Source organism: Cupriavidus sp. BIC8F, assembly GCF_032465815.1.
In the GTDB taxonomy this organism is placed as follows: Bacteria; Pseudomonadota; Gammaproteobacteria; order Burkholderiales; family Burkholderiaceae; genus Cupriavidus; species Cupriavidus necator.
Genome location: NZ_CP136095.1, coordinates 1,648,573 through 1,705,496 on the forward strand (window position 1 = coordinate 1,648,573; position 56,924 = coordinate 1,705,496).

Annotated in this window: 51 protein-coding genes (2 of these 51 only partly in view); 33 read left to right on the forward strand and 18 right to left on the reverse strand. The window is 64.9% G+C overall.

Annotated features, from left to right (window positions below; all coding sequences use genetic code 11):
- The 5 genes from bcsB to bcsD form a co-directional block, all read right to left on the reverse strand.
- Positions 1-1,523 carry the 5' portion of a cellulose biosynthesis cyclic di-GMP-binding regulatory protein BcsB gene (gene bcsB / locus RS901_RS27600; RefSeq protein WP_316153702.1) on the reverse strand. Its footprint begins 799 nt before the window's first position, so only the first 1,523 of its 2,322 coding nucleotides appear in the window; the start codon lies at positions 1,521-1,523; its stop codon lies off the left edge, out of view.
- Between the two features lie 86 nt (positions 1,524-1,609).
- A complete protein-coding gene (gene bcsA / locus RS901_RS27605) occupies positions 1,610-3,805 on the reverse strand; it encodes a UDP-forming cellulose synthase catalytic subunit (RefSeq protein ID WP_316153703.1) in 2,196 nt (731 codons plus the stop codon).
- On the reverse strand, positions 3,802-4,575 hold the full coding sequence (bcsQ, locus tag RS901_RS27610) for a cellulose biosynthesis protein BcsQ (RefSeq protein ID WP_316153704.1): 774 nt from the start codon (positions 4,573-4,575) through the stop codon (positions 3,802-3,804). The genes bcsA and bcsQ overlap by 4 nt, the downstream gene beginning before the upstream one ends.
- On the reverse strand, positions 4,572-5,153 hold the full coding sequence (gene bcsP / locus RS901_RS27615; protein ID WP_316153705.1) for a cellulose biosynthesis protein BcsP: 582 nt from the start codon (positions 5,151-5,153) through the stop codon (positions 4,572-4,574). Before bcsP ends, bcsQ begins: the two co-directional genes overlap by 4 nt.
- A gap of 73 nt (positions 5,154-5,226) precedes the next feature.
- Positions 5,227-5,682, reverse strand: a complete 456-nt coding sequence (bcsD, locus tag RS901_RS27620; RefSeq protein WP_316153706.1) for a cellulose biosynthesis protein BcsD — start codon at positions 5,680-5,682, stop codon at positions 5,227-5,229.
- A gap of 817 nt (positions 5,683-6,499) precedes the next feature.
- On the opposite strand from bcsD, the gene RS901_RS27625 reads away from it, so the two are divergent.
- From RS901_RS27625 to RS901_RS27660, 8 genes are all read left to right on the forward strand, one after another.
- Positions 6,500-6,814, forward strand: a complete 315-nt coding sequence (locus RS901_RS27625; protein ID WP_316153707.1) for a high-potential iron-sulfur protein — start codon at positions 6,500-6,502, stop codon at positions 6,812-6,814.
- Between the two features lie 753 nt (positions 6,815-7,567).
- Entirely contained in the window at positions 7,568-8,815 is a 1,248-nt protein-coding gene (locus RS901_RS27630) for a CoA transferase (protein ID WP_316153708.1), read from the forward strand.
- A 120-nt stretch (positions 8,816-8,935) separates the two neighbouring features.
- A complete protein-coding gene (locus tag RS901_RS27635) occupies positions 8,936-9,913 on the forward strand; it encodes a tripartite tricarboxylate transporter substrate binding protein (protein ID WP_316157309.1) in 978 nt (325 codons plus the stop codon).
- Between the two features lie 301 nt (positions 9,914-10,214).
- Positions 10,215-10,508 (forward strand): hypothetical protein, encoded by a 294-nt coding sequence (locus RS901_RS27640; RefSeq protein ID WP_316153709.1) that lies wholly within the window; start codon positions 10,215-10,217, stop codon positions 10,506-10,508.
- Between the two features lie 100 nt (positions 10,509-10,608).
- The gene (locus tag RS901_RS27645) at positions 10,609-10,956 is read left to right on the forward strand and encodes an MTH938/NDUFAF3 family protein (protein WP_316153710.1); all 348 of its coding nucleotides are present in this window, start codon (positions 10,609-10,611) and stop codon (positions 10,954-10,956) included.
- A gap of 186 nt (positions 10,957-11,142) precedes the next feature.
- On the forward strand, positions 11,143-11,427 hold the full coding sequence (locus tag RS901_RS27650; protein WP_316153711.1) for a DUF3303 domain-containing protein: 285 nt from the start codon (positions 11,143-11,145) through the stop codon (positions 11,425-11,427).
- Between the two features lie 16 nt (positions 11,428-11,443).
- Positions 11,444-12,436, forward strand: a complete 993-nt coding sequence (locus tag RS901_RS27655) for a hypothetical protein (RefSeq protein WP_316153712.1) — start codon at positions 11,444-11,446, stop codon at positions 12,434-12,436.
- A 13-nt stretch (positions 12,437-12,449) separates the two neighbouring features.
- Positions 12,450-12,626: a hypothetical protein gene (locus tag RS901_RS27660; RefSeq protein WP_200872568.1), complete on the forward strand. Its 177-nt coding sequence runs from the start codon at positions 12,450-12,452 to the stop codon at positions 12,624-12,626.
- Between the two features lie 119 nt (positions 12,627-12,745).
- Here the strand turns inward: RS901_RS27660 and RS901_RS27665 are convergent, their stop codons facing one another.
- Genes RS901_RS27665 through RS901_RS27675 form a run of 3 tightly spaced genes read right to left on the reverse strand, consistent with a single transcriptional unit; the run spans position 12,746 to position 15,597 of the window.
- Positions 12,746-14,068, reverse strand: coding sequence for a phosphoribosyltransferase family protein (locus RS901_RS27665; protein ID WP_316153713.1), 1,323 nt, complete (start codon positions 14,066-14,068; stop codon positions 12,746-12,748).
- Positions 14,069-14,087: 19 nt separating this feature from the next.
- Positions 14,088-15,101 (reverse strand): zinc-dependent alcohol dehydrogenase family protein, encoded by a 1,014-nt coding sequence (locus RS901_RS27670; RefSeq protein ID WP_316153714.1) that lies wholly within the window; start codon positions 15,099-15,101, stop codon positions 14,088-14,090.
- 40 nt (positions 15,102-15,141) lie between these two features.
- Positions 15,142-15,597, reverse strand: coding sequence for a universal stress protein (locus RS901_RS27675; protein ID WP_316153715.1), 456 nt, complete (start codon positions 15,595-15,597; stop codon positions 15,142-15,144).
- Between the two features lie 312 nt (positions 15,598-15,909).
- Here RS901_RS27675 and RS901_RS27680 point away from each other — a divergent pair, with 312 nt between their 5' ends.
- Together RS901_RS27680 and RS901_RS27685 are read left to right on the forward strand one after the other, a co-directional pair.
- Entirely contained in the window at positions 15,910-16,746 is an 837-nt protein-coding gene (locus RS901_RS27680; RefSeq protein ID WP_316153716.1) for a universal stress protein, read from the forward strand.
- A gap of 32 nt (positions 16,747-16,778) precedes the next feature.
- Positions 16,779-17,621, forward strand: coding sequence for a universal stress protein (locus RS901_RS27685; RefSeq protein WP_316153717.1), 843 nt, complete (start codon positions 16,779-16,781; stop codon positions 17,619-17,621).
- A 294-nt stretch (positions 17,622-17,915) separates the two neighbouring features.
- Here the strand turns inward: RS901_RS27685 and RS901_RS27690 are convergent, their stop codons facing one another.
- Entirely contained in the window at positions 17,916-18,998 is a 1,083-nt protein-coding gene (locus tag RS901_RS27690) for a DJ-1/PfpI family protein (RefSeq protein ID WP_316153718.1), read from the reverse strand.
- A gap of 49 nt (positions 18,999-19,047) precedes the next feature.
- Here RS901_RS27690 and RS901_RS27695 point away from each other — a divergent pair, with 49 nt between their 5' ends.
- Complete coding sequence (locus RS901_RS27695; protein WP_316153719.1) at positions 19,048-20,070, forward strand: GlxA family transcriptional regulator; 1,023 nt, start codon at positions 19,048-19,050, stop codon at positions 20,068-20,070.
- Positions 20,071-20,454: 384 nt separating this feature from the next.
- Positions 20,455-21,024, forward strand: a complete 570-nt coding sequence (locus RS901_RS27700; RefSeq protein ID WP_316153720.1) for a YdeI/OmpD-associated family protein — start codon at positions 20,455-20,457, stop codon at positions 21,022-21,024.
- A gap of 220 nt (positions 21,025-21,244) precedes the next feature.
- Here RS901_RS27700 and RS901_RS27705 read toward each other — a convergent pair whose 3' ends face one another.
- From RS901_RS27705 to RS901_RS27725, 5 genes are all read right to left on the reverse strand, one after another.
- Positions 21,245-22,189 carry a histone deacetylase family protein gene (locus tag RS901_RS27705; RefSeq protein ID WP_316153721.1) on the reverse strand — a complete coding sequence of 315 codons (945 nt, stop codon included), beginning with the start codon at positions 22,187-22,189 and terminating at the stop codon, positions 21,245-21,247.
- Between the two features lie 450 nt (positions 22,190-22,639).
- Positions 22,640-24,148 (reverse strand): FAD-binding oxidoreductase, encoded by a 1,509-nt coding sequence (locus RS901_RS27710; protein ID WP_316153722.1) that lies wholly within the window; start codon positions 24,146-24,148, stop codon positions 22,640-22,642.
- Between the two features lie 572 nt (positions 24,149-24,720).
- Positions 24,721-25,644 (reverse strand): 3-keto-5-aminohexanoate cleavage protein, encoded by a 924-nt coding sequence (locus RS901_RS27715; protein WP_316153723.1) that lies wholly within the window; start codon positions 25,642-25,644, stop codon positions 24,721-24,723.
- Positions 25,645-25,692: 48 nt separating this feature from the next.
- A complete protein-coding gene (locus tag RS901_RS27720; protein ID WP_316153724.1) occupies positions 25,693-26,181 on the reverse strand; it encodes a thioesterase family protein in 489 nt (162 codons plus the stop codon).
- A gap of 13 nt (positions 26,182-26,194) precedes the next feature.
- Positions 26,195-27,520, reverse strand: a complete 1,326-nt coding sequence (locus RS901_RS27725; protein ID WP_316153725.1) for an MFS transporter — start codon at positions 27,518-27,520, stop codon at positions 26,195-26,197.
- 286 nt (positions 27,521-27,806) lie between these two features.
- On the opposite strand from RS901_RS27725, the gene RS901_RS27730 reads away from it, so the two are divergent.
- The gene (locus RS901_RS27730) at positions 27,807-28,652 is read left to right on the forward strand and encodes an IclR family transcriptional regulator (RefSeq protein ID WP_316157310.1); all 846 of its coding nucleotides are present in this window, start codon (positions 27,807-27,809) and stop codon (positions 28,650-28,652) included.
- A 490-nt stretch (positions 28,653-29,142) separates the two neighbouring features.
- On the opposite strand, the gene RS901_RS27735 is transcribed toward RS901_RS27730, so the two are convergent.
- Both RS901_RS27735 and RS901_RS27740 read right to left on the reverse strand, forming a co-directional pair.
- A complete protein-coding gene (locus RS901_RS27735) occupies positions 29,143-29,979 on the reverse strand; it encodes a class I SAM-dependent methyltransferase (protein ID WP_316153726.1) in 837 nt (278 codons plus the stop codon).
- Positions 29,980-30,422: 443 nt separating this feature from the next.
- Positions 30,423-31,373 (reverse strand): LysR family transcriptional regulator, encoded by a 951-nt coding sequence (locus RS901_RS27740; protein WP_316153727.1) that lies wholly within the window; start codon positions 31,371-31,373, stop codon positions 30,423-30,425.
- 166 nt (positions 31,374-31,539) lie between these two features.
- Here RS901_RS27740 and RS901_RS27745 point away from each other — a divergent pair, with 166 nt between their 5' ends.
- From RS901_RS27745 to fba, 12 genes are all read left to right on the forward strand, one after another.
- Entirely contained in the window at positions 31,540-33,000 is a 1,461-nt protein-coding gene (locus tag RS901_RS27745; protein ID WP_035826739.1) for a form I ribulose bisphosphate carboxylase large subunit, read from the forward strand.
- A gap of 57 nt (positions 33,001-33,057) precedes the next feature.
- Complete coding sequence (locus RS901_RS27750; RefSeq protein ID WP_010809290.1) at positions 33,058-33,477, forward strand: ribulose bisphosphate carboxylase small subunit; 420 nt, start codon at positions 33,058-33,060, stop codon at positions 33,475-33,477.
- 152 nt (positions 33,478-33,629) lie between these two features.
- Entirely contained in the window at positions 33,630-34,562 is a 933-nt protein-coding gene (cbbX, locus tag RS901_RS27755; protein WP_316153728.1) for a CbbX protein, read from the forward strand.
- Positions 34,563-34,565: 3 nt separating this feature from the next.
- Positions 34,566-35,330: an HAD family hydrolase gene (locus RS901_RS27760; RefSeq protein WP_316153729.1), complete on the forward strand. Its 765-nt coding sequence runs from the start codon at positions 34,566-34,568 to the stop codon at positions 35,328-35,330.
- A 1-nt stretch (position 35,331) separates the two neighbouring features.
- Positions 35,332-36,057, forward strand: a complete 726-nt coding sequence (rpe, locus tag RS901_RS27765; RefSeq protein WP_316153730.1) for a ribulose-phosphate 3-epimerase — start codon at positions 35,332-35,334, stop codon at positions 36,055-36,057.
- 57 nt (positions 36,058-36,114) lie between these two features.
- Positions 36,115-37,209 (forward strand): class 1 fructose-bisphosphatase, encoded by a 1,095-nt coding sequence (locus RS901_RS27770; RefSeq protein ID WP_316153731.1) that lies wholly within the window; start codon positions 36,115-36,117, stop codon positions 37,207-37,209.
- A gap of 11 nt (positions 37,210-37,220) precedes the next feature.
- Positions 37,221-38,099 carry a phosphoribulokinase gene (locus RS901_RS27775; protein ID WP_316153732.1) on the forward strand — a complete coding sequence of 293 codons (879 nt, stop codon included), beginning with the start codon at positions 37,221-37,223 and terminating at the stop codon, positions 38,097-38,099.
- A gap of 40 nt (positions 38,100-38,139) precedes the next feature.
- Positions 38,140-40,149 (forward strand): transketolase, encoded by a 2,010-nt coding sequence (gene tkt / locus RS901_RS27780; RefSeq protein WP_316153733.1) that lies wholly within the window; start codon positions 38,140-38,142, stop codon positions 40,147-40,149.
- Positions 40,149-40,844: a phosphoglycolate phosphatase gene (gene gph, locus RS901_RS27785; protein ID WP_316153734.1), complete on the forward strand. Its 696-nt coding sequence runs from the start codon at positions 40,149-40,151 to the stop codon at positions 40,842-40,844. The genes tkt and gph overlap by 1 nt, the downstream gene beginning before the upstream one ends.
- 59 nt (positions 40,845-40,903) lie before the next feature.
- On the forward strand, positions 40,904-41,914 hold the full coding sequence (gene gap, locus RS901_RS27790) for a type I glyceraldehyde-3-phosphate dehydrogenase (protein ID WP_316153735.1): 1,011 nt from the start codon (positions 40,904-40,906) through the stop codon (positions 41,912-41,914).
- Positions 41,915-41,923: 9 nt separating this feature from the next.
- Entirely contained in the window at positions 41,924-43,162 is a 1,239-nt protein-coding gene (locus RS901_RS27795) for a phosphoglycerate kinase (protein ID WP_316153736.1), read from the forward strand.
- A 42-nt stretch (positions 43,163-43,204) separates the two neighbouring features.
- A complete protein-coding gene (fba, locus tag RS901_RS27800) occupies positions 43,205-44,242 on the forward strand; it encodes a class II fructose-bisphosphate aldolase (RefSeq protein WP_316153737.1) in 1,038 nt (345 codons plus the stop codon).
- Between the two features lie 126 nt (positions 44,243-44,368).
- Here the strand turns inward: fba and RS901_RS27805 are convergent, their stop codons facing one another.
- A complete protein-coding gene (locus tag RS901_RS27805; protein WP_316149395.1) occupies positions 44,369-45,598 on the reverse strand; it encodes an ISAzo13 family transposase in 1,230 nt (409 codons plus the stop codon).
- Positions 45,599-45,700: 102 nt separating this feature from the next.
- On the opposite strand from RS901_RS27805, the gene RS901_RS27810 reads away from it, so the two are divergent.
- From RS901_RS27810 to RS901_RS27820, 3 genes are all read left to right on the forward strand, one after another.
- Complete coding sequence (locus RS901_RS27810) at positions 45,701-47,974, forward strand: FdhF/YdeP family oxidoreductase (protein WP_316153738.1); 2,274 nt, start codon at positions 45,701-45,703, stop codon at positions 47,972-47,974.
- A 127-nt stretch (positions 47,975-48,101) separates the two neighbouring features.
- On the forward strand, positions 48,102-50,876 hold the full coding sequence (locus tag RS901_RS27815) for an ATP-dependent Clp protease ATP-binding subunit (protein WP_316153739.1): 2,775 nt from the start codon (positions 48,102-48,104) through the stop codon (positions 50,874-50,876).
- A 44-nt stretch (positions 50,877-50,920) separates the two neighbouring features.
- On the forward strand, positions 50,921-51,118 hold the full coding sequence (locus RS901_RS27820; RefSeq protein ID WP_316153740.1) for a hypothetical protein: 198 nt from the start codon (positions 50,921-50,923) through the stop codon (positions 51,116-51,118).
- 65 nt (positions 51,119-51,183) lie between these two features.
- Here the strand turns inward: RS901_RS27820 and RS901_RS27825 are convergent, their stop codons facing one another.
- Positions 51,184-52,089, reverse strand: coding sequence for an adenylate/guanylate cyclase domain-containing protein (locus RS901_RS27825; protein WP_316157311.1), 906 nt, complete (start codon positions 52,087-52,089; stop codon positions 51,184-51,186).
- A gap of 226 nt (positions 52,090-52,315) precedes the next feature.
- Here RS901_RS27825 and RS901_RS27830 point away from each other — a divergent pair, with 226 nt between their 5' ends.
- The 5 genes from RS901_RS27830 to RS901_RS27850 all read left to right on the forward strand — a co-directional run.
- Complete coding sequence (locus RS901_RS27830; RefSeq protein WP_316153741.1) at positions 52,316-53,086, forward strand: hypothetical protein; 771 nt, start codon at positions 52,316-52,318, stop codon at positions 53,084-53,086.
- On the forward strand, positions 53,083-53,541 hold the full coding sequence (locus tag RS901_RS27835) for a (2Fe-2S)-binding protein (RefSeq protein ID WP_316153742.1): 459 nt from the start codon (positions 53,083-53,085) through the stop codon (positions 53,539-53,541). The genes RS901_RS27830 and RS901_RS27835 overlap by 4 nt, the downstream gene beginning before the upstream one ends.
- A gap of 9 nt (positions 53,542-53,550) precedes the next feature.
- On the forward strand, positions 53,551-55,725 hold the full coding sequence (locus tag RS901_RS27840; RefSeq protein WP_316153743.1) for a xanthine dehydrogenase family protein molybdopterin-binding subunit: 2,175 nt from the start codon (positions 53,551-53,553) through the stop codon (positions 55,723-55,725).
- Positions 55,726-55,964: 239 nt separating this feature from the next.
- Complete coding sequence (locus tag RS901_RS27845) at positions 55,965-56,561, forward strand: AraC family transcriptional regulator (protein WP_316153744.1); 597 nt, start codon at positions 55,965-55,967, stop codon at positions 56,559-56,561.
- Positions 56,562-56,709: 148 nt separating this feature from the next.
- Positions 56,710-56,924 carry the 5' portion of a LysR substrate-binding domain-containing protein gene (locus RS901_RS27850; RefSeq protein ID WP_316153745.1) on the forward strand. The gene runs 688 nt beyond the window's last position, so only the first 215 of its 903 coding nucleotides appear in the window; its start codon is at positions 56,710-56,712; its stop codon lies beyond the right edge, outside the window.

The following is a 56,924-nucleotide window of genomic DNA, read 5'->3' on the forward strand; positions in this document are numbered from 1 at the left end:
ACGTCGATGGTGGAGTCGGGATCGATGGCGCCCTTGACGTTGTCGATCAGCACGTCCTTGCAGGCGCCCTGCTTGAGATAGTCGTAGTAGAAATGGAACTGCAGCTGCGACTGCGCGGGCAGCATGAACAGTGGCAGCTCGATGCGCTCATCCACCGGCACCGAGCCGTCCGGCAACACCCTGGCCAGCAGCTGGCTGGCGCGGCCGTCCGGGTTCTTGACCGAACGCAGGGCGTAGGCGCGCAGGAACTGCTGGTTGACGTTGATGTTGAGCGTGGACTTGTCCACCACCGGGCGCGGCGTGTAGCGGTACTTCAGGTCGATCGGGATACCCTTGCTGCGCCAGCCGAACAAGTCCGGCGGCAGGCGGAAGTTTACGCGCACCAGGTCGGGGTTGTAGCCCGAGACGTTGAGGTCGCGCAACTCGACGAGTTCGCCGAAGCGCACCGGGCGGTCGCTGCGGATCCAGTTGGGCGCGTCGTACGGCACGCGCGGCGCGCCCTCGTCGAGCTTGCTGATGGTGGCGCTCTGGCCGGAGAGAGCGCGCGCGCCCAGCGTGAGCGCGCGCGCGGCGGTCTTGAGCTCGGCGCTGTCGCGGCCCATCACCAGCAGCAACTTGGCGTTGGCATTGGCGGGATTCGGCACCACCGCGAGCGCAGGCCCGTTGATGGCCGGCACCGCCACGCCGGCCGGCTTTTCGTCGTTGGTGACAAACACCACTGCGTTGCCGCTGGCGGGCACCTGGTTGAGGGAGGCGGCAAACGATGCCCCGCGGTAGCCGGCCAGCGCGCCGAACCACGACGACACCGCGCCGGCGGCTTCCAGCGTGGCGGCCGAGGGCTGGCCCGCGAACACGAAGGGCAGCCTGAGGCGGCCCACGTCGCGGCGGTCGAAGAATGGCAGCGGCAGCAGCGAGAGCTCATTGGCCAGCGCCACCGGCGCGAGCGTCAGCTCCAGCACGCTGCTGTTGCCCACAGTGGCCCACAGGCTGGAGTGGAAGGGGTCCTCGCACTCAGTGGTGTAGTGGCCGATCAGCTGCAGGTTGAGCCGGTTGAACTCGGTGATCAGGCGCGGCTCGATGGTGAGGTCGCGCTCCAGGCTGGTGCCCGCGGTTTCCCTGGGCACCGGCACGGTGGCAGCGACCTCGCCGTTGACCATGACGTTGATGTGCGAGAGCGAAGGGATCAGCGCGGGCGAGTATGTATAGCGCAGCTTGAGCCTGGCCGCGGTAACCACTTCGTCGGCCCGGATCGAGAACGGCACGCCGTTGATGGCGTCAACCCCGCGCAACTGGAACGGGGCGTCGGCGCCGAGCTGCTTGAGCGGGATTTGCACGGTGCGGCTGCCGCTGCGCGGCGCGGCGGGTGCGGGACCGGCAACCGCCTGCGCGGCAACCGTGTCGCGCAAGGTATCGGGCTGAGCGGGGCGCTGTGCGCCGGCGGGGTGCACCGCCAGCATGGCGAGCGCGAACAGGGTGCCCATGCGGGTGAGTGCGGGCAGGCGCGGTGTCTGGTTCAAACGCATTCTCTTCTTGTGCCGGTGGTCCGTTGCGTGTGGTGCTTGGCGCGCCGCCGCCCGACGGGACGCGGCGCGTGAACGGCTCTGGCTGGTCAATTGGCGGAAGCGCCGGGCTCGGGCCGGCGCAGCAGCCGGCGCATCTCGCGGCTCAGGTGGAACATCACGTTATGGAAGCCGAGCAGGCCGATGCGCAGGATCTGGCCGGCCGCCATCCCGGGCGCGTCCGGGCGCTTGCGGCCCCACGAATCGATCCAGGCGTCGGCGCGGGCGAAGGTGCACTGGATGAAGGCCATCTCCTCGCGCGGGCTCATCTCCGCCAGCACCAGTCCGGTGTGCGACTCGCCCTGGAACACCACCCTGGCGGGGAACATGTGCTCGTCGTGTTGCAGGTACAGTGAGATCTGCACTGGCTCGCCCACCCGGGCCTCGACGCCATGCGGCAGCCGGATGCCGATGCCGCCTTCGGCAAAGTCGATGGTTTCGCATACCACGGCGCGGCCGTCGCCGAAGTGCAGCGTGGCGGGCAGCTTCATCGCCACGCGGTGCGCCTCGCGGATCTGGCGCGTCTCGCTGGCCGCGGCAATGGACGCGCCCAGGATGATGAGGTTGTAGAAGGTCCAGGTCAGGTTGAGCACCACCGTGGTGGCCTCCTGGTGCCACAGGAACAGCCGCAGCAGGCCCGCCACCACGCCCAGGAGGTTGAACAGCAGCAGCACCAGGTAGGGGCGCGAGATGACCCAGTCGAAGTACGCTTCCTCGATCACGCCGCCCTTGGGCGTCACGTTGAACTTGCCGGCCGCCGGGTTGACAAAGGCCACCAGCACCGGGCGCATGATGTACCACGCCAGCACCGATTCGTAGACCTCGTTCCAGAAGGAATGACGGAACTTACCCTGAATGCGCGAGTTGGTCATGTTCGCGTGCAGCATGTGCGGCAGCGCGAAGATGGCGATGGTCAGCGCCGAGGCCTGTATCACGTGCGCGCCGAACAGCAGGTAGGCCAGCGGCGCGGTCAGGAACACCAGCCGCGGCAGCCCGTAGAAGAAGTGCAGCATGGCGTTGAGGTAGCACAGCCGCTGCGGCAGCGACAGGCCCGGGCCGAGCAGCGGGTTGTCCACCCGGCAGATCTGTGCCATGCCGCGCGCCCACCGGATGCGCTGGCCGACGTGGCCGGACAGGCTTTCGGTGGCCAGCCCCGCCGCCTGCGGAATCGCCAGGTAGGCCGTGCCGTAGCCCTTGCGGTGCAGCTTGAGCGCGGTGTGGGCGTCCTCGGTCACGGTCTCGACCGCAATGCCGCCCACTTCGAGCAGCGGCGCGCGGCGGATGATGGCGCACGAGCCGCAGAAGAAGGTGGCGTCCCACAGGTCGTTGCCGTCCTGCACCAGGCCATAGAACAACTCGCCCTCGTTGGGCACCTCCTGGAAAGTGCGCAGGTTCTTCTCGAACGGATCGGGCGAGAAGAAATAGTGCGGCGTCTGCAGCATGGCAAGCTTGCGGTCCTTGATGAACCAGCCCATGCAGATCTGCAGGAAGGAGCGCGTGGGAATGTGGTCGCAGTCGAAGATCGCCACGTACTCGCCGTGGGTGTTCTTGAGCGCCTCGTTGATGTTGCCGGCCTTGGCGTGGCGGTTGTGGTTGCGCGTCACGTGGGTGACGCCCACCTTCTCGCAGAACGCGCGGAACTCCTCGCGGCGGCCGTCGTCGAGCACGTAGACGTTGATCTTGTCGCGCGGCCAGTCCATCGACATGGCGGCGAACACCGTGGGCTTCACCACCGACAGCGGCTCGTTGTAGGTGGGGATGAAGATGTCGACGGTGGGCCAGGTGGTGCTGTCCGCGGGCATCGGCACCGGGCGGCGCTTCAGCGGCCAGGCCGTCTGGAAGTAGCCGAGCAGGAGAACCACGAAGGCATACAGCTCGGCCAGCACCAGGCCGATGCCGAACGCCGCGTCGACCCAGTTGCCCAGGCCTATCGTCTCCGTCAGCCGCCAGTACATATAGCGGCTGGACACCGCGACCGACAGCACCACCATCATCAGGGTGGCGAGATGACCCTTGACCCGGTTCAGCCACAAGGCCAGCACGATGCAGGCCGTGACAAAGCCGACCTGCTGCCAGAATTCCAGCGGCACCGTGACCACCAGCGCAAACATGCACAGCGCCAGCACCAGCGCCAGGGTGCGTACCGGCCTGCTGTTCCACAGCGGCAGTTCCACCAGGGCATTGCCGCAACGCTGCAAGGCCGCCGACAACGCGTTGGGGGCGCGCGTGGACTGGTCTGGCTTCACGCGGCTGCTCCATGGGCCGCCATGACGCGGCGCAGCCACGCGGCGCAGTGCTGCAGGTCGTGCGTGGCCTGGCTGTGGGGGTTGTACTCGAGCACGCTGCGGTCGTAGGCAAGCGCCTCGGCCACGGCCTGGTCCTGGTGGATGACCCCCAGCACTCGCTCGCCGAGCTGGGCGCGCAGCACTTGCACCACGTCCTTGCCAAGCTGGCGGCTCACGTCCACCTGGTTGATGACCAGCACGTGGCCAAGATAATCGGGACGGCCTTCGCAATAGGTGCGGATCAGGTCTTCCATCAGGGGCATGGTGGCGTACGAGGCGGCGTCCGGCAGCGAGACCATCACGCAAAGCTGCGCGCACGACAGCGCCTGCCGCATATAGGGCGAAGGGCCCGGCGGCGTATCGATGACCACCACGTCGTCGCGCCCCAGGCCCAGCGTGCCGAGCTGCGTGCGCAGCCAGCCAGGATGGGTGACCAGATGGGCCTCGAAGGCGGAGCGGTCCCCTTCGTTGAGCGAGCCGAACGGCATCAGCACCACGCGCGAGCGGCCGCGGTACATGCTCTGCTGCCAGGCCTCGGCTGCCAGCATGGCGCGTGCGTGGCCCGACACCTCGTGCGGCGGCATGCCGAAATGCAGGCGCAATGCATTCTGCGGGTCAAGGTCGACGGCGAGGACGTGCTCGCCGGCCATGGCCAGGGCTTCGGCGAGGTTGGCCGACAGCGTGGTCTTGCCCACACCGCCCTTGGCCGATACGACTGCAATGATTTTCACGAGTGTTTGAGCCGATCGAGGAAGGAACGGCGGGCGGGCACCCGCTCGCTGGCCGGAGCCGGCTCCGGACGGCCTTCGAGCCGGGCGAACACGCGCGACAGTTCGGTTCCGGCGGCGACCGGCTGGGCAGGCTGGACCGGGCTTGCCCGCTGTGGCTCGGCGGCCTCGGGTGTGGGCGTCCAGATGGCGGCCGGGCTGGTGGCTGCTGCAGGCTCGGCAGCCGGAACGAGACCGGATGCCGGGCCAGATGCGGGACCTGAAGCGGGACCTGAAGCGGGCGGCATGCCTTCGGGCGTGCGGAAGCGCGGCGCCATCGCGGGCGCCACGACCGGTCTTGCCATCGGCCTTGCTGCGGCCGTCATGGCCGGCGACGCCACGGGCGCAACGGGTGCCGCCGCAGGCTGTGCGGTGGCATGCACCGGCGGCACGAGGGCGGGGCCATCCACCCGCACCGCCGACAGCAGCGGCCAACGCTCGCGCGCTTGCGCCGCGGCGTCGTCGCGCACGATCTCTTTATAGGCTTCCGCCTTGCCCCCAAAGCGCTGGAACAGCTGGGACAGGTCGTCTAACTGGCTCATGGTTCTGACTCACGGAGAGGAGTGCTGTTGCTTGGGGGAGAGTCCCGGCCCGGCAGCGCGGTCCCGCGTCGCCTCAACGGCCAAACCGGAATTCCAGGCACCCGGTAGCATCGATCGGCGTACTTTGGCTGACCTTCAGGGTTTCGGACGAACCCAGCATGCGAAACCAATGCTGGTAGGCCCCTTCCAGGAAGGCCGGCGACCAGCTGCCAGATGACTCGCCAAGCGCCGCCTGCAGCGGCGCGCAGTAATGCCGGATCACCAGCGCGCCGCCAGCATCCTCGATGCTGGCCCACCCCCAGTCCACGTCCAGCCAGATCTGCGCAAGCGCCCGCTCGAGTTCGGCCAGCGTGGCACAGTTGCCCGGATCAAACCGCTGGGCAAATCGCACGCCAACGCGCCACATGAGGGCGCGCAGGCTGGGCGGGTCCATCACCCCTGAGAGTTCCTCGGCCAACGCCGTCAGCACGTCACGCCATTGCGAGGAGCAGTGGCGCTCGGTCAGATACTGCAAGATCGCTTGATTCATCCCAAAGAATTCTGTCTTATAAATACCTGGCGCGGCCGCGCCCGTGCTGAGGCGCGCAAGCCAACTGGCGGTTCCGGCTTCCGCAATTCCGGATTGCGCGGAACCCAGTAGGCGAGCCTGACAGCTTCCATCCGCGGTGGGAAGCCTCCCCCTGCTAAAGCGGGGAAACGCAATTTGCGAACATGGGGGAATCCTGATTCGCCACCGGGCCTTTATCGCCCCGATATCCGCGAGAAGTATGCGCAATGGTTCAGCGCGACTCTTGCGTCATTGACGTCGATGCGATGCTGGCAATCGGGAGAACAGCGTGAACCGGAGCCGCCAGCAGGCGCAAGCACAGCTTTCAATAGATTGACGGGATATAAGACGGAAGAAGGGCATGCAAAAAATCTAAAGATGCTAGGCAGCAGTGCATCGTGAAGGGGCGCGAGTGCCTCGAAGAGATTGGGAGCGGTACTTTGCGCTGACCGACATCGATGTCGCGGCGATCCAGTGAGCGCTTTCGGATCGATCGACGCGCTGGGGCGGCAATCCAACTGGCTTTTCTGCGACCAGGCGCGTGCGCTGTCCCGTCATCAGTTGTTCCGCTATGCCGGCCGGCGGCTCTGCCTGCCGACGCCGACGATCGGCTGTTTGCCGCCGCGGCGCTGTCCCAGGGGGCGACGCTGGGTTATGCCGGTCGCAGCGGCTTCCGCTGCACTTTTCGGCTCGAAGCAAAGCGTGCCTCATGGCTTGTGTTTGCCGCTCGAACGTCTAGCGTGAAAGGATGGGAGGCGAATACAAGCTGACCAACGATGTCTTGACTGGAGGTGCTGCGATGACTACTCGACGAACATTTTTGAAGGGTATATCGGGCGTTGTTGCGGCCGCAGTGGGTGGCATCGAGTCCCCGGCAAATGCACAAGCGGGGAAGCTTGACGAGAACGATCCACAAGCCGTCTCACTGGGATACAAGCACGAAACAACGAAGGTCGATAAGGCCAAATTTCCAAAGCACGAGGCGAGCCAGAAGTGCAGCAACTGCCAATTGTTTCAAGGAAAAGCCGGCGACGCGTGGGGACCCTGTCCCATTTTCGGTAGTAAGCAGGTCGCAGCAAACGGTTGGTGCAACTCTTACGTGAAAAAGGTTTGAAAAATCTAATACGCCTCTATCTCTAAGCGCGCTATCTCACATGAACGGAGACAGCAATGAAAAAGCCAGCCTTCCTCGCCGCCCTTTCGCTTACGGCTGTTGCGGCTTGGGCCCAGGGCGGCGGCTACGGCTCCCCTCCAACACCTGGGACTGACACTGGCAGGCGCGCGGAGTCGTCTGGGCAGGCCGCCAGCGGCGCCTCCGGCGAGAGCGCCAAAAAGGACAAGAGCGCAGCTCACGGCGACGTTGACCGTAATATGGGGCGTGCAGGCGGCCAAGGCGCTTCGGCAGCGGTCACGCGTAGCCACCCTGCGTCGGCTCCAAAGAGCCAGCCCTGACCTGCGGAGGAGAGGGGCGGTGCAATCAGGACCGCCTTCTTGCTCAAGTAAGCACAACTTCGAGTCAAGGTCGCCGACGAACGGCGCCTCGGCGGCCCGATTCACTGTCAAATCTTATTGAACATTTTGTCAATTTGAATCGGGATTGTATAGCGGTGTTATCCAAGCAAGAATGCTAGGCTGACCGCGATGGGGACCAGCCCACGTCCGAGGAAGCTTCCGCTTCCTTCTGTCGCACCGTCGTCGGCGATGCACTGCAGTCTTCATCGCCGGCACCGACATTCGCGATTCCGGCACGCCGCATCCAGGGTGCTGCGCTGCGGCGGCCCTGCCGGCATCGCGTGGCGCCAGCCCGACATAAGCTACGATTATTCACAGACGGCTCGTGCCTCGAAACAGCCCATGGAGACAAACAATGCAAAGGCCTGACCAATCCCAAGGCATCGACTTCCCGCTTGAGGGCGTGCGTGTACTCGACCTGTCGCGTGTGTTTGCGGGGCCCCTGTGTGGCCAGGTCCTGGCCGATTTCGGCGCAGAGGTGGTCAAGGTGGAACACCCCGGCCGCGGCGACGACACGCGCGACTGGGGCATGCGCATCGGCAAGACCGAGACCACCTACTACAACAGCATGAACCGCAACAAGCGGTCCATCACGCTGGATCTGCAGAGCAAGGAAGGCGTGCAGATCGTTTACGACCTGCTGCCGCAGTTCGACGTGGTCATCCACAATTTCAAGACCGGCGGGGCCGAGAAGCTGGGCCTCGGCTACGAACAACTCAAGGCCATCAAGCCGGAGCTGATCTACTGCGCGGTTTCCGGATACAACACCAGCGGCCCCGAGGCCAAGCGTCCCGGTTATGACCTGGTGATCCAGGGTGAGGCCGGGCTCATGGCGCTCAACGGCGAAGCCGACACGCCGCCGCTGAAGTTCGGCGTAGCCGTGGTGGACCTGATGACCGGCATGTATGCCGCGCAGGCGGTGCTGGCGGCCTTGTTCCGCCGCGAGCGCAAGGGCAAGGGCCAGCTGATCGAGATGGCGCTGTACGACTGCGGCCTGATGGTCACCGGCTACTACGGCCTGGACGCCATGCTGCTCGGGCGCGACCCCGCACGCTATGGCAATGCCCATCCGTCCATCGTGCCCTATGGCATGTTCGAGTCCGCCGATGGCCCGCTGATCATCGCCGTGGGCAACAACAGCCAGTTCGACAAGTTCTGCCGCCAGGTCATCGAGCGTCCGGACATCGTCGAGGACCCGCGCTATGCCACCAATGTGGAGCGCGCCAAGAACCGCGAGACCTTGACCCCGCTGATCACGGGCCTGATCCGCGGTTTTGCGCGCGACCTGCTGCTGGAGCGCATGACGGCCTGCGGCATTCCCTGCGGCAAGGTGGCGGGACTGCACGAGGCATTGACCAGCGAGCGGACCCGCGAGGGCGGCCTGCTGCGCGAGATGCCTCATCCCGTGGCAGGCAGCACGCACGTGTTCGCGCCCCCTTACCGCCTGGATGGCCAGCGCCTGCCGATCCGCAACGCGCCGCCGACGCTGGGCGAGGGCACGCGGGCGGTACTGCAAAGCCTGCTGCAGATGAGCGATGACCAGCTGCAGGAACTGCAGGCCCGCGGCGTGCTGACGCTGCCCGAGGCACCACAGCAGGCCTGAGCATTCGCGCCGCGCGGACGGACATGGACGTCCGCGCAGGCCTGCCCGGCAAGGGGGCTTGGGTTCCCTTGCACTGATTCAACTGGAACAACAATCGTGCATACTCGAAATTTCACCCGTATGGTCCACTCCCGGCGTCGTGCCATCCTGGCCCTGGCCGCGGTGCCGCTGCTGGTCGGCAGCGCTTTCGCGCAATCCTGGCCGAGCAAGCCGATCAAGCTCATCGTGCCGTTCCCGCCGGGCGGGCCCACGGATACGGCGTCGCGCATCGTCGGCCAGAAGCTGGCCGAGCGCCTCAAGCAGCCGGTGGTGGTGGAGAACCGCGCCGGTGCATCGGGTTCCATCGCTGCCGCCCAGGTGGCCAAGAGCGCGCCCGACGGCTACACGCTGATGATGCTGGCCACGCCCACGCTGCTGGCGCCGCACCTGTACAAGAAGGCGGGCTACGACACGACCAGGGACTTCACGCCCGTGGCCACCGTCTATGACCTTCCGATCGTGGTGGTGGTCAACCCGACGCTGCTGCCCAACGTGACGGACCTGCCCAAGCTGATCGCACAGGCTAAGTCACAGCCGGGCAAGCTCAACTACACCAGCTCCGGCGCGGGCAGCTTCGGGCACCTGAGCATGGAACTGCTCAAGCAGATGGGCGGCTTCGAGATGCAGCACGTGCCCTACAAGGGCGGCGTGCCCGCGATCAGCGACACCCTCGGTGGCCAGGTCCCGATCATGTACGCCGACCTCGTCGCCGCGCTGCCGCACATCCAGGCGGGCAAGCTGCGTGCCATCGCGGTCGGCTCGCCGCAGCGCGTGAGCATGCTGCCCGACGTCAAGACCATTGCCGAGCAAGGCTTCAAGGGCTACGACGCCGTTTCCTGGGGCGGCCTGCTGGCGCCGCCGGGAACGCCCAAAGAGGTGGTGGACCGCGTCGCCGGCGAGGTCGGCAAGATCCTGGCCGACAAGGATGTCCAGGACAAGCTGCTGAAGGCCGGTGCCATTGCCAACTACCAGGCGCCGGCACAGATGGCCCAGCGCATCCAGCAGGACTATGCCAAGTGGGGCAAGGTAATCCGCGACAAAGGCATCGCGGTCGAGTAAGGGCCAGCAAGCCGGGCACGCTGCAATGGCGTGCCCGGTGCCAGTTGCGGTGTCGAAACAGGTGCCCGACGCCATATGACTGGTTGGCATGGACACCCTCTGTAGACGGATTCCGGTCATTCACCGGCGCTTGCTTGGGCGTCCGTGAATGGCCGGCAAGCGATCTCCGCCAGTTGTGGGCCGGTCAGCTCTTGTCGACTTTTTCGGCGGCCCTAAGTGTGCCGGTCAACGCTCCAAATTGACGCGCCGAAAGATCAGGTGCAACCTTCCATCATCTTCCGCTCCCGCACCGGAGCCCGCCATGACCCACCAAGAATTCCGAGCGTTCAAGGCAAACCTGGCAATGTTGCTTCGCGACATGCCGATCGGAACCACTGCCGATTTCTCCGACGTGGCCGTTGCCTACTGGGATGGCACGCAGGTGATCGGCGCTTATTTGCGCGACGGCGGGCGGCTGGATGAGGACTTCGAGTTCGACGAGAACGCGTGGGAGAGCTGGCACGACGAACTAGTCGGCTGGCAGGCCAACCCGACCTTTACCGAACGCGAGGAACTGAAGGCCGGCCTGCAGCACCCCGCGCAACGCGCCGGATGACCGCACCACCTCGCCAGCCTGTCTGCCGACCAGAGCGGGCGCACGCAAAGGCCAGCCACCGCGCACAGCAACGCGCACCCGAATCGCAGAGGAGCCCTAAATGCGGTTTGAATCATTCTCCTTCGGCACCATCAGTATCGACGGCGTCACATACGACCACGACGTAGTCATCGACCACGGCAAGGTCCGCAAACGCAGGAAGGGCCCCTCCAAGCCATTCCGCGAAGCGTTCGGCCACACGCCGCTGTCGATCCAGGAAGACATCCCCTGGAACTGCAGCAAACTCGTGGTCGGCACCGGAACCGGCGCGTTGCCGGTGATGGACGAGGTGAAGCGCGAGGCAAAACGGCGCCATGTCGAGCTGGTCATCCAGCCGACAGCCGACGCCATCGAGACGCTCGCGGCGAACCCCAAAGGCGCCAACGCGATCCTGCACCTCACCTGCTAGCGCGACCAGCCGACCGCGTCGGGTGACAGGCGTCGGGCGGCGTCCGTTCCGGGCATCCCCGACAGGTCACAAACTCCCCCATTTCGCCACGCGCGGAGACGCGCGCGCTCGCTCGCATCCGCATGGCGCGCCAAAACGTATATAGAAGTAGGAGGAGGTGAGACACCACCATCAGGAGATGCCGCCATGAAATTCATGATGACCTTCCATTGGGCTCCGGATACGGAGCAGCGCGCCGAAGCAATCGAGCGCTTTCTGCGAACCGGCGGGCTACCGCCGGAGGGCGTCCAGTTGCTGGGGAGATGGACCAGCGCCGATCTCGGGTCGGGCTTCGATCTGCTCGAAACCGACGATGCGGCCAAGCTCACCGAGTTCGCCTATCAGTGGAGCGATCTGATGGAGCTGGAGATCATGCCGGTCCTGGAAGATGCCGAGCTGGCCGCCGTCTTCGGGCGCGTAGCCAAGAAATAGACCAGGCGCTTGTTGCATGGCAACGCGACTCGACATGCACACAACCCGGCACGCCTCCCTTCGCGGCCTGAGGCGCTATCCGACTGCTGCCCGGCCAGGACGTTCGAGACGGACGATCCTGGTCGCGCTATTGTTACTGATCGGCTATGCCGCAGCCGATCTTTTCTGGCCATGGCACCGCGACCTGAGCCGCTTCGATCCGATCGCGACCGGCACGCTGGAAACGACGATGTGGCGCTCGTACTACGATCGCCGACCCGTCTCGCTCTTCCTTGAACTGGCGCAGACCCTGCGCACGCAGTATCGGTTTCCGTGGCTGAGGTCGTACGTCGGCGCCTATTACGGCGCCTCCGCCGCCTTCACCTTCAAAGAGGGGAAGCAGCGCAGCGACTACGAAAAGGCGATGCCCGCGCTGCAGACCTATTTCACCCTGATCCACAACACGGGGGACCGCAACTTCGACATCGCCCGAACCACCAGGCTGGAACTGGAATGGTGGATCGTGCATCGGGAGCATGAGCGTTATGGGCCCGATGCGTTGACCAACGCTTGCGCGGAAGCGGCGGCGTCGCTGTACATGGTGTCCGCGAATGCCACGCGCGAACACGGGCGGCTGCGCGCGCAAGCGATGCTGCTTCGCGATGCTCGCGCAGAAGCGGGCGACATGACGGACGCGGACTGGGCAATCATCCAATCGATGCTGCACCAGAGCTATCAGTCGCTAAGCCATGCGGTCTCATCGCTGCCGCTGCCGCTGCCGCTGCCGCTGCCGCTGCGGCAAGCCGGCCGTGAGCTGCGAGGCGGGCGTCGATTCGTCGAGCAGGGCACTGCTACGGTTGCGCCACGCGTTGATCGCGTCCTCGATTGCCTTGATGGAGACGTTTGCCGCGCCTGTCTGGCATGTTGCGGTCATGGGCCCCTCACTGGTGAGCGTCCCGAGATCAGCGCCCATGGGCTGCTAGCGACAGGCGGCATAAGCGCCGTGCCGTTTCGGACTAGAATCCTCTGAGGAGGTGTCAGTCATGTCAGCTATCAAGCGCATCGATCCGGGCCATTCCGCCTATCAGGCCGCGCCGCACAGGACGACCCGCTACCCTGCGGAGCACGTCACGTTGACGGCTGGCTCCAGGAAGAGGCTGCGCCCCTGTGTGCCGCATCGAAAGGTCGGGCGCGGCAAGGTCGGCGTCGGCGGCAAGTAGGCACCTGCAACCCTTGACTACCGCTCGTAGCGCCCGCGCCAGTCATCCGCCTCAGTCCGAGGGGATATGCAAGCTGCGGCTTGATAAGACTGCTGCGGAGCATGACCCGCCAGGCATTGTCATCCGCCGTAACCCAGGCCGGGACGAGATGGGGGCGCAAGGTGCCGCTCGAACCAGCCTATCGTGAGTGCCGCGATGTCTTCCAGGGCCCTGGGGTCTTCAAATCCGCGGCCGCTGGTCGGGATGAGCCTCAATTGCCGCGGACAATGCATCTGTTCGAATGCAAGATTGTTGATCTGAATGTCTTTTGGATTGCCGCTGGCACAGATCAGCAAGGCAGGGATTTCGAGCTGCTGCAGGGTTGCGCTGCCCGCGAGATCCAGCCGCCCCGCAACACAGGCTACAGCGCTGAGTTGCGTCACGCTGCACGCGGCCGAGCGCAGGGCTGCCGCCGCGGCGGTGCCGGTGCTGAGCAGGCCCACAGGCAAGCTTGCGCATGGCGTCCCGGTACGCAGGAAGCTCAAGGTCTGGTCCAGTCTTGCCACCAGCTCATCGACGTCCGATTCCGGCGCGTCGTCGACGCGGCTGTCAGGCTGCAGGTCTACGAGCAAGGTGGCGAATCCTTTCGCGCGTAGCTTGCGTGCCAGGTATTGGCTGCGGGCTGCGCGGCGTTGCGCGCCACCGGCATGCACCATCACCGCGACGCCGATCGGGTTCGGCGCCGATTCGAGCATGGCCCGGAGCCGCGAAGTCTGATACGGAATCAGCATCGCCTTGCTCAACGATGGCACGCCCGCCACCGCACTTGGCCGGGCGCGGGTCTGGGGTTGCGCTGGCGGTATCCCTGTCAACTGCCGGACGCGGTCGTCGCTGACCAACTGGAACTCATGATAGAAGTGCGCGAGGTTTTCGATGCGGTCCGGTGTATCCAGGCAGATGACTTCGTCGGCCAGCGCGCGGACCCGGTCCAGCCCGGCTGGGGTGGCGATCGGGAGCGCGCATATGAGCCGGGCAGGGTGCCGCTTGCGCAGGCTTGCGAGCGCCGCATACATCGTTGCGCCGCTCACCAGGCCGTCATCCACGACGATCACCACGCGACCGCCCGGATCCGCTAGCTTGCGAACCGGCGCATACACGGCGCGCTGCCTGCGAAGCTGGTCGAACTGGGCATCACGCTGGCTGTTGGCGCCGCCATTTGCGTTCGTTGCGTCCGTGCACCATGTCGCGCCAGAGTCGTCCAGTGCTACGCCAGGAGCGATCCTGCGCGCCATCACCAGGTCGAAGTCAGCGCCCAGTGCGTCGGCCACAACGCGCCCGACCGGCACGCCACCGCGCGGAATCGCCAGGACCAGGGCACCGGTTCCCCGATACGCGCGCAACGCCCAGGCCAGTTCCGAGCCCGCATGCTCACGCGCCTGAAAGCGTGTCTGGTAACGGCTCATTGATATAGCTGCCAAGGATCTATTGACGGAGTTTCAGGACGGCGGCGCCGGTAAGCCGGCCCTCGCGCAGGTCGGCCAGCGCTTCGTTGGCCTGCTCCAACGGATACGCGGTGGTGTGCGTATGCAGCGGGGTCCGGGCGGCGATATCCATCATCGCGATGCCGTCGGCACGCGTGAGGTTGGCTACGGAACACAGGCGCCTTTCTTCCCAAAGCAGCTGGTAAGGCATGCCTGGGATATCGCTCATATGAATTCCGCCACAGACCACGATGCCACCCTTGTCCACGGCGCGCAGCGCTTTGGGAACCAGCGCGCCCACCGGCGCGAAAATCAGCGCGGCGTCCAGCGGCACGGGCGACTGGAGCTCGCTCGAGCCGGCCCAGCACGCGCCGGACTGGTATGCGAGTTGCTGGGCGCCTGCATCGCCCGCGCGGGTGAAGGCGTAGACTTCGCGGCCTTGTGCCACCGCGATCTGCGTCACCAGGTGGGCGGCGGCGCCGAAGCCGTAGATGCCGATGCGGTGTGCATGGCTGGCTACGCCCGCCATGCGCAGCGTCCGGTAGCCGATCAGGCCGGCGCAGAGTAATGGTGCGGCGTGTTCGTCATCGTAGCCAGGCGGAATCCGGAAGCAATAGCCGCTGTCGGCAATAACGTACTCTGCATAGCCGCCATCGCGGGTATAACCAGTGAATAGCGGCATGTCGCAAAGATTTTCGTGATGACGCAGGCAGAAGCGACAACGGCCACAGGTATGTCCGAGCCAGGGCACACCCACGCGGTCGCCCGGCTTGAAGGCGGTGACACCGGCGCCGCACGAATCCACCTGTCCGACGATTTCATGTCCCGGGATGAGCACCGGCTTGGGATGGCACAGGTCGCCGTCGGTGATATGCAGGTCGGTCCGGCACACCCCGCAAGCCCCCACGGCGATGCGAAGTTCGCCGGGCCCGGGGTCGGGAACCGGCAACTCGTGAAGGCGCAGCGGCAGGCCTGCGCCCTCGAAGACCATCGCACGCATGGTTTGGTGGGGCATGGCCTGGCACTCCTACGCCGTCCGTGGCGCCGTGGCGCGCCTAACCTTCGACTTCGCTGCGGACCAGGAGCACGGGCTTGCTGGTCTTGGCAAGCACGCCTTCCGACACGCTGCCCATCAGCAGGCGCCGGACGCCGCGGCGGCCGTGGGTGCCAAGCACGATCAGGTCGGCATTCCACGCATCGGCTTCGGTGACAATGGTCAGCGAGATCCGGCCGGGCGCCACCGGCTTTTCATCCAGTTTCACCGAGTTGCGCACGCCTGCTTCGCTGAGTTTGGCCGTGGCGGCATCCAGCGCCTTGCGGCCGTGCGCGGTGATGTTGTCGATCAGTTCCTTGGGGTTGAAGTAACTAGCCTCGAAGAACACATCGCTGTCGTCTACCACGAACAACGCCTTGACCTCGGCTCCGGTTGCCTTGGCGATGATGATGGCCTGGCTAAGTGCCAGGTCGGAAGAACGGCTGCCGTCGACGGCGAGCAGGATGCGCTGGTACATGATGGGTCTCCTGAGGGGCAAGGGCGTGCTCAATGTTGGGATTCGCTGCATTCAGCGTAGACGCCGGCCTCGATACGCGCTTGACATGCGTCAACCTGAAGCGGCCGCCGTGGCGAGTTATTGATCGCAACCCGAACTGGAGTGATGACCACCTTGCTTGGCGGCTCCTCATACCCTTTGCTCGCAGTAGCCTCCACCGCACACGAGGGCGATACGTGAGCCATGTCGCCGCAGGGCAGGACCGTTGATCCGGGTCAAGCGCCGGTCGGCCTTGCTGCCTAGACTGGTCTGTAGTGGAGCAAGAGGGCGAACATGGCTTACGACAGCATCCTGGTTCATCTGGACAGCAATCCGCAGGCACGGCAGCGGCTCGAAGTGGCGGGGCGCGTTGCGGCGGCCAGCCAGTGCCATCTGATCGGCATGTACGCCGGTTTCATTCCCGATCCTGCCTGGTTCTATCTTATGGACGGCGCGCAGCAATATGTTGCGGACGATCTGGCCCGGCGCAAGCAGGTCAGGGAAGACGTCCGGGCGCAGTTTCTGGCTGCAACCCAGGCCATGCCAGTGCGCGCGGAGTGGCGCGCTGCGGAGCTGGGGGCCGTGGCATCCGTGCTGCGCGAGGCCCGCGAGGCCAGCCTGGTCGTTGCCGGCCAGTACGACCCCGGCAATACCGAAGGTCCGGTGGCCCGACAGCTACTGGAATCGCTGCTGCTGGAGACTGGCCGGCCGACGCTCGTGGTGCCGTGCACGGGCACCTTTCCAACGCTGGGTACGCGCGTTATCGTGGCGTGGAATGGCAGCCGCGAGGCGGCGCGGGCGCTGCACGACGCGGTGCCGCTGATGGCCGGCGCACAGGCGTGCATTCTTTGCGCACAGACCGCGGCCAAGGAGGCAAGAGCCGACGCCACCCCGGTTGGCCACGCCGCACGCGTGCTGGAGCGCCACGGCGTCGCCGTGGAAATCGAGCACGGTCCCGGTGGGGCTGACCTGACCATCGGCGAACTCATCCTTTCGCGCGCGGCGGATTTCAATGCCGACCTGATCGTGATGGGTGCCTACGGACACGGTCGCATGCGGGAACTGGTGCTGGGCGGTGTCACGCATACGCTGCTTGACTCGATGACGGCACCGGTGCTGTTTTCACGATGATGCGAAGTCAAACCAAAGAGTGGAATCACGTCATGGACTTCAGAACCATCCTTGTTGACCTCAGCGAAGATGCTGCTCGGTCCGCGCGCATTGAAACGGCGGCCCGGCTTGCCGAAAAGTCCGGCGGCAGCGTGGTCGGACTGACGGCAACAGGAACGCACCTGGAGCCGTTTCGTGGGGCAGGCGAAGAAGCCGGGCAATACGCCGTGCTTGCCGCGAGCCATTTGCACAAAATGGCTGCCGCTCACAAGAACGCACTCGACACGCTGACCAGGCAAGTGTCGCCGGCCATTCCCACCCGGCACATCGTTGTCGAAGCCGAGTCTGGCTGGGCGCTTGCCGACGCGGGCCGCTTCGCCGATCTCATCCTGCCCGCATCGCGCTCGGCGCAGGCAGAAGTGCCGGCTTTGCTGGCCGGGGCCGCGGAGTATGCGATGCTCAATGCAGGCCGGCCCATCCTGCTGGTGCCGGGCGCGTCCGGCCCGCGAGTTGGTGGCCATGTCGCCATCGCATGGAACGGCGGCCGGGAGGCTGCGCGGGCGGTCGCGGACGCACTGCCGTGGCTTGTGCATGCCAGCGCCGTTACCGTCCTGGTGGTCAGCGCTGGCAAGCACAGCGCTGCCGGTGAGAAAGAGGCCTATCGTGACAGCGCGGATCGGCTGACAGCATGGCTGCTCAGCCATGGCATCCAGGCCAATCTGCTTGTCGGAGAGGGCGATCCCGACCACCTGCTGCCACAACTTGCGGCCAAGGTTCAGGCCGACCTGCTGGTCGCCGGCGGATATGGCCGCTCCCGGCTGAGGGAGCTTGTGCTGGGTGGCACCACCCGCGCCCTGCTGCGCCAGTCAGGATTGCCAGTCTTCATGTCGCACTGAGGCGTGACCACCGCCGATCGGGCACTGACGGGGCGCGAGGGCCTCGCCCCCGCCCGGCGGGTTCCGACCGGAATGTGGCAAAGCGTTTTCGAATCCCGGTCAACCCTCCTGTACCTCAAGCCACGCGCCGCCCCGGCATCAGCCCGCCATATTCCTTCCCCAAAAACTCCGCCGTGTGCTCCGGCAGATAGGCGCTGCAGCAAGAGGGGAAAATCCGGTTCGGCGCGGTCAGGTCATGCCCTCAGGGGGCTTTGGGACGCGTCGGATAGCAGGGCAGTGAGCGCGCGAGAGGAATCAGAACCCATCTTGGGTACCGTACTCCAGCTCCAGTTTGACCAGTTCGCGCGTGGCGACGCCATAGCGCCTGCCAATATCGGCAAGCGTCTCGTGCAGTTGCATGACGGGCAGCCTGTCCGCCGGCAGGGAAACCCGGTATGTGCCATTGCCGGCCAAAGGCGATGTCGGCACCAGCGTCAGGCCGCTGCGCATCTTCACTGCGCGGCTCGCTTCGGCCAGGGCCTGTGATCGGTAGGTGCGAGACCAGGCATCCGCCGTCAGCGCGAGCTGAATGTCATCGACGCCATCGCTTACCGGAATGGCGATGGTCTCGCGCCGCCAGAATGCGACGCTATTGACGACCAGCGCCAGGACTCGACTGGCGTCGATCCGGAATGGGGCACTGTCATGCGTGGTCCCCCATGTGCGTAAGCCGAGCGATTGCGCCACCGCAGCCGCACGAGCTGGCCCGGCAATCGCTTCGACGATTGCCACGCTGACGGGCACCGAGGCGGTTACGCCCGTGGTCGACACGACGCCGCGGTCGGCAATGTAGCGGCGATTGGGAACATGGGTGGCGCCGGGATGCCGTTCCCGTAGCTTGTTCCTGTCATACCAGTGTCCCGCGAACCGGCGACCATCGAGCAAGCCGGCCTTGCCGACGACCAGCGCGCCGGAGCAGATCGCGACGATTACCGCGCCTTTCGCGGCCTGGGCACGAATCCACCCGACGATGACGGGGTCGTCGTCCGCATGCATCGCAGGCACGATCACGTAGTCCGCACCGTCCGGAGAGCGGTTATCGAAAGAAGCAAGGTCATCCTGAAGCTCAACCGTCAGCGCGGGCATCAGCGAAACACGCCCGCGCCGTGGCGCCACAGCCTCTACGGCGGCTATGTTCGCACGGTGGAGTATCGCGTATGGGACGAGGAAGTCGGTGGTCTCGGTGCCCTCATTGAGCGCGAGTACTGCAATGACTGGCTTGGCATGGCGCGGCGCCGGGACGGCCGTGTCACTGGCAGCGACAGAATCCATCGCATGTACTGTCGTAGCGCCCATCAACATGCTGGCGATCACAACGAATCTGAATGGGAATGGCATACTTCTTTCTCGACGCATGAATGCTGCCAGCAGGGTACGCCCCCCTACGATGACCAACAACGACAACAATGCCGCACTTTCCGCCAGTGCCACGGATGCAACCGTGATGCCGCGCCACGTGGTGCTGATTGTGTTCGACGGTGTCGAGGCGATCGACGTCGCCGGGCCGGCCAGCGCGATCAGCAAGGCCGCGGATTGCGTACCCGGCGCTTATCGGCTCACGATCGCGTCGCCATCGGGTGGGGATGTCAAGACCAACGCGGGGCTCACCATTGCCACAACAGCAGCGCTTCATGCCCTTACCGGCGCCATCGACACCCTGATCGTGGCGGGCGGCGATGAACCCGCGTTGCGCGCGGCCATCACGGCGCAAGGGGTTGGCCAATGGGTCGCGCGCACGGCGCCCGATGTCCGGCGGGTGGCGAGTGTGTGTACGGGGGCGTTCGCGCTGGCAGCAGCCGGCCTGCTCGATGGCCGTCAATGCACAACGCATCGAAATGCATGCGCAATGCTCCAATCGATGTTCCGGGAGACCACGGTACTGCACGACCGCATTTACGTGTGCGATGGCCCTGTGTGGACGTCGGCCGGTGTAACGACGGGCCTCGACATGACGCTGGCGATGATTGCCGCCGACCTCGGGCAGGCGGTGGCGCTTGATATCGCCCGCAACCTCGCCGTCTTCATGGTGCGCGGAAGTACCGACCAGCAAGAAAGCCGGGCGCTTGCCGCGCAGGCCAAAGCCGCGCCCCGCATGCAAGAACTCGTGGCATGGATGATGGGCAACCTGACAGAGGATCTGTCCGTGGAGGCACTGGCCAGGCGGGCCTGCATGAGTCCACGCAATCTGGCGAGAACGTTTATGGCCGAGACCGGCAGCACACCGGCCGCATTTGTCTCGGGGGCGCGCGTCGATCGTGCTGCAGCGCTACTTGTGCACACTGACTGGCCGCAGGAGAAGATCGCACGGGAAAGCGGCTTTCAGTCAGTCGACGCCTTTCAACGTGCATTCGGCCGGCAAATGGGTGCCACACCAGACGTATATCGCTCGAAAGGCGGCCTTTCATCGTGAGTCCGTTAATCCCAAGCTTCTGCGGCACTGGAGACGCGGTGCTCAACTCGCTCGATGCAGCGGGTGTTGCCGTCGCATCGAGCAGACGTGCGACGTACGTCTTCGGGAAGGGGCCAGAGGGCAATCGGCTCTGTGCGATTGACAATTCATACGGGACCGATCTTCTTGATGCGGAATTGCTGTCGGTGACCTGAATCGAGGGCCGAGCGCCTGGCCTCTGCCAGTCGCAAGCCAGTTGTCTCTTCCCGATCCAAACCAGCCGACGGGCTACTGGCTACTGAGCGACCGGTCTTTGGTCGCACCAAGGACGTTGATGTCCGTATAAGCACTGTTAGACTGCGGACGCCTTCCCCGCACATGTACTCAACCATTCAGGATAGTGACATGACCGAATGCGCTCTAACATTTACCAGTCAGACCGAATGGGAAAGCTGGTTAGGGCAAAACGGCACCACATCGACCGGAGCATGGCTGCGTCTAGCGAAAAAAGGCACCGAGCAGCGAACCATAACCTACGAACAGGCGTTGGAAAGCGCCCTCTGCTATGGCTGGATTGACGGTCAAAAGCAGGCTGAGAGCGAGAAATACTGGTTACAACGCTTCACCCCACGCTCCGCAAAAAGCATCTGGTCCAAACTCAACAAAGACAGGGCTGAAGCGCTGATCGCCGCAGGCAGAATGCGCCCGCCCGGCATGCGCGAAATCGAGAAGGCTAGGAAGGACGGCCGCTGGAAGGCTGCTTATACGTCGGCCAGTAACTCGATAGTGCCGGACGACCTACAGGTGGCTTTGGACGCAAATCCGGGAGCCAAGAAGTTTTTTGCAACACTGAACAGCCGTAACCGCTATGCCATCCTGTTTCGGGTGCAGAATGCCAAAAAGCCAGAAACAAGGGCGCGTAAAATCGAGGAATTCGTCAACATGCTGAACCGTGGCGAAACCTTCTATCCATAGATCTTGCGCTTCTGACGGAGATTTTGCCAAAACGGGGGCATATAGCCCCTAATGGCCGCTTCGGCTGGCGGATTTAACCATCCGCTCGCATATAGATCGGTGGCCGAGACACCGGTCGGACCGTGCGTGCAACGCTGAACAGTGTCATGAAGAGTTCCGGGGCAAGCGTCATGCGCGACGAAGTACTATCAGCGCTGAACGCGGTCGCACCGCTGTCTGTTCACTCGGCATCGAGCTGCATCAGAGCGCTGACATGAGCCTTCGTACTCGTGGCCAATGCGTCAAGGCTATAGCCTCCTTCCAGAATCGAGACGATGCGGCCGTCGCACGTCTCGTCGGCAATCCGCATTAGTTCCGTGGTGATCCAATGGAAGTCGCTGTCCTCCAGGTTCATGCCAGCGAGGGGATCCAGGCGGTGCGCGTCGAATCCCGCGGAGACAATGAGGATTTGGGGGGCGAACGCCCTTAGCGAGGGAAGCACGAGGGCGGAAATCGCGGCACGGAACTGCGCCGGTTCACAGCCGCGAGGCAATGGAACGTTGACAATATTGTGGTTCACCCCTGTCTCGGACCGGGCTCCAGTACCGGGATAGAAAGGCGACTGGTGGCTGGATGCATAGAACAGCTCCGGGCGGTCGAAGAATGCTGCCTGCGTTCCATTGCCGTGATGCACATCGAAATCGACCACAGCGACGCGCTCGAGTTTGTGGACCTCATAGGCGTAGGCTGCCGCGATCGCCGCCTGGTTGAAAATGCAAAAGCCCATTGCCTTCGCTGGTTCAGCGTGATGGCCGCACGGCCGCGTCGCGCAGAACACGTTACGCGCCTGGCCGTCCATCACCGCATCGACACCCGCGCAAGCAGCGCCGACGCAGCGCAAGACGGCTTCCCACGAGCCCGAAGACATGACCGTATCGCCCGCGTCCAGCGGCACGTATCCCTGGGTGGGGGCGCTTTGCGCGATCTCATCGATGTAGTGCGAATCGTGGATCAATTGCAACTGCTCGACGGTGCCCATTGGCGCATCGCGCCATTCCAGCGAAGCGAACTCCGGCGTTCGCAACGCCTGCACGACGGCTCTCAGGCGTTCGGGCGACTCCGGATGGTGCGGCCCGGGGCGGTGTTCGATACACGCGGTGTGGGTATAAATAATCGTAGTTGTCATGTTCGGCTGTGCTCGGTTTCAACCGGCGACGCGTTCCCTGAATCGCAACCGGTGGCCTACGTCGATCGTCACGGCAATCCCTTCAGATATGTAATATATCAGGAGAACGTGAACACCAACTGTCCAGCCGTTTTTTGAAGAGTCGCAGCGCCAGCCCGGCACGGTCGTGCGTTTTGTGCGTGGTAGTTATCGTTTTGATGGGTGGCCCCGTCGGACGGTGGCGCTAGCCGGAAGTGGCAGAGTCCGCTCAGGGGGCGGTCGAAGCCGCGATGGCCCGCTCCAGGTCCAGCCGGCTAAGAGCCGCTGCCGTTTGTGCCCGGCGCTTGGCCGGGGGCTTGATCTTGTCGCATTTGGTCTTCGGCGGGCTCTTTCCGCCGAACGTTCATGAACCGCCGTTCATCCGCGAAGAGAAGGTCTCTAGCCGACCCGTTAGCGCCGCTCAGGCAAAGTCTACGACTGTCCGCTCCGCGCTCGGCATGAGACGGAGCTCACGCTCCCAGGGATGTACTTATCCCACAGCTTGTTCCGAAATCGGTTACTCGGATCCACTTGTGCCTTAAGTGCAAAAAGGCGCGGCGCATTGGGATAGGCACGCGCAAACTGCTCGGGCGTCGCATGCAGTTGATACGGCAGGTAATAGGTGCCCCCGAGCGAAAGCGCCGCATCGATGAGCTCGCGTGTCCACGTGCCGACTTTCTCGCGCTCCTTCGCGGACACCCGCTGCCAATAATAAAGTACGAATGAAAAAACCTCTTCACGTGCCCAGCCCAGCAAGGAGCCATGGTCGGAGGGAGCGTGGCGAACGGAAACGTTGACGGAGTGCGCTCGATGCGTCCGCAGTATTGCGGCCATGCGCAGTACAAAGGCGTCAAACTGGGCTATTGGTACAAAATACTCCTGAAGAGCGTAGGTGCTGTTTCCGGTGGCAATCGGTCCGAGCGACGCGACATCCAGGCTCGCCTCGTAATTGCGCCTCACGACTGGCTGGCTGAGGTAGCGCAGCGGGTCTACGACGTCCTTGCGGAGCGACTGACCGCCAGGCAGCTTAGCTACGCCCCACATGATGGCCTGGTCGAATTTGTACGATTGCCCCGGCGGGACTAGCCGGTCAGAGACGGTCAGGGCCTTGTCGCTACTGAGCCAGGTGACGGAAGTGGCTTGGTCGAAGTCAGGTGGTACCAAATCGGCGTTGTGCAAGACAGCCAGTTTGTTCCCGCGTACTTGGTCGTTGAAAAATCTGGGGTAGTCGGCAACCGGCATGCGGCGTACCTTACGTTCCATGATGACATTGGGCGCGAGGTCCAATTCGGCCTCAGTGATGATCCCCAGCGCACCATAGCCACCAATGGCAGCGTGGAACAGGTCGGCGTTGGTGTCGCGGGATGCGTCCACCACCGAGCCGTCGGCGAGCACGAGCTGCAAGGCGCGCACCGAGTTGATAACTGGACCTGCGCCGACGTAGCGCCCGTGGGCATTGACCGACAGCGCCCCGCCGACCGTGAAGTTGGCGTAGCTCTGCATGATTTTCACTGAAAGATCGTGCTGGTCTATCACCGACTGAAGGTCGCGCCACCGTATGCCGGTTTGCACGCGCACGACCCTTTTCTCTGGCGAGTAATAAAGCACTCGATTGAACTGACGCATGTCGAGGTGCAGACTATGTTCAGTAGCAATCTGTCCGCCCATGCTGTAGCGCCCGCCTCCGATGCAGACCGGGCCGTCCCATGTGGCAAGCGCCTGCTGGATCTCGTCCGTCGTCCGCGGAGCCAGCAACCGGTCTACCCAGACAGGGTTGAGGAGCGTGACGTCGTTGACGAGGACGCCTGATGGCACAGCCCACGACAGCCACGGTCGCAGCGTAGTGACCGCTACACCTGCCATGCTCGCCTGCAGCAGCCTCCGGCGCGTGAGATGGTGCGGCGCGTCTGACGCGGGTTCTGATTGTGTGTTGTTGTTCATTCGCCTGTGCTCCTGTCTGCGTCGCGCGGCGGCCTTTAGGGCGTCTCACCGTGAGCGGACATGGTATTCCGGAGAGCATAACTGAACACGACAGAAGGTAATTGAATAGCTCCGTCGGTTGCACGTACGAGCCGTGGCGATCCCCTAATCCCAATTGTTTGCTAACGAAACGATGTGAACGGTGTCTGGGCCGACGAGTCGCCGCTCGCGGTAGCCGCATGGACGGCGGCTCGCCCCTGGTAAGCGGACCTCTGCCAGCGGAATACGGCGGACTGCTCATGGCCGAACGCGGAAGTTCGTCAGTCGCAGGGCCGCCGCAACCATGGACTTCCGTTTTCGACCCATCTCTGCCGTCTGGCGCGGCCAGGCCGAGCGGCGGCAATAGCCGGAGGAGCGGTCATTGCGTTTCGCATTGCCATAGCGACGTGAGCGCCGATAAAAAATGCGCTCACCCTGCTCTGAACATGAAATAGGCCACGGTCTAGTGCAGTACCGATATTGAATGCCCCCGCGCATGCGCGGGCAAACGTCCGCAGCCATGCGTTGCCAAGGCACGTCAAGCGGATGCCCTGTCACAGCAGGGCAAAATCCGGTCGAGTCCTCACGTCCTTCCGCGGCAATCCAAGCATCTGGCGCGCTTCCGCAGGGGAAGCAATGTCATAGTCCATTTCACGCAACAGCCGCACGGTCCGTTCGACCAGCGCGACGTTGGTCGCCAGTTCGCCTTGCCGGTAATATAGGTTATCTTCCAGGCCTACACGGATGATCGCGCCCCCAAGCAGCAGAGCATTGATCCCTGCAGGGAGCTGCGCCGGGCCGATTCCGCTCACGCAGAACACGCTGTCGTTGGGTAGCAGGTCGACCATGGATTGCAGCACTCGCGGGGTATACGGCATCGCGTTCTGAAAGCCGCGATGCGCGTTGAGCACCATATTGATGATGTAAGGGGGCTCATCAAAGCCCTGCTCGATCAGACTGGCTACGTCCTGCAGGATATGCGCCGGGTTGAAGACTTCCCATTCCGGCTTGATGCCACGCTCCTTCATGCCCCGGGCAAGTTCGCGGCAGCGCGAAGGTGGCGTATTGAGCAGGACTTCCGTGCCGTTGAATGTGGCGTTCATCGTACAGGCATCGAGCGTGCACATCTCAGCCCCCGCATCCATGCCCTTCAGACGCTCAGTCCAGACGGTGTCGAACAGTCCGTCCTCGAACGGCTTCACCATGTCACCATGGATGCCGCCGCCAGTCGAGTTGTTGATGACAATGTCGCATTTGTCCCGGATACGGGTATTGATATCGCGGTAGATGTCCGCATTGCATGTCGCCAGGTCGCTCGGCAAACGCGCGTGGATTGCAGCAACACTGGCCCCCGCGTTGTAGCAGTCATAGACATCCCGCGCAATCTCAGCCGGTTGCGTGGGCAGGTGGGGATTCTGCGACTTGAATGCCATGCCGCCGGTCGGGGCGACGAGCACGATTACCTTCTTGCTTCCCATTTTCTGTTCCTTAGAGTTGTAGAGCCACAATGCAGTTGTGTCGTTCGGTCATGCCTGACTCGACAGGCCGGTCGCGAATCCGGAGGCGTTATCCGTTATTCGGTCTATTGGTTGACTCGCCATCCGGGCGCGCAGCGACGGCGGCAACGGAACGGCCCGGCGCGTTTCCAGCGACATCAGCACCACGGTTTGCCGCACGCGCACGCGAGTGTGTTCGGCACCATCGCCGTCCGTGCCGCGTACTTCAAGGTGCAGATCGATGGAACTGTGGCCAAGCCGCTCTACCGACAGACTGAGCGTGACTTCGTCGCCGAGCTGGCTAGGCGAGAAGAATTCGCAGTCGAGCCGGACCACGGGAATGCCCAGCCGCCGGGTGGATATGAGTCTTGCGTAGGGTTCGTTCAGACCGTCATCGAACCATCTCTCGATGAGCGCATGCAGCATCACCAGGTATTGGGGATAGAAGACGATGCCGGCTGGGTCACAATGATGGAAGCGTATGGTTTCGCGGATCGAAAACGGGTACTTGTCTTGCATGGTCCTCACCTTGTTACTTTGCACTGGCCTGCGCCGGATTTCCGCGATCCAGGGTGCGGACCGTGACGGCGCCCGCGGTCAGCAGCATCAGGCTGATCAGCAGGAGGCCGTCTGACGTACTCCCGGTCACGGAACGCGCAACGCCGATGAGCGTGGGGCTGAAGAATCCGCCGAGAATGCCGAGGCTGCTCACCAGAGCGATACCCACGGCCACATTGCGGGCTCGCAGCGCTGTCGGCGCAACGCTCCAGAACACCGCCCCCGCCCCCATCAGCCCAAAGTTCGCAATGCTAAGCAACAGCAGCGAGGTACCGAGCGATCGACCAGCCAGGGTGCTGGTCGCCAGCGCGATAGACGCGAGCAGGCACATCAGTGCGACATGCCAGCGCCGCTCTCCGCGAATATCGGAATTCCAGGAGACGATGCACATACCGACGGCACCCATGACGTAGGGAGGCAATGAATACCAGCCGATCTGCAGCGGGTCGTTCACCCCCAGCCCCTTGATGATGGCGGGAAGCCAGAACGCGAATGCGTAGGAACCGCTTGTGAGTGCAAAGTAGATCAGGCCGAGCGCGTGCACGCGGCGCTCGGTCATCACCTCCCGCACCTGCTGCCAGCCGTGGCGGCTGCTCGGTTCATGCGCAGGCAAGGCCGCCTCGACAATCTGCTTTTCGTCGGCGCTCAGCCACGACGCGAGCCCAGGCTTGTCACACAGGAATCGGTGGCAAAGCAGGCCGATGAGCGCCGTCGGGAGGCCTTCGAGCAGGAAGCACCATTGCCAACCCGCCAGACCGCCTGTGCCGTCCATCAGGCGAATGATGGCTCCCGACAACGGTCCACCCACGACGCCCGCGATAGGCAAGGCAAACAGGAACGCACTGGTTGCGCGCCCGCGCCATTCCGGCGGGAACCAGTAGCTGAGATACAGGATCACGCCGGGAAAGAAGCCGGCTTCAAAGACACCAAGCAGAAAGCGAACGATGTAGAACTGCAGCGGAGTCTGCACGAACATGGTGGCGGCAGAGGTCAGTCCCCAAAGCAGCATGATGCGTAGGAAAGTCAGCCGCGCGCCCATGCGTTCGAACAGCATGTTGCTCGGGACTTCACACAGCATGTAGCTAAGGAAGAAGATACCGGCACCAAGGCCGTAGACTGCGTCGGAGAAGCCGAGCGTGTCCTTCATCTGCAATTGCGCATACCCGACGTTGATCCGGTCCAGGAACGCGAACAAGTAGCCGAGGAAGAGGATCGGCATCAAACGCCAGGCTATCTTCCGGAATACTCTGTCGACCGTTGTCGACGTTGCTTCGCCTGCGGCGAGCGTTGACAGTTGCATGATGTCTCCTCCAGAAGCCGCATCGGCTCAGCGGAGCCTGCGGCGGATTCGCCAGCAGTGGCTCCCTGCCGGCTTTCGAATTCGGGTAACAGCGGCGTCAGTGTAGGAACGACGCCCCCCGCGCCACAATCCGCTGTTGACGCAGAATTCCGCCTGACGGAAAATTTTGGCACTCGGATCCGGTGATCCGGCCTGAGAGGTGCGCGCACGGCGTGGTTACGGCCAGGCCAATAGCGGCGGCGCAATTGGTCAGCGTGGAATCACCATGAGACAGAAGGGAACGCCCATGGCAAAGGGATGCAAAGCGGTCGCGGCTGCAGGTAGCGGGACCCACCCGGACCGGCCCCAAGGAACACTGCCTCCGGCGCGGGAAGATACGGTTCGCAGCGCGGAACGAGTGGCCCAAATCCTAGGGGCGGTTGCCATAGGCCAGGACCAAGGCCGCCGGCTCGGGGACATCGCCGCGGAGCTCGGCTTGGCGCCCGCTACGGCGCACAGGCTGCTGGGCACACTCGTCGGCCAGGGACTTGTGGAAAAGCCGCCGGGCGAGAGCCGCTACTACATTGGCCAGGAGGTTTTCCTGCTGGCGCTGTCGCGACGCAACCGGTTCCCGATTCGTGCAATGGCTTCACCGCATCTGGAGAAGCTGTGCGCAAGATTCGGCGAGACTGTATTTCTCACGACGCGTAATGCACTCGACTCCGTCTGTATTGACCGGCGCTCCGGGAAGAATCCCGCAAAGATCCTTTACGTGGAAGTCGGCAACCGGCGGCCGCTCGGAGTGAGCGTTGGCGGCATTCCCCTGATGCAGACAATGCCGGCTTCGGGCCTGGACGCCCTGTTGACGCAGAATGCGCGCCGCATCGCCGCGTTTGGCGATACAGTGTCGGCGGTGCGCGAGCGCGTCCTGCATTGCAGGCGCCACGGCTATGGACGGCTCGAGGTGAACTTCCTGAACACCCACTACCGCGGCATCAGCGTGCCGATCGTTACCAGCTCTCAAGAAACGATTGGCGCGATCGGGCTAGGAGCGCTGGCAAGCAGGATGACGGAAACAAACATCAGGCGGTACCTGGACGCCATGCAGGAGCACGCCTGGAAGATCGCCGAAGAGGCTCTGGCGCGCGCCTGACCCATTCGCAGACGCGCGGCCGCGGTAGCACCACGCCGCTCCCCTGTGCCGGACTAGTCCGTACACTTGGTCCGATAAGTATCCTGTAACGTCGTTGAGGCCCTGCGCGGCATCAACTTGATCACTGCATGTGATGTTAGCCGTGCCACTCAGTTCGCCCGATACTGCACGCTGGCACAGAGCCAGATCTCCAGCGCGCGAATGACCGCATTTCGGTGAAAGCGACGCTAGATCGTCCGCACAGCTATGCGGGCCAAAGACCGTTTGTGGCCGGTCTCGGCCCTCGGCCTGCCCGCGCATGGGCTTGCTGGCGCCAGCGGCAACTAGCGGACTGCGGATTCAACCGGTCGAGCAGCCACAGTAAGCAGTTCGGCCGAAGCGGCTACTCGTTTTTTTCTCAGATAGCAGCCGCCTTCTCAGGTAAAGCCACCATCTTACTCCCCCGACGGCAACAGACCACTGTTCAATTGAGTACGCTCTCCTACTCTTCTTATTTCACTGAAATAATTCGCCCGAGGGAAATCCGTCCCTCTTCAAGGTTACGACCTTGGTTTTGCGCCATCGTACGGAAGTCATTACCCATCAGCAAATGGAACCCTAGGACAGGAAAGCCTTCTCGGCGTATACGCTCAGCCAGATTTACAAACCATTCGCGCGCTTCCGCTGTCGTATCTTTCCAGTCTGTAATGGTAAATCCAGCATCTCGAAGCAAATCGCGCAACTCATCTGGTGACACAAGGAAACTTGTGTCCGGCGTACGGGCCCACGGGACCGGGAAAAGCACTGCCTCTGAAGCGCCGGCAAGGACATCATAGATTGCAAGCGTACCCCCTGGTCTTAGAACCCGGTAGATTTCGCTGTAAAACCGATGCTTGTCCGAAATATTCATTGCCACGTGCTCAGTCCAGACTACATCGAATTCATTGTCCTCGAATGGAAGATTCGTCGCATCTCCCTGGCGATAGTCAACCAGTCCATCGAGGCCAACCATTGCAGTAAGCATCGATGCAACCTGACAATATTCGTCCGTCAAATCGATGCCAGTGACGCGGCAACCAAACTCCTTCGCCAGGCACCGCGAGGTTCCGCCAATACCACTACCGATATCCAGCACACGCTTTGTCGAACGTAAGTCTGCCGCCTTTGCGAGTTCCAGAGTCGCCGCGCGGCCGCGAATATGAAACTCATCGATTGGAGCCAACTCCTCAAGAGAGAGTTTCTGTATATCGGCTCCCGCTTCTTCCAAGGCGGCAAGAATGACTGCCGCCAAATCCGATCGACCATAATGGGTTTTTATGGCCTCGTTAACAGCATTCCGCATATTCATTCTCTCCACGGCTCGGCATCGTCATGCTACCCAGCCCAGTCAGACTGGGGCCAGTTGAAACTTGAGAAAATGGCAGTCAGGGAAAAACCCCTCCCCCGAATGTATAGATGCGCAACAACCACTTTACAACCCCGACTGAACTTTGAGCCGACCCACTACTGCTGATTTCGCCATCCGGTTCTCTGGGGCTGGTATCTGAGTGAAGCGGCCCTCCAGATGTCCGCTTCAGAATGGAGTTGAAGTGCCGGTCCTGGCCGATTCCAGCCGGCAGCCAGAGTGGCCCGAAATAGAATGATTCGCGCCCTCCGGTTGTCCCCGGACGACCATCTCATTGAATCTGGACGACTGACATCAGGCCTGAAACGGCAAACTCAAGTTCTGGATCCTCAGCTTGGTCGACATCCGCCGATCAACCGCAAGTCCCGCCAAATCCACCCGGTTCATCACGCCACGCGCCGCCCAGGCAGCAGCCCCGCATATTCCTTTCCCAGGAACTCCGCCGTGTGCTCCAGCAGATAGGCGCGGCAGCTCTCGCTGGCCGGTGACAAACGCTTGCTGGACATATGCGCGACATGCCAGATGCGCTCGATCGGCGTGCCGGTCACGTCCAGCAGCGCGATCTCGCCGGTGCGCAGCTCCAGCGACAGCGTGTGCAGCGACAACAGGCTGATGCCCATGCCGGCCATCACGGCCTGCTTGATGGTCTCGTTGCTGCCCAGGGTGATCACCTTGGCCGGCGTGAACAGGTGGTCCCGGAACATGTACTCCGCCACGGTACGGGTGCCGGAACCTGGTTCGCGCAGCAGGAAGGTCTCGTGACGCAGTTCCTGCAGATCGAATGCCTTGGCGTCATGCAGAGGGTGCCGCGGCGAGGCCACCAGTACGTGCGGGTGTGCGGCGATGGGTTCCGAGACGGCGTCGAGTTCGCGCGGCGGGCGGCCCATCAGGGCAAGGTCGATGGCATTGTCCTGCAGCAGCCGCAGCAGCGTCTCGCGGTTGCCTTCGGCGATGCGCAGGTCCACGCCCGGGTGCAACGCGGTAAAGCCGGCGAGCAGCTTGGGCGCGAAGTACTTCGACGTGCTGATCAGCCCGATCGTGATCGAACCCTGCTCGACGTCCTTGACCGCCTGCAAACCTTCCTCGGCGTCCTTGACCTCGCCGAGGATCCGGGACGCATGGTGCAGCAGGCGGTCGCCGGGCTCGGTCAGCGTGAGTTGCCCCTTGACCCGCTCGAACAGCGCCATGCCGACCACGGATTCAAGCTGCTTGACCTGCATCGAGACCGCCGGCTGGGTCAGGTGCAGTTCCTCGGCCGCGCGCACGAAGCTGGCGTGCCTGGCCACGGTGACGAAGATCTGCAACTGGCGAAGGGTGAGGGCGCGCAGGAAGGACATGGGCGGTGGGGGCGGCTTTGGATGTTCCCGTGATGTGCAGTTTGGTCCGCACTTAAGGGATTGCTTATACAGGCACTAAGAATATCTGAATTTACCTTATGTGGGTGGGCTTATATCTTTGCATCAACGCAGTAGCCACGACGCTCAACCAAGCAAGGAGACAAGCATGAACGCACCTGAATCGGTCCAAGCCAAGCCGCGCAAGCGCTACGACGCCGGCGTCATGAAGTACAAGGAAATGGGGTACTGGGACGGCGACTACGAGCCCAAGGATACCGACCTGCTGGCGCTGTTCCGCATCACGCCGCAGGACGGCGTGGATCCGGTCGAGGCCGCTGCCGCGGTGGCCGGTGAATCGTCCACCGCCACCTGGACGGTGGTGTGGACCGACCGCCTGACCGCCTGCGACATGTACCGCGCCAAGGCCTACCGGGTCGATCCGGTGCCCAACAACCCCGAGCAGTTCTTCTGCTACGTGGCCTATGACCTGTCGCTGTTCGAGGAAGGCTCGATCGCCAACCTGACCGCGTCGATCATCGGCAACGTGTTCAGCTTCAAGCCGATCAAGGCGGCGCGCCTGGAAGACATGCGCTTCCCGGTGGCCTATGTGAAGACCTTCGCCGGCCCGTCCACCGGCATCATCGTCGAGCGCGAGCGCCTGGACAAGTTCGGCCGCCCGCTGCTGGGCGCCACCACCAAGCCCAAGCTGGGGCTGTCGGGCCGCAACTATGGCCGCGTGGTGTATGAGGGCCTGAAGGGCGGGCTGGACTTCATGAAGGATGACGAGAACATCAACTCGCAGCCCTTCATGCACTGGCGCGACCGCTTCCTGTTCGTGATGGACGCGGTCAACAAGGCCTCGGCCGCTACCGGCGAGGTCAAGGGCAGCTACCTCAACGTGACCGCCGGCACCATGGAAGAGATGTACCGGCGTGCCGAGTTCGCCAAGTCGCTGGGCTCGGTCATCATCATGATCGACCTGATCGTCGGCTGGACCTGTATCCAGTCCATGAGCAACTGGTGCCGCCAGAACGACATGATCCTGCACCTGCACCGCGCGGGCCATGGCACCTACACCCGGCAGAAGAACCACGGCGTGTCGTTCCGCGTGATTGCCAAATGGCTGCGCCTGGCAGGCGTCGACCACATGCACACCGGCACCGCGGTGGGCAAGCTGGAAGGCGATCCGCTGACCGTGCAGGGCTACTACAACGTCTGCCGCGATGCCTACACCCACACCGACCTGTCGCGCGGGCTGTTCTTTGACCAGGACTGGGCTTCGCTGCGCAAGGTGATGCCGGTGGCTTCCGGCGGCATCCATGCCGGCCAGATGCACCAGCTGATCCACCTCTTTGGCGACGATGTGGTGCTGCAGTTCGGCGGCGGCACCATCGGCCACCCCCAGGGCATCCAGGCCGGCGCCACCGCCAACCGCGTCGCGCTGGAAGCGATGGTGCTGGCGCGCAATGAAGGACGCGACATCCTCAATGAAGGGCCGGAGATCCTGCGCGATGCCGCGCGCTGGTGCGGACCGCTGCGGGCTGCGCTCGATACCTGGGGCGACATCAGCTTCAACTACACGCCGACCGACACCTCGGACTTCGCGCCCACCGCGTCGGTGGCCTGAGCCCTGGCGCGACGCCACCAAAGCACGACGAGCGAACCCAAAGAACGAGAGGACATCATGCGTATTACTCAAGGCACTTTTTCCTTCCTGCCCGACCTCACCGACGCGCAGATCACCAGCCAGCTTGAATACTGCCTGAACCAGGGCTGGGCGGTCGGCATCGAGTACACCGACGACCCGCATCCGCGCAATACCTACTGGGAGATGTTCGGCCTGCCGATGTTCGACCTGCGCGATGCCGCCGGCATCCTGCTGGAGATCAACAACGCGCGCAGCACCTTCCCCAACCACTACATCCGCGTCACGGCCTTCGATTCGACGCATACGGTGGAGTCGGTGGTGATGTCGTTTATCGTCAATCGTCCTGCGGACGAGCCCGGCTTCCGCCTGGTGCGCCAGGAAGAGCCCGGCCGCACCATGCGCTACTCGATCGAGAGCTACGCCGTGCAGGCACGCCCCGAGGGCAGCCGCTACTGAGCGGCACCGGCTGAACCGCCGCGCGGCGCTGCCGCCGGCGCTTTTCCTGACTGTGCAATCCCACGGTTGCGCCGCCGCAAGGCCGCGCACCGGGGGGAGCTGCGCCTCGAATCTTCGAGCCGGATGCTCGAATGATCCTCACGGAGCCTGCCATGTCCGCACCTGAAACGACCGCACCGCTGCAGCCGCCAGCCGCTCCGGCCGGATCGCTGGCCGAGTCGCTGGCCAGCTCGGGCATCACCGAGCTGCTGGCCCAGCTTGACCGCGAGCTGATCGGACTGAAGCCGGTTAAAGCGCGCATCCGCGATATCGCCGCCTTGCTGCTGGTGGACAAGCTGCGCGCCGCGCGCGGCTTCAGCGCCGGTGCGCCCAGCCTGCATATGTGCTTCACCGGCAATCCCGGCACCGGCAAGACCACCGTGGCCATGCGCATGGCGCAGATCCTGCACCAGCTTGGCTACGTGCGCCGTGGCCACCTGGTGGCGGTGACCCGCGACGACCTGGTCGGCCAGTACATCGGCCACACCGCGCCCAAGACCAAGGAGATCCTGAAGAAGGCCATGGGCGGGGTGCTCTTCATCGACGAGGCCTACTACCTCTACCGCCCGGAGAACGAGCGCGACTACGGCCAGGAGGCCATCGAGATCCTGCTGCAGGTGATGGAAAACAACCGCGACGACCTGGTGGTGATCCTGGCCGGCTACAAGGACCGCATGGACCGCTTCTTCGAGTCCAACCCGGGCATGTCCTCGCGCGTTGCCCACCACGTCGATTTCCCCGACTACCAGCTCGACGAGCTGCGCCAGATCGCCGATCTGATGCTGGCCGAGATGCAGTACCGCTTCGACGACCAGAGCCGGGCCGTGTTTGCCGACTACCTGGCCCGGCGCATGGCGCAGCCGCACTTTGCCAATGCCCGCAGCGTGCGCAATGCGCTGGACCGCGCGCGGCTGCGCCATGCCTCGCGCCTGCTGGACGACGCCGGCACGGTTGTCGACGACCGTACCCTGACCACCATCACGGCGTCTGACTTGCTGGCCAGCCGCGTGTTTTCGAAGGCCGCGCAGGCCCCGGCCAAGGAGTAAGCCATGCAAGCCCTGATTTTCGATGTCGACGGCACGCTGGCCGATACCGAGAGCGCGCACCTGCAAGCCTTCAATGCCGCCTTCGCCGAGGTCGGCCTGGACTGGTACTGGGACGCGCCGCTCTACACGCGCCTGCTCAAGGTGGCCGGCGGCAAGGAGCGCCTGATGCATTACTGGCGCATGGTCGACCCGGAAGAGGCCCGCGGCTGCAAGGTGAAGGAAACCATCGACGCCGTGCACGCCATCAAGACCCGCCACTATGCCGAGCGCGTGGGGGCGGGCGGCCTGCCGCTGCGCCCGGGCATTGCCCGCCTGATCGCCGAGGCCGGCGAGGCAGGGCTCCCGCTCGCGATTGCCACCACCACCACGCCGGCCAACCTCGACGCGCTGCTGCAGGCGCCGCTTGGCGCGGACTGGCGCCGTCGCTTTGCCGCCATCGGCGACGCCGGCACCACGGCCATCAAGAAGCCGGCGCCCGATGTCTACCTGGCCGTGCTGGAGCGGCTTGGCCTGCAAGGCGGTGATTGCCTGGCGATCGAGGACTCGGAGAACGGCCTGCGCGCCGCCCGGGCCGCCGGCATCCCCACCGTGGTCACGCCCACCGCGTTCAGCGGGCAGGACTCCTTCGAGGGCGCGCTGCTGGTGCTGCCGCATCTTGGCGATCCCGGCGAACCCATGCCCCAGCACGTGCCCGGCGCGGCGCACCGCTGGGCCGACCTTGCCGCGTTGCGCGCCTGGCACCAAGGCACCCTGATCGAGGCGACCTGACATGCATGCCACTGAACCCAACTCCGGCCATGGCAGCCAGCGTGCCATCCGCCTGGCGCCATCCATCCTGTCGGCCGATTTCGCGCGGCTGGGCGAAGAGGTGTGCGCGATCGAGGCCGGCGGTGCAGACCTGGTGCACTTCGATGTGATGGACAACCACTATGTGCCCAACCTGACCATCGGCCCGCTGGTGTGCGAGGCGATCCGGCCGCTGGTCTCCATCCCCATCGACGTGCACCTGATGGTGGAACCGGTCGACGCGCTGATCCCGCTGTTTGCCAAGGCCGGCGCCAACATCATCAGCTTCCATCCGGAGGCGAGCCGCCATGTCGACCGCACCATCGGCCTGATCCGCGACCACGGCTGCAAGGCCGGCCTGGTGCTCAACCCGGCCACGCCGCTGGGCTGGCTGGACCATACGCTGGACAAGCTCGACCTGGTGCTGCTGATGAGCGTGAACCCGGGCTTTGGCGGCCAGGCCTTCATCCCGGGCGTGCTGGACAAGGTGCGCCAGGCACGCGCGCGCATCGACCGGCAGGTGGACGCCGGCGGGCGGCCGGTCTGGCTGGAGATCGACGGCGGCGTCAAGGCCGACAACATTGCCGAAATCGCCCGCGCGGGCGCCGACACCTTCGTGGCCGGCAGCGCCGTGTTCGGCGCGCCCGATGCCGACGGCGGCTACTGGAGCATCCTGCGCCGCCTGCGCGAGGCCGCCACGATCACATAGCGGCCAGCCGCACCGGCACTACACAAGAACACATAGCCAATCTATAGGAGACCTGTCATGCCTGAAGTCCAAAGGATGACCCTGACGCAGTTCCTGATCGAGGAACGCCGCCGCTATCCGGATGCCAGCGGCGGCTTCAACGGCCTGATTCTCAACGTCGCCATGGCCTGCAAGGAAATTGCGCGCGCGGTTGCCTTCGGCGCGCTCGGGGGCTTGCACGGCAAGGCCAGCAATCAAGCTGGAGAAGCAGGGGCCGTCAACGTGCAGGGCGAAATCCAGCAGAAGCTGGACGTGCTGAGCAATACCACCTTCCTGCGCGTCAACGAGTGGGGCGGGTACCTGGCCGGCATGGCGTCGGAGGAGATGGAGGCGCCTTACCAGATCCCGGAACACTACCCGCGCGGCAAGTACCTGCTGGTGTTCGATCCGCTCGACGGCTCGTCCAACATCGACGTCAATGTCTCGGTGGGCAGCATCTTCTCGGTGCTGCGCGCCCCGGAAGGCGCAAGCGCCGTGACCGAGCAGGACTTCCTGCAGCCCGGCAGCGCCCAGGTGGCGGCCGGCTACGCGCTCTACGGTCCTACCACCATGCTGGTGCTGACCGTCGGCAACGGCGTCAACGGCTTCACGCTCGATCCCAACCTGGGCGAATTTTTCCTGACGCACCCCAACCTGCGGGTGCCGTCCGATACCCAGGAATTTGCCATCAATGCGTCGAACAGCCGCTTCTGGGAAGCGCCGGTGCAGCGCTATATCGCCGAGTGCATGGCCGGCAAGAGCGGGCCGCGCGGCAAGGATTTCAATATGCGCTGGATCGCGTCGATGGTGGCCGAGGCGCACCGCATCCTGATGCGCGGCGGCGTCTTCATGTACCCGCGCGACTCCAAGGATCCCGCCAAGCCGGGTCGCCTGCGCCTGCTGTACGAGGCCAATCCGATCGCCTTTCTGATGGAGCAGGCCGGCGGGCGCGCCAGCACGGGCCGGCAGACGCTCATGTCGGTGGCGCCGGGCGCGCTGCACCAGCGCATCGGCGTGATCTTCGGCTCGCGCAATGAAGTGGAACGGATCGAGGGCTACCACACCGACCAGACCGATCCTGACCTTCCGAGTCCCCTGTTCAACGAGCGCAGCCTGTTCCGCGCGTCTGCCTGAGGTGCCTGGCCATGTCAGAACGTTATCCCATTATCGCCATCACCGGCTCCTCGGGCGCCGGTACCACGTCGGTGACCCGTACCTTCGAGAACATCTTCCGCCGCGAGGGCGTGAAGTCAGTGGTGATCGAAGGCGACAGCTTCCACCGCTACGACCGCGCCGAGATGAAGGTCAAGATGGCCGAGGCCGAGCGCACCGGCAATATGAACTTCAGCCACTTCGGCGAGGAGAACAACCTGTTCGGCGAGCTGGAGAACCTGTTCCGCTCCTATGCCGAAACCGGCACGGGCATGCACCGGCACTACCTGCATAGCCCGGAGGAGGCCGCGCCGTTCGGGCAGGAACCCGGCACCTTCACCCAGTGGGAGCCGCTGCCGGCCGATACCGACCTGCTGTTCTACGAGGGCCTGCACGGCGGCGTGGTTACCGACACGGTCAATGTCGCCCAGTATCCCAACCTGCTGATCGGCGTGGTGCCGGTCATCAACCTGGAATGGATCCAGAAGCTCTGGCGCGACAAGAAGCAGCGCGGCTATTCGACAGAGGCCGTGACCGACACCATCCTGCGCCGCATGCCGGACTACGTGAACTACATCTGCCCGCAGTTCTCGCGCACGCATGTGAACTTCCAGCGGGTGCCGTGCGTGGATACGTCCAACCCGTTTATCTCGCGCGAAATCCCCGCGCCCGATGAAAGCATGGTGGTGATCCGCTTTGCCAACCCGAAGGGGATCGACTTTCAGTACCTGCTGAGCATGATCCACGACTCCTTCATGTCGCGCGCCAACACCATCGTGGTGCCCGGCGGCAAGATGGAACTGGCCATGCAGCTGATCTTCACGCCCTTCGTACTGCGCATGATGGAGCGCCGCAAGCGCGCCGCCCTGTAAGGACTCGACCGTGAAACGCCGACTCGCGAGGATCTTCTGAATGAACGCACCAGAACGCATCGACTCCGCAGCGCGCTGTGCCAATGCGCTGCGCTTCCTGGCCGCCGACGCGGTGGAGCAGGCCAAGTCCGGCCACCCCGGCGCACCCATGGGCATGGCCGAGATGGCCGAAGTGCTGTGGCGGCGCCACCTGCGCCACAACCCGGCCAACCCGTCCTGGCCCGACCGTGACCGCTTCGTGCTGTCCAACGGACATGCTTCCATGCTGCAGTATGCGCTGCTGCACCTGACCGGCTACGACCTGCCGATGTCGCAGCTGCGCCAGTTCCGCCAGCTGCACGCGGCCACGCCCGGCCATCCGGAGCTTGGCGTGACGCCGGGCGTGGAAACCACCACCGGGCCGCTGGGGCAGGGCCTGGCCAATGCCGTCGGCATGGCGCTGGCGGAGAAGCTGCTGGCCGCCACCTTCAACCGGCCCGGCTTCGACATCGTCGGCCACCACACCTACGTCTTCCTTGGCGATGGCTGCCTGATGGAAGGGCTCAGCCACGAGGCCTGCTCGCTGGCGGGCACGCTCAGGCTGGGCAAGCTGATCTGCCTGTACGACGACAACGGCATCTCCATCGACGGCGAGGTCGCCGGCTGGTTTGCCGACGACACCCCGAAGCGCTTTGCCGCCTACGGCTGGCATGTGATTGCCGTCGACGGGCACGATGTGCAGGCCATCGACGCTGCGCTGCACGAGGCCAAGGCCGAGCGCGACCGGCCTACGCTGATCTGCTGCCGCACCGTGATCGGCAAGGGCGCGCCCGCCAAGGCCGGCGGGCACGATGTACATGGCGCCCCGCTGGGTGCGCCGGAGATCGCTGCCATGCGCACCGCGCTGGGCTGGGAAGCCGAGCCCTTCACGGTGCCGGCGGATGTTGCCGACGCCTGGGACGCGCGCGCGCAAGGCGCCGCGCGCGAGGCCGAATGGGAGGCGCGCTTCGTCAGCTATTGCGCCGCGCATCCCGAACTGGCGGAGGAGTTCGTGCGCCGCGTCAAGGGCCGCCTGCCGCAAGGCTTCGATGCCGGGCTGATGGCGTTGCTGGACGCGCCTTCACCGCTGCAGGGCAAGATCGCCACGCGCAAGGCATCGCAGCTTTGCCTGGAGGCGCTCACGCCCGCCTTGCCCGAGCTGCTGGGCGGCTCGGCCGACCTGACCGGCTCCAACCTGACCAATGTCAAGGCGTCGGTCTGGGTCAACCATGCCGGGCATGGCAACTACGTGAGCTACGGCGTGCGCGAGTTCGGCATGGCCGCCGCCATGAACGGCATTGCGCTGCATGGCGGGCTGATTCCCTACGGCGGCACCTTCATGACCTTCTCGGACTATTCGCGCAATGCCATCCGCATGGCGGCGCTGATGCGCCTGCGCGTGGTCCACGTGCTGACCCATGACTCGATCGGGCTTGGCGAGGACGGTCCCACCCACCAGCCGGTGGAACACGCCGCCAGCCTGCGGCTGATCCCCAACAACCAGGTCTGGCGCCCCTGCGACGGCGCCGAGACCGCATATGCGTGGCTGGCCGCGCTGGAGCGCGAGGATGGCCCGAGCTGCCTGGTGCTGTCGCGGCAGGCGCTGATGCCGTTCGAGCGCAGTGCGGCCCAGCGCGCGGAGATTGCGCGCGGCGGCTATGTGCTGCGCGATGTGCCGGCGCCGCGCGTGGTGCTGATCGCCACCGGCTCCGAGGTGGAAATCGCCATGCTCGCGGCGCTGGACCTGGCCGATGCCGGCATTGCCGCACGCGTGGTGTCCATGCCCTGCGTGGAACTGTTCTACGCGCAGGACGTGGCATACCGCGACACCGTCCTGCCGCCGGGATTGCCGCGCGTCAGCGTGGAGGCAGGCGGCACCTGGTTCTGGCGCGGCGTGGTGGGCGAGCGGGGCCTGGCGCTGGGCATCGACAGCTTCGGCGAATCCGCGCCGGCCGAGGCGCTGTACCAGCACTTCGGCCTGACCCCGGCGCATGTCGCGGCGGCCGCGCGCGTGCTGCTGGAGGAGGCGTGATGGCTACCGCATCCATGCCCTGCACCGCGGTGCTGATCGACCTGGACGGCACGCTGGTCGACAGCGCGCCCGATATTGTCGAGGCCGGCAACCGCATGCTGGCCGACCTCGGCAGCCCGGCATTGCCGTTCGACACCGTGGCCGGCTTCATCGGCCGCGGGGTGCCCAACCTGGTGCGGCGCGTGCTCGAAACCGCCGGGCTCACGGCGCGGGTGGACGCCGCCGATGCCGTGGCGATGTTCCACCGCCACTATGTAGAGACCAACGGCCGCCTCGGCTCGGTGTTCCCGGGCGTGGAGGCAGGCCTGGAGGCGCTCAGGCGGCAAGGCTACCGGCTTGCCTGCGTCACCAACAAGCCGCGCGCGCTGGCGGTGCCGCTGCTGGCGCTGACCGGGTTGTCGCAATACCTGGAAGTTCTGGTGGCGGGCGACTCGATCGCGCAGATGAAACCGGACCCCGAACCGCTGCGCCACGCCTGCAACCTGCTCGACGTCGATCCGGCGCAGGGCGTGCTGGTGGGGGATTCCGCGGTGGACGTGGCGGCGGCGCGCGCGGCCGGCATCCCGGTCTGCCTGGTGCGCTATGGCTACGCCGGCCCCGGCGGGCCCGCGGCGCTGGGCGCCGACGCGCTGCTCGATTCGCTGGAGGCGTTGCCGGCGCTGCTGACGCCGGCGCGGCTGGCGCCAGCCGCCTGATGTTGCGCCGGCGCGCCAGCGCGACCGGCAAGGATACCAAGACAAGTAAAGGAGACAGCATGACTATCAAGGTTGCCATCAACGGCTACGGACGCATCGGCCGCAATGTGCTGCGCGCCCACTATGAAGGCGGCAAGCGACACGATATCGAGATCGTCGCCATCAACGACCTTGGCAACGCGGCCACCAATGCGCACCTGACCCAGTACGACACCGTCCACGGCCGCTTCCCGGGCGAGGTCTCGGTCGACGGCGATGCCTTCCGCGTCAACGGCGACCGGATCCGCGTGCTGGCGCAGCGCAACCCGGCCGAGCTGCCGTGGGGTGAGCTGGGCGTGGACGTGGTGATGGAATGCACCGGGCTCTTCACCAGCAAGGAAAAGGCCTCGGCCCACCTGAAGGGCGGCGCGAAGAAGGTGATCATCTCCGCCCCCGGCGGCAAGGACGTGGACGCCACCATCGTCTACGGCGTCAACCACGGCGTGCTGAAGGCGACCGACACGGTGATCTCCAACGCCTCGTGCACCACCAACTGCCTGGCGCCGCTGGTCAAGCCGCTGCACGAGAAGCTGGGCGTGGTGAACGGCCTGATGACCACGGTGCATTCCTATACCAACGACCAGGTGCTGACCGACGTCTACCACGAAGACCTGCGCCGGGCGCGCTCGGCCACCATGTCGATGATCCCGACCAAGACCGGCGCCGCCGCCGCGGTCGGGCTGGTGATGCCTGAGCTGGACGGCCGGCTGGACGGCTTTGCCGTGCGCGTGCCGACCATCAATGTGTCGCTGGTCGACCTGTCCTTCGTGGCGGCTCGGCCGACCACGGTGGAGGAGGTGAACGGCATCCTGAAGGCCGCCGCTGAAGGCGAGCTCAACGGGATCCTGGACTACAACACCGCGCCGCTGGTCTCGGTGGACTTCAACCACAACCCGGCGTCATCCACCTTCGACGCCACCCTGACCAAGGTCAACGGCACGCTGGTCAAGGTGTCGGCCTGGTATGACAACGAATGGGGCTTCTCCAACCGCATGCTGGATACCGCGGTGGCGCTGGCCCACGCACGCTAGCAGGTTGCCATGATGAGCCTATCCCATGCCTCGGTCCCGCACACGAATCCCACGGCGCCGCACACGCTGGCCGCACTGCTCGCCGCCGGCGGGCTGGCAGGCAAGCGTGTCTTTATCCGCGCCGACCTCAATGTCCCGCAGGACGCCGCGGGCGCTATCACCGACGATACCCGCATCCGTGCTTCCGTGCCTGCCATCGCGGCCTGCCTGCAGGCGGGCGCCGCGGTGATGGTCACCTCGCACCTGGGCCGGCCGCAGGAGGGGGCGCCAGACCCGCGCCACAGCCTGGCGCCGGTGGGCCGCCGCCTGTCGGAGCTGCTGGGCCGCCAGGTGCCGCTCTTGTCCGGCTGGACCGAGGGCGGCTTCCAGGTGCCGCCCGGGCAGGTGGTGCTGCTGGAGAACTGCCGCATGAACACGGGCGAGAAGAAGAACAGCGACGAACTGGCGCAGAAGATGGCGGCGCTGTGCGATGTCTACGTCAACGACGCCTTCGGCACCGCCCACCGCGCCGAGGCGACCACGCATGGCATCGCCAGGTACGCCCCCATTGCCTGCGCCGGCCCGCTGCTGGCCGCCGAGATCGACGCGCTGGGCAAGGCGCTGGGCCAGCCGGCGCGCCCGCTGGTGGCGATCGTGGCCGGCTCCAAGGTCTCGACCAAGCTGACCATCCTGAAGTCGCTGGCCGACAAGGTCGACAACCTGATCGTGGGCGGCGGCATTGCCAACACCTTCATGCTGGCTGCCGGCCTGAAGATCGGCAAGTCGCTGGCCGAGCCCGACCTGGTGGGCGATGCCAGGGCCATCATCGACATCATGGCCGCCCGAGGCGCCTCGGTGCCGATCCCGGTCGACGTGGTGTGTGCCAGGGAATTCAGCGCCACCGCCGCGGCCACCGTCAAGGACGTCAAGGACGTGGCCGACGACGACATGATCCTGGACATCGGTCCGAAGACCGCTGCGATGCTGGCCGAGCAGCTCAAGGCCGCCGGCACCATCGTCTGGAACGGCCCGGTGGGCGTGTTCGAATTCGACCAGTTCGGCAACGGCACCGAGGTGCTGGCCCAGGCCATCGCTGAATCGAAGGCGTTCTCGATCGCCGGCGGCGGCGACACGCTGGCGGCCATTGCCAAGTACGGCATTGCCGACCGCGTGGGCTATATCTCCACGGGCGGCGGCGCGTTCCTGGAATTCCTGGAGGGCAAGACGCTGCCCGCGCTGGCCGTGCTGGCACAGCGCGCCGCCGCCTGAACCCGACCTCACCGATTCTGCAATCAGTAAAGGAGCTTCATCATGGCACTCATTTCCTTGCGCCAGCTGCTGGACCATGCGGGAGAGTTCGGCTACGGCGTGCCGGCTTTCAACGTCAACAACCTGGAACAGATCCACGCCATCATGGAGGCGGCCGAGGAAACCGACAGCCCGGTGATCCTGCAGGCCTCGGCCGGCGCCCGCAAGTACGCCGGCGAGGCTTACCTGCGCCATATGGTGCTGGCCGCGGCCGAGACCCATCCGGACATCCCCATCGTGCTGCACCAGGACCACGGCTCCAGCCCGGCGATCTGCCAGGCCTCGATCCGCTCCGGCTTCACCAGCGTGATGATGGACGGCTCGCTGCGCGAAGACATGAAGACCCCGTCCGACTACGACTACAACGTCGACGTCACGCGGCGCGTGTGCGAGATGGCGCATGCGATCGGCGTGTCGGTGGAGGGCGAGCTGGGCTGCCTGGGCTCGCTCGAAACCGGCCAGGCCGGCGAAGAGGACGGCGTGGGCGCGGCGGGCACGCTGTCGCACGACATGATGCTGACCGACCCGGCCCAGGCGCGCGACTTTGTCGCCCGCACCGGCGTGGATGCGCTGGCGATTGCCATCGGCACCAGTCACGGCGCCTACAAGTTCTCGCGCAAGCCCACCGGCGACATCCTGGCGATGGACCGCATCCGCGAGATCCATGAGCAGATCCCTGACACCCACCTGGTGATGCACGGCTCCAGCTCGGTGCCGCAGGAATGGCTGGAGATCATCCGCCAGTACGGCGGCGACATCAAGGAGACCTACGGCGTGCCGGTCGAGGAGATCCTGCGCGGCATCAAGATGGGGGTGCGCAAGGTGAATATCGACACGGACATCCGCCTGGCCATGACCGGGGCGATCCGCAAGTCCTTGTCCGACGACCGCAGCGAGTTCGATCCGCGCAAGGCGCTGCTGGCGGCCAAGAAGGGGGCCAGGAGCTTGGTCAAGCTGCGCTTCGAGGCCTTCGGCTGCGCCGGGCAGGCCTCGCGGATCAAGCCGGTGCCGCTGGAGCGGGTGGCGAAGCTTTATTCCTGAAGGCGGCATCTGCAGTACCACGCGCCCAGGCATACGCTCCCCTCTCCCGCAAGCGGACGAGGGGAGCAAACCGGCAGTAGGAGTTGTTCGTGTGACTAAGGATCCTAGCAAAAATAACTTGAACAATTACGTCTTGCGACGAGATGTTCGAGGTTTGATGCGGTAGTTCCACTCGCCATGAAATTCGTCGCGCTCAATGGCCACGGCAGCGAGTTCGGCGTCGCTGACCTTGATACCTGCGTCGTACATGTTCTCGTCCAGTTCCGCACGCACTTTCAGCCCTTCAGCGGTACTCACGCTGCCGATGAGGTTCACTACCACCTGACGCGTCAACAGCGGTCGGCCGCGCCAGTTGTTCGTGATATGGCAGAACAGGCGATGCTCGATCTTGTTCCACTTGCTCGTACCCGGCGGAAAGTGGCACACCTGCACAGCGAAACCGAGTTCGTCGGCCAGTCGCTGCAACTGCACCCGCCACAGCCGCACACGATACCCGTTGCTGCCACCGCAGTCGGCGGTGACCAGCAGTCGCCTGGCTTTCGGATACAACGGACGGCCCATCTCCAGCCACCAGCGACGGATGCTTTGAACCGCGAACTCGGCGGTGTCGTGGTTGATGCCCACGCTGACCCAGCCCTCGTTGGCCGTCACATCATAGACGCCATACGGGGCAACCTTGCCCAGTTCATCGTCGATGAAATCGTGCACACGCGCCTGCTCGGGTTGGCCCTTGGGCTGCCATTCGCGGCCAGCGTTCTTGAAATCGCCGATCAGCTCCTTCTTTTTCGTGTCCACCGAGATGACCGGCTGACGCTGGCGCTGATACTGCGCCACCTTGTCGGCGATGTAGTGGAACTGCGCGTCGCGGTCGGGGTGCTGCGCGCCTTCGCGTGTCTTGCGCACCGATTGCAAGCTGTAGCCCGTCTGCGTCAGCAGATCGCAGATCGTGCGCTGACTCACGCGATGCCCCAGCCGGTTGAGCTCTTCGGCCAGACGGGTGGTGCTCTTGCACGTCCATCGTAGTGCTGACATCGGGTCACCCCGGCTGGTCGGCTCCACCAGTGCATCCAGGTGCTCCAACAACCTCGCATCGAGCTCAGTTAGCCTCTTGCGCCCGCCTCCCGGGGCACGAATGCGCTTGGCCGTCATGTCCCGCGTCGCTCCACCGGCCGCTTCGAGTTCGGCCAGTCCCGCATAGATCGTGGTGCGCGAGATGCCTATCGCTTTGGCCACCAGACTCACGCCCCCACGCCCCAGGCTGCGCGCTTCGGCGGCGGCCCATAGGCGCAACGTCGCCTCATCAAGGCGCGCCTGCAGGGCCCGAAACTTCGCTTCGACTGCCTCGCTGATATCCATGTGCGCATCGTATAGACGCGAGGACAACTGTTCAAGTTATTTTTGCTAGGGTCCTAACCCCAACGCCGTCACCAGCAACCTGGCGCGGCACAAGGAGCGAATATGGCCAATCGACGCGAAGTGCCTGGTATCAGGAAGTACGACGGTCCCGCCGGCGGCTGGGGTGCGCTGAAGGCAACCGCCAGGGCGATCCGGACGCAGATGGATACCGTCCGGGCGCCGATCACGCTGATGCGGACCAACCAGCCTGACGGCTTCGATTGCCCCGGCTGCGCATGGCCCGACAAGGAGCACCGGTCGACCTTCCAGTTCTGCGAGAACGGCGCCAAGGCCGTGACGTGGGAGGCAACCACCAAACGGGTGCCTCCCGAGTTCTTTGCAGCCAATACCGTGTCCTCGCTGCTGAACCGGACCGACTACGAACTGGAAGACTTTGGCCGGCTGACGCATCCCCTGGTCTACGACCGCGCCACCGACACCTTCCGCGCGGTGGAGTGGGAGGCGGCGTTCGCCCGCATCGGCGAGATCCTGCGCGGGCTGACGCCGGACCAGGTCGAGTTCTATACCTCGGGCAGGGCTTCCAACGAGGCCGCATATCTGTACCAGCTGTTCGCGCGGGAATATGGCACGAACAACTTCCCCGATTGCTCGAACATGTGCCACGAGCCCACCAGCGTGGGCTTGCCGCGCTCGATCGGCATCGGCAAGGGCACGGTGTCGCTGGAAGACTTTGACACGTGCGAGCTGATCATTTCGATCGGCCACAACCCGGGCACCAACCACCCGCGGATGATGGGGACGCTGCATGAGGCGTCGCGCCGCAAGGTGCCGATCCTGGTGTTCAACCCGCTGCGCGAACGGGCGCTTGAGCGCTTTGCCGACCCGCAGAACATGGTGGAGATGGCCACCTATGGTTCCACCCGGATTGCGTCGTCCTACTTCCTGGTCCGCGCCGGTGGCGACGCCGCCGCCATCAAGGGGGTGATGAAGGCGCTGCTGGACCTGGAGGCCAGTCAGGGCAATGTGCTGGACCACGACTTCATCGCGGTCCACACCGAGGGCTTCGAGGCGCTGGCCGACGATCTGCGGTCAACCGAATGGGCGGATATCGAAAAGACCAGTGGCCTGACCCGCGCGGACCTGGAACTGGTGGCGGCGGCCTATGCGAAGTCGAATGCCACCATCGTCACCTACGGCATGGGCGTGACCCAGCACAACGAAGGCACGGCCAATGTGCGCCTGCTGTGCGACCTGCTGATGCTGCGCGGCAACTTTGGCAAGCCCGGCGCCGGTATCTGCCCCTTGCGCGGCCACTCCAATGTGCAGGGGAACCGGACTGTCGGCATTACCGAGAAGCCGTCAGCCGGCTTCCTGCAGCGGATCGAGGACACCTTTGGCTTCAGCCCGCCCGCCGGACACGGGCACGATGCCGTCAACGCGATGCAGGCGATGATCGATGGCAAGTCCAGGGCGCTGTTCTGCCTGGGCGGGAATTTCGCGGTCGCCTTGCCCGATCCCGAGCAGTGCTTCCCCGCCATGGGCAAGCTCGACCTGAGCGTGCATGTCGGGACCAAGCTCAATCGCACCCACCTGCTGGTGGCCAAGGAGACTTATGTGCTGCCTTGCCTGGGCCGCACCGAACTGGATGTGCAGGAGACCGGGCCGCAATCGGTGACGGTGGAGGATTCGATGTCGATGGTGCATGCCTCGGCCGGCAAGCTGGCGCCGGCGTCCGAGTTTCAGCGCTCCGAGCCGGCCATCGTGGCGGGCATGGCCACCGCGACCCTGCCTGACAGCAAGGTGCCATGGCTGGAACTGGTTGCCGACTACGACAGGATCCGCGACCTGATCGAGAAGACGGTGCCCGGCTTTGAGGATTTCAACACGCGCGTGCGGGTCCCTGGCGGATTCCGCATGCCCTTGCCGCCAACCGAGCGCAAATGGGAAACGCCGTCGGGCAAGGCCGAGTTCTACGTGTTCAAGGGGCTGCACGAAGACAAGCAAGTCCATGCGGACGATGTCCTGCGGCTGGTGACGATCCGCAGCCACGACCAGTACAACACCACCATCTATGCCATGGACGATCGCTACCGGGGCGTGTTCGGGCGGCGCGACGTGCTGTTCATGAATGAGGCCGACCTGGCGGCGCGCGGCCTGGAGCATGGCGACCTGGTCGACATCGAGACCATCGTCGCGGGCCGGCAGCTGCGTTTCGAGAAGATCACTGCGATCGAATATGAAATCGCGCCTGGCTCCGTCGCCGCCTACTATCCGGAGGCAAACAGACTGGTGCCGCTCGACTACATCGACGAGGACAGCGGCACCCCGTCCTACAAGTCGGTGCCCGTGCGCGTGGTGCGCTCGGAGGTGACGTGATGGCAGGCCAACCCACCATCACGTAAGCACGGCTCATGCCCGCGTTCCAGCGCCGTTGCGCGCGGGCTCCCGCGCGTAACGGCCCTCTGTTGAAGCAATGCGACCTACCTGTGGAGGAAAGTCCATCATGCCGACCCTATGCGAAATCTGCAATGCACGTCCCGCCGTGGCGCGGGTGACCGTGGTTCAGGACGGCGAGCGCAAGACGATGTCGATCTGCGACTACGACTACCGGCAACTGCTGCGCCACCAGGACATGCTCAACCCGTTCGATTCCCTGCTGGGCGGTGGCGGCCTGTCCCGTTTCTTCCGCGGAATGGGAGGCGGGATGGATGACGACGAGCATCCCGGGTTCTCCACCGAAGTCCCGCGCGAATCCGTCGACCCCACCGATGCCTTCAGCGAGCAGACCATGGAGCTGCTGCAACGCGCCGCGGAGAAGGCCCACGAGCTGCGGCGCAATGAACTCGACACCGAGCATCTGCTCTACGTGCTCGCCGATACCGATGTCTGCACGGCGCTGCTCAAGGAACTCAAGCTCTCGCCGCAGGACATCAAGGGCTATATCGACGAGCATGCGCAGACCGGAACCGCCGAGCCCGACGCTGCCATCGACCGGATGACGATCTCGCCGCGGCTGAAGAAGGCCTTCCAGTTTTCCTTCCAGGCCTCGCGCGACCTGGGGCATTCCTACGTTGGACCCGAGCACCTGCTGATCGGCCTGGCCTCGGTGCCGGACAGTATTGCCGGGACGCTGCTGAAAAAGTACGGCGTGACCCCCGAGGCACTGCGCCAGAAGGTGGTGAAGGTGGTCGGCAAGGGCGCCGAGGATGGCCGCGTCGATACGCCGACCGGCACGCCCACGCTGGACAAGTTCGGACGCGACCTGACCGCGATTGCGCGGCAGGGCAAGCTCGATCCGGTGCTGGGCCGCGCGCAGGAGATCGAGAGCACGATCGAGGTGCTGGCGCGGCGAAAGAAGAATAACCCGGTGCTGATCGGCGAGCCGGGCGTGGGCAAGACCGCGATCGTGGAAGGCCTGGCGCAGCGCATCGTCAATGGCGATGTGCCGGAGGTGCTGCGCGGCAAGCGCCTGGTTGAGGTGAATATCAATTCAATGGTGGCCGGGGCCAAGTACCGCGGCGAGTTCGAGGAGCGTGCCAAGCAACTGATTGACGAGGTGACCGCCAAGAACGACGAGCTGATCCTGTTTATCGACGAACTGCACACCATCGTCGGCGCGGGGCAGGGCGGCGGCGAGGGCGGCCTCGATATCGCCAACGTGCTCAAGCCCGCGCTGGCGCGCGGCGAACTGAGCCTGATTGGCGCCACCACGCTGAACGAATACCAGAAGTACATCGAGAAAGACGCGGCGCTGGAGCGGCGCTTCCAGCCGGTGCTGGTGCCGGAGCCAACCGTCGAGCAGACCATCGTCATCCTGCGCGGCCTGCGCGACAAGCTGGAGGCGCACCACCAGGTCACCTTCGCCGACGATGCCTTTGTGGCCGCGGCGGAACTGTCGGACCGCTACATCACCTCGCGCTTCCTGCCGGACAAGGCCATCGACCTGATCGACCAGGCCGCGGCGCGCGTGCGCATCGGCGCCACCTCGCGTCCCGCGCATATCCAGGAACTGGAGGCCGAGATCGCCCAGCTCAAGCGCGAGCAGGACTATGCGTCGTCGCGCAAGCGCTTTGACGAGGCCAAGGGCTTCGAGGACCGCATCAACGACAAGCAGAAGCGGCTTGATGAGCTGACCGAGGCGTGGCAGCGCAAGACCGGGTCGGAGACCCTGGAGGTGACGGTCGCGGCCATCGCCGAAGTGGTGTCGCGCCTGACCGGCATTCCGGTGACCGACCTGACCCAGGAAGAGCGCCAGAAGCTGCTGAAGATGGAAGCGCGGCTGCGCGAGCGGGTGGTGGGGCAGGAGGACGCGGTGGTCGCGGTCAGCGACGCGGTGCGCTTGTCGCGGGCGGGTCTGGGGCAGGCCAACCGCCCGATCGCGACCTTCCTCTTCCTCGGGCCGACCGGCGTCGGCAAGACCGAGCTGGCCAAGGCCCTGGCGGAAACCGTGTTCGGCGACGAGCAGGCCATTATCCGCATCGACATGTCCGAGTACATGGAGCGCCATGCGGTGGCCCGGCTGATCGGCGCGCCCCCGGGCTATGTCGGCTACGACGAAGGCGGGCAGCTGACCGAACGCGTGCGGCGCAAGCCCTATAGCGTGATCCTGCTGGATGAAATCGAGAAGGCCCACCCGGACGTGAACAACGTGCTGCTGCAGGTGTTTGACGATGGCCGCTTGACCGACGGCAAGGGCCGCGTGGTGGACTTCAGCAACACCGTCATCATCGCCACCAGCAACCTGGGCGCGCCGTTCATCATGGATAACCTGGAGCAGCCCGAGGACAAGCGCATGTCCGAGAAGGACTTGCGCGAGGCACTGATGAAGGTGCTGAAGGGGCACTTCCGGCCCGAGTTCCTGAACCGCATCGACGACATCATCGTGTTCCATGCGCTGTCGCGCGAGAACATCCGCGCGATCGTGCAGATCCAGCTGGAGCGCGTGGTGCGCACCGCCGCCGCTCAGGACATCACGGTCAAGCTCGACGATGACCTGGTCGATCATCTGGTCGAGGTGGGATACCAGCCTGAGTTCGGTGCGCGGGAGCTGCGGCGCCAGATCCGCCAGTCGGTCGAGACCGGGCTGGCCAAGGAGATTCTCGGCGACCAGCTGAAATCCGGCGACAGCATCGAGCTCGGCTACGACAAGGCTAGCGAAGCCGTGGTCTTCAGGAAGATGGAGGCCGTCAAGAAGCCGAAGGCAGGCAAAGCTGCCGCCAGGGGCGCTGCACCCAAGAAGGCGGATAGCACCGTCGCATCAGGAGACTCCAGCGCTTGAGCGCACGAGCCAGGGCAATCACGACTTTCGTGGGAGATTCGCAAATGCAGGAGTACGACTTTTACATCAATCTGCAGCAACCGACGCTGGGACTCTATGTGCGCAAGGGGGCAGGACTTCAGGACCTCGCCGACGCAAAGGAGTGGCAACTTGAAGGGACGGTCCCGGAGAACGCATTGCCACCCGGTTTGTTGAAGGGGCTGGAAGCCAACGGGCACGCCTTTCAGGAGCTGGGAGGGTAACCCGCCACGCGCGGCCGCGGCCTGCTCCGATGGGTTGCGGCCGCGCGGCTTCCTTCCCGCCAGCATCACTTCTCGTCGACAAAGAACTCGATACCTTCGTCGATGCATTCTTTCGGCTGGGCAAAGGTAATCCAGCCATGGCCCCTGAGCGTGATTTCGTCACGACGGAGGATGAGCGCGTTTTCGCCATCGATCTTCACGTGGGTGCCGTTCGAGCTTCTGTCGATCAGGACAAAGCGGCCGCCGCGCGGCTCCACCGTGGCCTGGAATCTCGACACCTGCCGGTCCGTGACCACAATGCTCATGGTCGTGTCCCGGCCGATGGTGACAGGCGGCGAGGCGGTGTTCATTTCGAAGACGGTTCCCCGATACCGTAGCGAGAGCAATGCCGAACGGGCCAATGCAAGATCCACCGGGGCCACCAGGGTCAGGTCGATGCTCTGCTGCCAGATCGCTTCGTACAGTTCGATCACCTGGTGCTTGCCGCGCACCTGTATCGGATACAGGTAGCGTGTCATCTGGCGCAGCCCTGCGGACAGTTGCTCCACCGCGTTCTTGCTGGTGATGATCTGGCCCCGCGACGCCAGGCTGGCCAGTCGGGCGGCAAGGTTCACGGTGTCGCCGAACAGGTCGCCGGATTCGTCCGACAGGATCGGGCCATGGTGAAAGCCGATATGGATCGCCAGCGGAGCGCCGATGATCGGCGGCAGCGCGGCGACGGCCTCCTGCATGTCCAGTGCCGCCCGCATCGCATTTTCCGCGGCGGGAAACAGCACCATGATTTCGTCACCGATGGTCTTCACCACCCGGCCTTGCGCGGCCGCGGAGTGGGACTTCATCAGCGCCAGGCACTGGCGGATTGCGCCAAGCGCCACTGCATCGCCGGCCTGCTCGTAGAGTCTGGTGCTGTCGCAGACGTCCGCGAACATCACCGATCCATCGGACGCGTCTTGTCGCGAATCTTGGTCCATATGCATCACAGGCCGTTTGGTCGGAGCGCGCCATGCCTTCGATTGGCAGTGCGCTTCGTCTGCATGATAGAACTTCATTGCGACATTGCAGCGCTGGTGACCCTCTCGAAAAGTGCTGTTTGCCGACCTGGGCAGCTCGAGCCTCTCCTGCCGTTTAGCCTTGCCAGGGATCGCATCAGGCACTACAACGATCTAGCACGCCGACGACGGTGAAGGAGGAGGCCCCGTGAAGCATGACGCCCGCAACCCTCTCGCCGCCGTGATTCGCCAGCTTCTGGCGGGGTCTGTCCTGACGCTTCCGGCGCTTGCCTGTGCTGCCGGGCCCGGCGGATCCTTCCAGCCCACGCAGGTGTCCGCCACGCCGGACCGCAATGCCGGGCTGCAGGCCTTCGCGCAGATCGAACGTGTGCTGCTGCATGCCCGCTGCCTGAACTGCCACGTGCCGGACGGCCCGCTCCAGGGCGATGCGAAACGGGTGCACTTTCCACCGGTGCAGCGTGGCGCCGACGGCAAGGGCGTGCCGCCGCTGCAATGCGCCACCTGCCATGCCACCCGGAACAGTCCGCTCGCGCATGCGCCGCCCGGGCTCGATACCGACGGCCAGCCGGGCTGGCACATGCCGCCGGCGAAGATGAAGATGTCATGGCTGGGCCTGTCCGGGCCGGCGCTGTGCAAGGTCTTGCGCGACACTAGGACCAATGGCGGCCGTTCGCTGGCGATGCTCGAAGAACACATGGCGACCGACCACCTGGTGGCATGGGGCTGGCAACCGGGGCCGGGGCGTGAATTGCCGCCGCTGGACAAGCCTGCGTTCGACGAGCAGGTGCGCCAGTGGATACGCAATGGCGCGCCATGCGATACGCGCGAGCCGCTGCGCACCTCTGCCGGGCCCACGCGCGCCGCAGCCGACGAAGCATTGCTGAAGAACCTGCGCGCGATTGCCGGATCGGGCGCCTTGACCCAGACGAAGGGCACGAGCAACGGGAGCCAGCCATGATCTCCTTTCAACTGAACGGCAAGACCCAGCAGGTCGACGTGCCCGGCGACACGCCGGTGCTGTGGGTGCTGCGCGACACGCTGGGCCTGACCGGCACCAAGTTCGGCTGTGGCATCGCGGTGTGCGGCGCGTGCACGGTCCATGTCGATGGCCAGCAGCGCCGCGCGTGCGTGACGCCGGTGTCGTCCATTGCTGGCCGGCAGCTCACCACGATCGAGGGCATCGGCGAGGACCAGGTGGGGCGCGCGGTCGAAGAGGCCTGGGTGCGCAACGACGTCACGCAGTGCGGCTATTGCCAGAGCGGCCAGGTCATGTCGGCGGTGGCGCTGCTCAAGGCCAACCGGCGCCCGACCGATGCCGACATCGAACAGGCCATGAGCGCCAACCTGTGCCGCTGCGGCACCTATGCGCGCATCCATGCCGCGGTCAAGGATGCAGCCAAGGCTATCGGCTGAGGAGATGCCATGAGACTCATGCAGCAGGCAAGCGGCGGCATCGACCGGCGGACCTTCCTGAAGCTGAGCGTCGGCTCAGGCTTCGCGCTTTGTGCCGTTCCGCTTGGCGCGCAGACGGAGGCGGCCGCGCAGCCCACGGCGCCGGTGCAGCCGTCGGCCTTCGTCAGTATCGATGCCGACGGCACGGTGATGGTCACGATCGGCAAGCTTGAATTCGGGCAGGGCGTGCAGACGGCACTGCCGATGCTGGTGGCCGAGGAACTGGATGCGGACTGGAGCAAGGTGCGCTGCCAGCTGGCACCGGCCGGCGAGGCCTATAAGGATCCGGTGTTCCATATCCAGATGGTCGGTGGCTCGACCAGCATGAAGAACTCGTGGACGCAGTATCGCGAGGTCGGCGCGCGCATGCGCGCCATGCTGCTCGGGGCGGCCGCCAGGCGCTTCGGGGTGCCCGCCGGGCAGCTGAAGGCCGAGGCCGGCGTAGTGACCGCGCCCGACGGCCGCCGAGCCACGTACGGCGAGCTGGCCGCCGCGGCCCTGGCCGAGCCGGTGCCGGCGAGCGTGCAGCTGAAGTCGCCGCAGCAGTTCAGGCTGATCGGCAAGCCCACCGGCAGGCTCGATGCGCGCGACAAGTCCACCGGCAGGCAGCAGTTCGGCATCGACATGGCGCTGCCCGGCACGCGCACCGTGGTCATGGTGCATCCGCCGGTGTTCGGCGCCAGGGTCGCGCGCTTCGACCCCGCGCGTGCCAAGGCCATCGCCGGCGTGGAAGAGGTCTATCAGGTGCCGCTGGCCGGCGGCGCGACCGGCTTGGCGATCGTGGCCAATGGTTTCTGGCCGGCGCGTACGGCGCGCGAGGTGCTGCAGGTGGAATGGGACACCAGCGGTGTCGAGAAGCCGGACAGCGATGCACTGCTGGCACGCTACCGCGAACTGGCGGCGCGGCCCGGCGTGCAGGCCAAGGCGGCGGACACTTCGGCGCTTGCCACCGCGCCACACAAGCTTACCGCCGAGTATGTCTTCCCCTACCTGGCGCACACGCCGATGGAGCCGCTCAACTGCACCATCGACTTTCGCGGCAACCAATGCACAGTGTGGGCCGGCTCGCAGTTCCAGACCGTCGACCAGGCCAATGTCGCAGCCGTGCTCGGCCTGAAGCCGGAACAGGTGACGTTCAACACCATGATGGCCGGCGGCGGCTTCGGCCGGCGTGCCGTGCCCACGTCCGACTACCTGTTCGAGGCAGCGCAGGTGGCCAAGGCGCGCTATGCGGCCGGGCGGCGCGAGCCGATCAAGATGATCTGGACGCGCGAAGACGACGTGCGCGGCGGCTACTACCGCCCGATGCACCTGCACCGCGTTGAAATCGGCCACGACGGCAAGGGCAAGGTGCTGGCCTGGAAGCACGTGATCGTCGGCCAGTCCATTACCGGCGGCACCCCGTTCGAGGCCTTCACCGTGAAGAACGGGGTCGACTCGACCATGGTCGAGGGTGTGAGCGACAGTGCTTATCCGTTCCCGATCGCGCTCGAGATCCATCATCCCAAGGTCAACGTGCCTGTGCTGTGGTGGCGCTCGGTGGGGCACACGCACACGGCCTACGTGATGGAGACCCTGGTCGATGAACTGGCGCGCGCCGGCGGGATCGATCCGGTGGCGTACCGCCGCACGCTGCTGCGTGAGCACAAGCGTCACCTGGCGGCACTGGACCTGGCGGTCGAGCGCTCGGGCTACGGCAAGCGGCGCCTCGCGGCCGGGCGTGCCTGGGGCGTGGCGGTGCATGAATCGTTCGACACCGTGGTGGCCTACATTGTCGAGGCCTCGATGCGCGGCAACCAGCCGGTGGTGCACCGGGTGACCGCGGCCGTCCACTGCAACATGCCGATCAACCCGCGCACGGTCGAGGCGCAGGTCCAGGGCGGCATGATGATGGGGTTGGGCACCACGCTGCCCGGCGCGCAGATCACGCTGAAGGATGGCGTGGTCCAGCAAGCCAACTGGAACGACTACCGCCTGGCCACGCACGCAGACCTGCCGTCGCAGATCGCGGTGCATATCGTGCCGTCGGCCGACCCGCCGACCGGCATTGGCGAGACCGCGGTGCCGCCGATCGCGCCGGCACTGGCTAATGCCGTCGCGGCGCTCACCGGCAAGCGGCATCGCAGCCTGCCGTTCACCGCGTGAGCTTCGGTCGTCGGCATTGCGCGATGGTGCCCGCTGCTATTGAATCGGCGGCAACTATTTGCCCTCACCCAACCCCCTCCCGCAAGCGGGAGAGGGCGCAAACACCCCGCCAGTGCAGGTGGCCATCGTGCACGAACGGCCATGCGGCGGCGGTGAACGGTGCATTCGGAAATGGCAGAGGCGGGCAATCCGATTAGCGGCGATCATGCAGTCTGATCCTGTCCGCATCCCGAGCCACCATGCACGTCCATCTGCAGTCCCACATGCACGTCAGCCTGCAGCAGCTGTTGCTGGCCTTCCCGCTGTCGGTCTCTGCGGCCCACGGCAGGCTGGTGCTCAGGCGCCGCGGCTATGAGCGTCTGCTGCTGCCGGGCCAGCAGCTCACCATCGAACCGTTTGAAACCTTTGCGCTGCACCTGGATGGCAGCAGCACTCAGCCGGCCGCGTGCACCCTCGAAATCCAGCGCATGATCCCCGCGGCGCAGCAGGAATGCCTGCACCACCGCATCTGCAAGCGGGTCTTCCTGCAACCCCATTACGCCTGGAATGCTGCGTTTATCGCGGAACGGCTGGGCATGTCCACGGCACAGCTGCGCCGCATGCTGTTTTCGCAGGGCACGGCGCTGACCGAGCTGTGCCGCACGCAACGGCTGATGCGGTTGCTGTTCGAGGTCATGGCCGGTGATGCCGGCATTGGCGAAGCCCGGCGGCGCATCGGCTGGCCAGCCAGCAGTGATCTGGACTGCGCTTTCTACGACCGCTTCGGCTTATCGATGGAAGCCGCCAGCCGGTTGGCGGTCGCGCGCGCAGCGCAGCGGCAGCGCTCGGTCGCCTGACTAGTTCCCATAAATCTACCTGGCGTTCGCACGTTTCCGGGATCAGGTCCCGGATGCGGGGTGCCGGCCCCTGCAAATTGCGCCCGCCAGTGTGTACTGAGCGCCGCGCTTTGCGAGATAATCCGGGCCTACGCTGCGGAATGATGTCATGCGCTTTGATCTGGTCGACCTGAAACTGTTCACGCATATTGCGGAGGCCCAGAGCCTGACCGGCGGTGCGCAACGCTCACACCTGTCGCTGGCCGCGGCCAGCACGCGCATCAAGAACCTCGAGGAACACGTCGGCGTCAAGCTGCTGAGCCGCAGCAGCCAGGGCGTGAAGGTGACCGGGGCGGGGGAGACCCTGCTCGCCCACGCGCGCCG

Excerpts from the sequence above, each read along its gene's own strand:
- RS901_RS27775 (WP_316153732.1), top strand. The coding sequence starts at position 37,221 with ATGTCAGAACGTTATCCCATTATCGCCATCACCGGCTCCTCGGGCGCC.
- RS901_RS27760 (WP_316153729.1), top strand. The coding sequence starts at position 34,566 with ATGCAAGCCCTGATTTTCGATGTCGACGGCACGCTGGCCGATACCGAG.
- RS901_RS27745 (WP_035826739.1), top strand. The coding sequence starts at position 31,540 with ATGAACGCACCTGAATCGGTCCAAGCCAAGCCGCGCAAGCGCTACGAC.
- RS901_RS27640 (WP_316153709.1), top strand. The coding sequence starts at position 10,215 with ATGACCCACCAAGAATTCCGAGCGTTCAAGGCAAACCTGGCAATGTTG.
- RS901_RS27845 (WP_316153744.1), top strand. The coding sequence starts at position 55,965 with ATGCACGTCCATCTGCAGTCCCACATGCACGTCAGCCTGCAGCAGCTG.
- RS901_RS27655 (WP_316153712.1), top strand. The coding sequence starts at position 11,444 with ATGGCAACGCGACTCGACATGCACACAACCCGGCACGCCTCCCTTCGC.
- RS901_RS27715 (WP_316153723.1), bottom strand. The coding sequence starts at position 25,644 with ATGGGAAGCAAGAAGGTAATCGTGCTCGTCGCCCCGACCGGCGGCATG.
- bcsD (WP_316153706.1), bottom strand. The coding sequence starts at position 5,682 with ATGAATCAAGCGATCTTGCAGTATCTGACCGAGCGCCACTGCTCCTCG.
- RS901_RS27810 (WP_316153738.1), top strand. The coding sequence starts at position 45,701 with ATGGCCAATCGACGCGAAGTGCCTGGTATCAGGAAGTACGACGGTCCC.
- RS901_RS27645 (WP_316153710.1), top strand. The coding sequence starts at position 10,609 with ATGCGGTTTGAATCATTCTCCTTCGGCACCATCAGTATCGACGGCGTC.
- RS901_RS27825 (WP_316157311.1), bottom strand. The coding sequence starts at position 52,089 with ATGGACCAAGATTCGCGACAAGACGCGTCCGATGGATCGGTGATGTTC.
- RS901_RS27710 (WP_316153722.1), bottom strand. The coding sequence starts at position 24,148 with ATGAACAACAACACACAATCAGAACCCGCGTCAGACGCGCCGCACCAT.
- gph (WP_316153734.1), top strand. The coding sequence starts at position 40,149 with ATGGCTACCGCATCCATGCCCTGCACCGCGGTGCTGATCGACCTGGAC.
- RS901_RS27770 (WP_316153731.1), top strand. The coding sequence starts at position 36,115 with ATGCCTGAAGTCCAAAGGATGACCCTGACGCAGTTCCTGATCGAGGAA.
- RS901_RS27690 (WP_316153718.1), bottom strand. The coding sequence starts at position 18,998 with ATGCCATTCCCATTCAGATTCGTTGTGATCGCCAGCATGTTGATGGGC.
- RS901_RS27675 (WP_316153715.1), bottom strand. The coding sequence starts at position 15,597 with ATGTACCAGCGCATCCTGCTCGCCGTCGACGGCAGCCGTTCTTCCGAC.
- RS901_RS27835 (WP_316153742.1), top strand. The coding sequence starts at position 53,083 with ATGATCTCCTTTCAACTGAACGGCAAGACCCAGCAGGTCGACGTGCCC.
- RS901_RS27815 (WP_316153739.1), top strand. The coding sequence starts at position 48,102 with ATGCCGACCCTATGCGAAATCTGCAATGCACGTCCCGCCGTGGCGCGG.
- RS901_RS27680 (WP_316153716.1), top strand. The coding sequence starts at position 15,910 with ATGGCTTACGACAGCATCCTGGTTCATCTGGACAGCAATCCGCAGGCA.
- RS901_RS27805 (WP_316149395.1), bottom strand. The coding sequence starts at position 45,598 with ATGGATATCAGCGAGGCAGTCGAAGCGAAGTTTCGGGCCCTGCAGGCG.
- bcsP (WP_316153705.1), bottom strand. The coding sequence starts at position 5,153 with ATGAGCCAGTTAGACGACCTGTCCCAGCTGTTCCAGCGCTTTGGGGGC.
- RS901_RS27735 (WP_316153726.1), bottom strand. The coding sequence starts at position 29,979 with ATGAATATGCGGAATGCTGTTAACGAGGCCATAAAAACCCATTATGGT.
- gap (WP_316153735.1), top strand. The coding sequence starts at position 40,904 with ATGACTATCAAGGTTGCCATCAACGGCTACGGACGCATCGGCCGCAAT.
- rpe (WP_316153730.1), top strand. The coding sequence starts at position 35,332 with ATGCATGCCACTGAACCCAACTCCGGCCATGGCAGCCAGCGTGCCATC.
- RS901_RS27725 (WP_316153725.1), bottom strand. The coding sequence starts at position 27,520 with ATGCAACTGTCAACGCTCGCCGCAGGCGAAGCAACGTCGACAACGGTC.
- RS901_RS27630 (WP_316153708.1), top strand. The coding sequence starts at position 7,568 with ATGCAAAGGCCTGACCAATCCCAAGGCATCGACTTCCCGCTTGAGGGC.
- RS901_RS27795 (WP_316153736.1), top strand. The coding sequence starts at position 41,924 with ATGATGAGCCTATCCCATGCCTCGGTCCCGCACACGAATCCCACGGCG.
- RS901_RS27650 (WP_316153711.1), top strand. The coding sequence starts at position 11,143 with ATGAAATTCATGATGACCTTCCATTGGGCTCCGGATACGGAGCAGCGC.
- tkt (WP_316153733.1), top strand. The coding sequence starts at position 38,140 with ATGAACGCACCAGAACGCATCGACTCCGCAGCGCGCTGTGCCAATGCG.
- RS901_RS27660 (WP_200872568.1), top strand. The coding sequence starts at position 12,450 with ATGTCAGCTATCAAGCGCATCGATCCGGGCCATTCCGCCTATCAGGCC.
- RS901_RS27665 (WP_316153713.1), bottom strand. The coding sequence starts at position 14,068 with ATGAGCCGTTACCAGACACGCTTTCAGGCGCGTGAGCATGCGGGCTCG.
- RS901_RS27840 (WP_316153743.1), top strand. The coding sequence starts at position 53,551 with ATGAGACTCATGCAGCAGGCAAGCGGCGGCATCGACCGGCGGACCTTC.
- RS901_RS27625 (WP_316153707.1), top strand. The coding sequence starts at position 6,500 with ATGACTACTCGACGAACATTTTTGAAGGGTATATCGGGCGTTGTTGCG.
- fba (WP_316153737.1), top strand. The coding sequence starts at position 43,205 with ATGGCACTCATTTCCTTGCGCCAGCTGCTGGACCATGCGGGAGAGTTC.
- RS901_RS27705 (WP_316153721.1), bottom strand. The coding sequence starts at position 22,189 with ATGACAACTACGATTATTTATACCCACACCGCGTGTATCGAACACCGC.
- RS901_RS27635 (WP_316157309.1), top strand. The coding sequence starts at position 8,936 with ATGGTCCACTCCCGGCGTCGTGCCATCCTGGCCCTGGCCGCGGTGCCG.
- RS901_RS27730 (WP_316157310.1), top strand. The coding sequence starts at position 27,807 with ATGGCAAAGGGATGCAAAGCGGTCGCGGCTGCAGGTAGCGGGACCCAC.
- RS901_RS27750 (WP_010809290.1), top strand. The coding sequence starts at position 33,058 with ATGCGTATTACTCAAGGCACTTTTTCCTTCCTGCCCGACCTCACCGAC.
- cbbX (WP_316153728.1), top strand. The coding sequence starts at position 33,630 with ATGTCCGCACCTGAAACGACCGCACCGCTGCAGCCGCCAGCCGCTCCG.
- RS901_RS27685 (WP_316153717.1), top strand. The coding sequence starts at position 16,779 with ATGGACTTCAGAACCATCCTTGTTGACCTCAGCGAAGATGCTGCTCGG.
- RS901_RS27720 (WP_316153724.1), bottom strand. The coding sequence starts at position 26,181 with ATGCAAGACAAGTACCCGTTTTCGATCCGCGAAACCATACGCTTCCAT.
- RS901_RS27740 (WP_316153727.1), bottom strand. The coding sequence starts at position 31,373 with ATGTCCTTCCTGCGCGCCCTCACCCTTCGCCAGTTGCAGATCTTCGTC.
- RS901_RS27700 (WP_316153720.1), top strand. The coding sequence starts at position 20,455 with ATGACCGAATGCGCTCTAACATTTACCAGTCAGACCGAATGGGAAAGC.
- RS901_RS27695 (WP_316153719.1), top strand. The coding sequence starts at position 19,048 with ATGACCAACAACGACAACAATGCCGCACTTTCCGCCAGTGCCACGGAT.
- RS901_RS27820 (WP_316153740.1), top strand. The coding sequence starts at position 50,921 with ATGCAGGAGTACGACTTTTACATCAATCTGCAGCAACCGACGCTGGGA.
- RS901_RS27670 (WP_316153714.1), bottom strand. The coding sequence starts at position 15,101 with ATGCCCCACCAAACCATGCGTGCGATGGTCTTCGAGGGCGCAGGCCTG.